Genomic DNA, 57,671 nt, shown 5'->3' with positions numbered 1-57,671 from the left:
TCGTGCAGGCGCAGCAGGCCGTGGTCGACAAACACACAGGTCAACTGGTCGCCGATGGCGCGGTGGATCAGCGCCGCCGCCACGGAAGAGTCCACGCCGCCAGACAGGCCGAGAATGACCTCTTCGTCGCCCACCTGCTCGCGGATCTTCTGCACCGCCTCTTCGATGTGGTCGCGCATGATCCAGTCGGGCCGTGTGCCGCAGATCTCCAGCACAAAGCGCTCCAGCAGCGCCCGGCCCTGCACGGTGTGCGTCACCTCGGGGTGGAACTGCACGGCGTAGTAGCCGCGGTCCTCGTCGGCCATGCCGGCGATCGGGCAACTGTCGGTGCTGGCCATGAGTTTGAAACCAGGCGGCATCTCGGTGACTTTGTCGCCGTGGCTCATCCAGACCTTGAGCATCCCGTGCCCTTCGGGGGTCGTGAAATCGGCGATGTCCTTGAGCAGCGCTGTGTGGCCCCGCGCACGGACCTCGGCGTAACCGAACTCGCGGGTGTGGCCGGCCTCGACCTTGCCACCCAGTTGCTGCGCCATGGTCTGCATGCCGTAGCAGATGCCCAGCACAGGAATGCCCAACTCGAATACCGCGTCGGGCGCCTTGTCGTCTACCTCGTAGACGCTGGCATGGCTGCCCGAGAGGATCACGCCCTTGAGCTGACCGTCGGCAGCGAACTCACGGACCCAGTCGCTGCTCACGTCGCAGGGATGCACTTCGCAGTACACATGCGCCTCGCGCACGCGGCGCGCGATCAGTTGCGTGACCTGGGAACCGAAATCGAGAATGAGGATTTTCTGGTGCTGCATGGCGTTCGGTGATGTCTGCAGGAAAAAGAAAAAGGCCGTCCCGGTGGACGGCCTGATGAGCGGGACTGGTCAGTCCGCGCGGTAGTTCGGCGCTTCCTTGGTGATCTGCACGTCGTGCACATGGCTCTCGCGAATGCCGGCCGAGGTGATCTCGACAAATTCGGCCTTGGCGCGCATGTGCTCGATGGTCGGGCAACCGCAGTAGCCCATGGAAGCGCGCAGGCCGCCGGCCATCTGGTAGATGATGGACACGACCGAGCCCTTGTAGGGCACACGGCCTTCGATGCCTTCGGGCACCAGCTTGTCGGCGTTGGGGTTGCCGGTACTGCTTTCCTGGAAGTAGCGGTCGGCACTGCCCTGCTGCATGGCGCCGATGGAGCCCATGCCGCGGTAGCTCTTGTAGCTGCGACCCTGGTACAGCACGATCTCGCCCGGGGCTTCTTCGGTGCCAGCGAACATGCCACCCATCATCACCGTGTTGGCACCGGCCGCAATGGCCTTGGCAATGTCGCCGCTGTAGCGGATGCCGCCGTCAGCGATCATCGGCACGCCGGTGGTCTGCAGCGCGGTGGCCACGTTGTCGATCGCCATGATCTGCGGCACGCCCACGCCCGCCACGATGCGGGTGGTGCAGATGGAACCGGGGCCGATACCGACCTTGACACCGTCGGCACCGGCCTCCACCAGCGCCAGCGCGGCGCTGCCGGTGGCGATGTTGCCGCCAATCACATCCACCTGCGGGTAGTTCTGTTTGACCCAGCGCACGCGATCGATCACACCCTTGCTGTGGCCATGTGCGGTGTCGACCACGATGGCGTCCACACCAGCCTTGACCAGGGCTTCGACACGTTCTTCTGTGCCCTCGCCCACGCCCACCGCAGCACCCACGCGCAAGCGGCCGGCAACGTCCCGTGCGGCATTCGGGAAATTCAGCTGCTTGGTGATGTCCTTGACCGTGATCAGGCCCTTGAGCTCGAAGGCGTCGTTGACCAGCAGCAGGCGCTCGAGCTTGTGCTTGTTCAGCAGCGCCTTGGCCTGTTCGGGCGTGGTGCCTTCGGGCACCGTGATCAGGCGCTCGCGCGGCGTCATGATCTCGCTGACCGGCAGGTCGTAGCGATTTTCGAAGCGCAGGTCGCGGCCGGTGACAATGCCGACCACTTTGCCCGCATCCACCACCGGAAACCCGGAAACCCCCAGGTCGTCCGAGAGCTTCATGACCTGGCGCACCGTGGTCTGGGGCGTGATCACCACCGGATCGCGCAGCACACCGGACTCGTAGCGCTTGACCTTGGCCACGTGCGCGGCCTGCTCCTGCGCCGAAAGGTTCTTGTGAATGATGCCGATGCCACCTTCCTGCGCGATGGCGATGGCCAGTCGGGCTTCGGTCACCGTGTCCATGGCCGCCGAGACCAGAGGCAGGTTGAGCTTGATGTTGCGGGTGAACTGGGTGGCCAGCGAGGTGTCCTTGGGCAGGACTTGCGAATAGGCCGGGACGAGCAGAACGTCGTCGAAAGTGAGCGCTTTGCCGAGGAGGCGCATGGATAAAGCTCCAAAAACACTATTGTACCCGCGCGCTTTCGCCACCGTCGTCCAGCGATCTGTTCGACCGGACATCCGGCCACACCCTCCGGATGTCCGCCCATCCGCAGGATGCAATTCGTTACACCCGGACGCCCGTCGCCCGGCAGTACACTGAAGCCATGAAGTCCTCTGCCTCCTCTTCGCTGCCCTCGCGATCCGTGGCCCGTCCGGTCTTGCTGGCCCTGGTGCTTCTGCTGGGTACCGGCAGCGCGTTCGCCCAATGGCAGTGGATCGATGGCCGGGGCCAGCGCGTCTTCAGCGATACCCCGCCGCCAGCCGGCACGCCCGACAAGAACATTCTCAAGCGCCCTGGTGGTCGTGCCGTGGCGCCCCCCAGCCCGACCGAGACACCCGACGCGCCTCCCACGCAGGCGGCTGCAGCGCCGGCAACACCCCGTCCCGCGACACAGGACACGGAACTGGAAGCGCGCAAAAAACAGGCTGAGCAGGCCGAAGCCGCCAAAAGGAAGGCCGAGCAGGAAAAGTTCGTCAAGACCCGGGCCGAAAACTGCGAGCGGGCCAAACGCGCCAAGACCACGCTGGACTCGGGTATCCGGGTGGCCACGACCAATGCCAAGGGCGAGCGCGAGATCATGGACGACGCCGCGCGGGCCTCGGAATCCCGCCGCATCGACGAGATCATCAAGTCCGATTGCGGGCCCCTACCCGCCTCCGACGCCACTGTGGCGCGTTGATGCTGGCCGGGCGGCGTCAGTAGCCCGCTTTGCCGCCGGGCCGGCGGCGCGAGAACAGGCCGGCCGATCGGGCCCCCTGCCCGACAAAACGCTCCCGCCGCGCGACTTTGGGATCGACCCGCAAAGGCCGGTAGATCTCGACCCGGTCGCCCTCGCGCAACATGGTTTCAGCCGCAGCGCGGTGGTTCCAGATGCCCAACTGCAGCCGCTCGCTGCCGATTTCCGGAAACCGCTGCAGCCAGCCCGACAACTGCAAGGCCTGTTGCAGGGTGCAGGCATCGGGCACCTCCATGACCAACTCCTGCACCGAACGGGGCACGGGTGCGTAGACCAGGCTGATCCTCATGCGCTGCCGTAGACCTGGTCGGCCCGTTTGACAAACGCATCCACCAGGCTGCCGGCGATCCGGTCAAAGACCGGACCAACCAGTGCCGCCAGGGCCATGCTGGAGAAGCCGTAAGTCAGGCGGAACTCCACCTTGCAAGCCTTCTGCGACCCGTCGCCCAGCGGGATGAAATCCCAGACGCCTTCCAGGTGCGAGAACGGCCCGTCCACGAGGGCCATCTTCACCTGCTGGCCCTCGGTGTGGTGGTTGCGGGTCGTGAAACTCTGGCGCAACCCGCTCAGGGCCATGCCGACGCGCGCCACCATGCCGTGCTGATCGGATTCGAGCACTTCGGTGTGGTCGCACCACGGGAGGAACTGGGGGTATTGCTGCACATCGGTCACCAGCGCGAACATTTCGGGCGCGCTGTGCCACAGCAGAACAGACTTGTGGATCGTTTTCATACAATCGGGCGCTTGGCAACGCCGCCAACCGGCGTGCCGGCGCGGCGACACGCTGCTGTCATTGTAGGGGCCATGGAAATCCACCATCGCACCCCCACCTGTATTCCATGGTCACCAAACCCAGCAAATCCGACAAGGGCAAGCCCGCCGACGCGCGCATTGCCGACAACAAAAAGGCTCTCTTCAATTACCACATCGAAGAGCGGTACGAGGCCGGCCTCGTGCTGCAGGGCTGGGAGGTCAAGGCCCTGCGCGAAGGCAAGGTCCAGCTGACCGATGGCTACGTGGTGATCCGGCAGGGCGAGCTGTTTCTCATCGGCTGCCAGATCAATCCCATCCGCACCACCTCCACCCACCTCACGGCCGAAGCCGCCCGCACCAAGAAGCTGCTGCTGCACAAGGAGCAGATCCAGAGGCTGGTCGGCAAGGTCGAACAGCGGGGCTTCACCCTCGTGCCTCTGAACCTGCACTGGAAAAGTGGCCGGGTCAAGTGCGAGATCGCGCTGGCGCGCGGCAAGGCCGAGCACGACAAACGCGACACCATCAAGGACCGCGAAGGCAAGCGCGAGGTCGAACGCGCGATGAAGAGCCGCCATCGCTGATTTTTTCGACCGGGGCGGAATAAACCAGCCACCTCGTGTGTTCATGTCGATGTTCCCCTCACCACCAGGAGTTCATCCATGCGCCCTCTGTTTCTCGCCCTCACGCTGAGCGCCACCGTGCTCACCGCCTGCAGCACGCCCGCAAGCGCCCCCGCTTTGGCCAGCCAGGACCGGCTGACCGGCCCCAACGGCATGACGCTCTACACCTTTGACCGCGATGTGGCCCACAGCGGCAAATCGGTCTGCAACGGGCCCTGCGCCACCAACTGGCCCCCGCTGCTGGCGCAGGAGTCGGACCAGGCCCGCAGTGGCTACACGGTCATCACGCGCGACGACGGCCGCAAACAATGGGCGTACCAGGGCAAACCCCTGTACTTCTGGATCAAGGACGCCCAGCCCGGCGACATCACCGGCAACGGCGTCAACAACCTCTGGCGCACCGCCCGCCCCTGAGCTCGGCGCCGGACCGGGCACGCCGTGGAACAGGACCAGTTGCTCCAGCACCTGCCAGCCCTGAGGCGCTATGCCCGGGCGCTGACCGGTGATGCCTGGGCCGCCGACGATCTGGTGCAGGACACCCTGGAGCGCGCCTGCAGCCGCTGGCGGCTCTGGCTGGCGGGCTCCGACCTGCGGGCCTGGCTGTTCACGGTGATGCACAACACCTACCTGAATGGGCGCCGCTCGGCGCTGGCACGCCCCGTGGCGGTGGGGGTCGATCCCGAAGACACCGATCTGCCCGGACCGGCTTCGCGGCGCGACGACCTGCTGGACCTGCAGCGTTGCCTGCTGCTGTTGCCCGACGAGCAGCGCTGCGTGCTGTTGCTGGTGGGCATGGAGGACATGCCGTATGCCGACGTGGCGCGTGTGCTGGGCATTCCGCTCGGCACGGTGATGTCGCGCCTGTCGCGCGCCCGAGCCCGTTTGCGCGAACTCATGGAGGCGCCAGCCCGCCCGGCGCCCACCACCGCGCCGGCGCCGCTGCGACGCCTCAAGTAAGCCCCCCCATGAAAGACCTTCACGCGCCCTTCTCTGCCGACACGGCCGAAACCGAGGCCTGGGCACAACAGGATGCCCTGCTGCAGACGCTGCACGCCGACTCGGTGCGCGAGCCGCTGCCCGAGGCTTGGGTCGCCCAGGCGCGGCAGGCAGGCGCCAGCCGCGCCCGCGCGCGACGCATCGGACGCGTGGGAGCAATGACGCTCATGGTCGTGCTGGCTTTTGCCTCGGGCTGGTGGTCGCATGGCGACCTGCCCGCCAACAGCCCGGCCCTGATGGCCCGCCACTTTGCGCAGGATGCAGCGCTCGCACACGCGGTCTACACGCCGGAGACCCGGCATCCGGTGGAGGTCACAGCCGCGCAGCACGACCACCTCGTGCAGTGGCTCTCGCGCCGCCTCGGACGCTCCTTGCAGGTGCCCCACCTGAAACCCTTCGGGTACCAGCTCGTCGGCGGCCGGTTGTTGCCTGGCGACGAGGGGGCACGGGCGCAGTTCATGTTCGAAAACGACCGGCAGCTGCGCCTGACGCTTTACATCGGTGGCCTGCCGTCAGAGGACAGCGCCGAGACCGCCTTCCGGTTTTCCGACGACCGGGGCGTGGCGCGTTTTTATTGGGTGGAGCAAGGCACCGGCTATGCCCTGGCCGGCGCACTGCCCCGGGCCGAACTGCTCGCGCTCGCCCAGACCGTGCACCAGCAACTGTCAGCGGCGTCCCCCGGCTCCTGAGCCCGGGCCCGCTTTCAAGCCAGGCCGCGCAAGGGGTGGGCGTGGGCGGGCCAGGGGCTGTCGAAGAACGCCGCCACGTCGGCGGCTTGTACCGCTTCGATGCGATCCGGATTCCAGCGCGGTTGGTGGTCCTTGTCCACCGCCAGCGCTCGGATGCCTTCCACGGTTTCGCTGGCCACGCCGGGGCGGAGGTGGAAACACCGGCGCACCATGTCGCGCTCCATGCGCAGATCCTCGGCCAGGCCCATGCCACGGGCACGGCGCACCTGTTCCAGCACCACGTGCAGCATCAACGGCGAGCGCTTGCGCAACAGCGCGGCGGTGTCGCGGGCCCAGTCGCTGCTACCCCCCTCCAGCGCCTGGACGATGACCATCACGCTGTCCAGCGCGAAAACCCGGTCGATCTCGGCCAGCGGCCAGGCGGCAGGCGCCACGTTCTTGAGCGCATACGTGCGGCACCAGCGCTCGACCGCTTCGCCGGTTTCGAAAGGCGTGGTCCCGAGGCTTTCCCACAGCCCCACCAGCCGGCCGGTGTCCACCACGATGTCGGCGAGCCCGGCTGCCACCGCCTCGTTCGCACCCAGCACCAGGCCAGTGAGCGCCAGGTACTCACCAAGCCGCCCGGCGCAGCGGCTGAGGAAGAACCCCCCGCCCACGTCCGGGAACAGGCCGATGTTGGTCTCCGGCATGGCCAGCCTGGAGCGCTCGGTCACCATGCGCAGGCTGGCCCCCTGGCTCACGCCCATACCGCCACCCATGCAGATGCCGTCCATGAAGGCGATGTAGGGCTTGGGGTAGGTGTGGATCAGGTGGTTGAGCGCGTACTCCTCGGTGAAGAAGTCCTCGAGCGTCGGGTCGCCTGCCAGCGCCGCCTGGTGAAAGAAGCGGATGTCGCCCCCCGCGCAGAAGGCACCGAACGGCCCCTCCTTGCCCATGCCGCGGATCGTCACGGCCAGCACCTGGGCGTCGTCACGCCAGGCCAGCAGCGCGGCCGTGATGTCGCGCACCATGGCCAGCGACAGCGCGTTGAGCGCCTTGGGTCGGTTGAGGGTGAGGCAGCCAACGCGGCCCCGGACTTCAGCGACCACAAAGGCTTCGGGCGCGGACGGTGAAACGGCAGGGGTGTTCATGGCAAGGCTCCTCGGTGGTCTTCAGGGTCGGGGGCCATGGTGCCGGCCCTCGGATTGCAAAGTCTGGATACGTGGGGTGCCGCGCCGGCTGTGCCAGCCCAGCCACTCGTTGAGCACCAGGGCGGCGATGACCACACCACCGCCCGTGAGCACCGCATGACCGGGCGCTTCGCCCGCGCCCAGCCACGCCAGCAAAATGCCGAAAATCACCTCCAGCAGGGCCAGCAGCGAGACTTCCGGGGCCTTGAGTGCACGCGCGCAGACCACGGCCAAGGCACATGGAATGGCCAGTTGGAAAAGACCCAGCAGCGCCAGCCAAGCAATGTCCTTCCCCGTGGCGTGGAAAGGCCAGGCCAGCGGCAGCGTCGCCAGGGTCGAGATCAGCGCACCCAGCAACACGGAAGGCACCAGATCGATGCGCTGCCCATGCGACTGGCTGCGCTGCACGACGGTCCAGTTGACGGAGGCGGCCACAGGAACGCAGGCGGCAATGAGCGTACCGGCCACCAGCGCCGAGGCGCTCACGCTGTCGTCCCGCAGCGCGCCCAGCCACTGTGCGCCGTACATGTAGACAATGCCCAGACCGGCGGCCACGATGGCGCCCCAGGTGCGCCAGGGCAGCGACTGGCCGATGGCAAAGCGAGCCACGAGTGCCGTCAGCAGCGGCGCGGCTGCCATGATCACCAGCACGTTGGCGACGCTGGTGAAGGTCAGCGCCAGCATGAAGGCGGTGAACATCACGCTCCAGCAGACACCGGAAATCCAGAAAGCCCGCGCACCAGGCTGCACGCCCCACAGGCGCTGCAAGCGCCCCGATGCCGGGTCATCCGGTAGCAGGCCAGCCGCGCGGTCGGCGGCTCGCCACCAGGGCAGGATCACCAGCAACGAGAGCGCGGTGAAGACACTGCGCCAGAAAGTCACCTCGAAACGCGCCGCACTTTCGAGTTGCCGTGCCACCACCCCGGCGATCGACCACATCAGGGTCACCGCCACCATGAGAAAGACCGCCTGGGTGTGCGTCAGGCGGCTGAGCAGTTGAAACGGCATGGTGAGCTGCGCGGCGGGCGCCCGCGGGTCAAGCCTCCTTGGAGGCGCGCTTGCGGTCGTGTTCCTTCAGGTGACGCTTGCGCAGCCGCACACTCTTGGGCGTGATCTCGACCAGTTCGTCGTCATCGATGAATTCCACGCCGTATTCGAGCGTCAGCTCGATGGGGGGCGTGATCTTGATGGTGTCTTCCTTGCCGCTGACGCGGAAGTTGGTCAGCTGCTTGGTGCGGGTGGCATTGACCACCAGGTCGTTCTCGCGGCTGTGGATACCGACGATCATGCCTTCGTACACCGGGTCACCGGCCTTGACGAACATGCGGCCGCGGTCGTCCAGCTTGCCCAGGGCATAGGTGAAGATTTCACCGTCGTCCATGGAGATCAGCACGCCGTTCTTGCGCCCGCCGATCTCGCCTTTGTGCGGCTCGTAGCCGTCGAAGATGTTGGCGATCAGGCCGGAACCGCGCGTCAGGTTCAGGAACTCGTTCGAGAAACCGATCAGGCCCCGGGCCGGAATGCGGTACTCCAGGCGCACACGGCCGCGACCATCGGGTTCCATGTTGACCAGTTCGCCCTTGCGTTCACCCAGGGCCTGCATCACACCACCCTGGTGGCCTTCTTCGATGTCGGCGGTGACCAGCTCGATCGGCTCGCACTTGACGCCGTCGATGTCCTTGAACACCACGCGCGGCTTCGACACCGCCAGCTCGTAGCCTTCGCGGCGCATGTTTTCCAGCAGGATGGTCAGGTGCAGTTCACCGCGGCCCGACACTTCGAAAATGCCGTCCTCGTCGGTTTCCTTCACGCGCAGGGCCACGTTGTGCTGCAGTTCCTTCTGCAGGCGGTCCCAGATCTGGCGGCTGGTCACGAACTTGCCTTCGCGCCCCGCCAGCGGCGAGGTGTTCACGCAAAAGTTCATGGTCAGCGTGGGCTCGTCCACCTTCAGCATGGGCAGCGGGCTCGGGTTGGCCGGGTCGGTCAGGGTCACGCCGATACCGACGTCCTCAATGCCGTTGATCAGCACGATGTCGCCGGGGCCAGCCGCTTGCACCTGGATGCGGTCCAGGCCCTGGAAGGTCAGCACCTGGTTGACACGGCCCTTGAACTGCTTGCCGTCCGGGCCTTCCATCACCAGCACGTCCATCGCCGGCTTGATCGTGCCGGCGCTGATGCGGCCGACACCGATGCGGCCCACGAAGCTGTTGTAGTCCAGCGCGGAGATCTGCAGCTGCAACGGAGCGGAAGCGTCCCCGGTGTTTGGCGGCACGTGCTTGAGCACCGTGTCGAACAGCGCCGACATGTCCGGGCCCCACTGCTCACCCGGTTCGCCCTCTTCCAGCGACGACCAGCCGTTGATGCCCGAGGCGTACACCACGGGGAAATCGAGCTGTTCGTCGGTCGCCCCGAGTTTGTCGAACAGGTCGAAGGCGGCGTTGATCACCTTGTCGGGGTTGGCGCCGGGCTTGTCGACCTTGTTGACCACCACAATGGGCTTGAGACCCAGCGCCAGCGCCTTCTTGGTCACGAAGCGCGTCTGCGGCATCGGACCTTCCTGCGCATCGATCAGCAGCACCACGCCATCAACCATCGACAGCGCGCGCTCCACTTCACCACCGAAGTCCGCGTGCCCCGGGGTGTCGACGATGTTGATGTGCGTGCCCTGCCAGCTCACGGCGCAGTTCTTGGCCAGGATGGTGATGCCCCGTTCGCGTTCGATGGCGTTGTTGTCCATCACCGTGTCCACGACTTTTTCGTGGTCGGCGAAGGTGCCCGACTGGCGCAGCAGTTGGTCCACCATGGTGGTTTTGCCATGGTCGACGTGGGCGATGATGGCGATGTTGCGGATCTGTTTGCTCATGTTGCAGGTTCCAGGATTTGCTGTATTTCGGTGGGGCTCAGCAGCCGCCCCGGGATGAGTTCGCCGGCCTGGGTGTGGGCGCTGCCCAGCAGCACCGCGCCCGGACGGGTGGAATCGGCCGGCGGGCCGTACACGGCCACATGCGGCGCATCGGGCCAGGCACCCCGGCGGCGCATGCCGCTGAGAAAACGCCCGGCATTGTCGGCATCGAGCGTGACGCCCGTGTGATCGGCAAGCAAGGATTGCACCGGCAGCAGCCGCTGCAGGCGCTCGGCTTCGGACATCGCCTCCAGCGCCTCGACCGTGAGGCACTGCTCGGTGCTGAAAGGGCCCGTCTGCACGCGGCGCAGCATCGTGAGATGGCCACCGCAGCCCAGGGCCTCGCCCATGTCTTCTCCGAGCGTGCGGATGTAGGTGCCCTTGGAGCAGCGCACGCGCAGGCGCAGGCTGGGGGCATCACCCTGCAACTGCATGTCCAGCAGTTCCAGGTCGTGGATGGTCACGCGGCGCGGCGCGCGCTCGACCGTTTCGCCCTCTCTGGCGTATTCGTAGAGGGCCTTGCCGTCCTTCTTGAGCGCGCTGTGCATCGGAGGAACCTGCTCGATCGGTCCGGTGAAACGGTCCAGCACCTCGACCACCTGCCCGACCGTGCAGGTCACCGGCCGCGTCTGAACCACTTCGCCCTCGGCGTCTGCCGTGCTGGTGCGCACGCCCAGGCGGACGACGGTTTCGTAGGTCTTGTCGGCATCCAGATGCAGCTGGCTGAACTTGGTGGCAGCGCCAAAACACAGCGGCAACACCCCGGTGGCGAGTGGATCGAGCGTACCGGTGTGACCGGCTTTTTCGGCGCGCAGCAACCACTTGGCCTTTTGCAAAGCCTGGTTGCTGGAGAAGCCCAGCGGTTTGTCGAGCAGCAGAACCCCGTGCACGGGGCGACGCTGCACCCGTGCACGAGGAGCAGCCGTCATCTCAGTCCTCGTCCTTGGAACGGGAGGCCACGGCCTTGGCGATCAGGGCGTTCATGTCGGCCGCACGCTCGGTGGTGCGGTCGAACACGAAATGCAGCGTCGGCACGGTGTGGATGTGCAGGCGCTTGAACAGGCCACTGCGCAGAAAGCCTGCGGCCGCGTTCAGGCCGTCGGCCGTCTCTTCCGGGTTGCCGGTCAGCAGGCTGAAGAACACCTTGGCGTGCGCGTAGTCGGGGGTGACCTCGACCGCGTTGATGGTGACCATACCCACCCGCGGGTCCTTGAGTTCGCGCGCGATCAGCTCGGCCAGATCGCGCTGGATCTGGTCGGCCACGCGGAACCCGCGGTTGGGAACGGAGGACTTCTTCGCCATGGTTTACAGCGTCCGGGCGATTTCCTTGACCTCGAAGAACTCCAGCTGATCACCTTCCTTGATGTCGTTGTAGTTCTTGAGCTTGATACCGCACTCGAAGCCTTCGCGCACTTCGCGGACATCGTCCTTCATACGCTTGAGCGATTCGAGTTCGCCCGTGTAGATGACCACGTTCTCGCGCAGCAGGCGGAAATGCGCGCTGCGGGTGACGAAGCCCGAGGTGACCATACAGCCGGCCACGGTCCCGATCTTCGAGGCCACGAACACGGTGCGGATCTCGGCCGTGCCGATGTCTTCCTCGCGCTTTTCGGGCGCCAGCATGCCCGACATCGCCGCCTTCAACTCGTCCACGGCGTCGTAGATGATGTTGTAGTAGTGGATGTCGACATCGTTGCCCTCGGCCAGCTTGCGCGCGCCGGCTTCGGCCCGCACGTTGAAGCCGATCACGATGGCGCCGGAAGCGATAGCCAGGTTGACGTCGGACTCGCTGATGCCGCCCACACCGGCATACACCAGTTGCACCCGCACCTCTTCGGTGGAGAGCTTGAGCAGCGACGTCGAGAGCGCTTCCTGCGAACCCTGCACGTCGGCCTTGACGATGATGGGCAGGGTCTTGACCTCGCCCGCCGACATGTCGGAGAACATGTTCTCCAGCTTGGCGGCCTGCTGCTTGGCCAGCTTGGTGTTGCGGAACTTGCCGGCGCGGTAGGTGGCGATTTCACGGGCCCGGCGCTCATCGGCCATGACCATGAATTCGTCGCCCGCCTGCGGCACCTCGGCCAAGCCCTGGATTTCCACCGGGATCGACGGGCCGGCTTCCTTGGCCGGCTTGCCGTTCTCGTCGAGCATGGCGCGCACGCGGCCAGAGGTCTGGCCTGCCAGCACCACATCGCCCACCTTGAGCGTGCCGGACTGCACCAGCACGGTGGCCACGGCGCCACGGCCCTTGTCCAGACGTGCTTCGATCACCAGGCCCTTGGCCATGGCATCGACCGGCGCCTTGAGCTCCAGCACCTCGGCCTGCAGCAGCACCTGCTCCAGCAGATCGTCGATGCCCATGCCCGTCTTGGACGACACGGCGATGAAGGGCGAATCGCCACCGAACTCTTCGGGCACGACTTCTTCGGCCACCAGCTCGGCCTTCACGCGTTCGACGTTGGCGTCCGGCTTGTCGGCCTTGGTCATGGCCACCACGATGGGCACCCCTGCCGCCTTGGCGTGCTTGACCGCTTCCTTGGTCTGCGGCATCACACCGTCATCGGCGGCGCAGACCAGAATCACGATGTCGGTCGCCTGCGCACCGCGAGCCCGCATGGCCGTGAAGGCCTCGTGACCCGGGGTGTCGAGGAAAGTGACCATGCCCCGCGGCGTGTCGACGTGGTAGGCGCCGATGTGCTGCGTGATGCCGCCAGCTTCGCCCGCCGCCACCTTGGCGCGGCGGATGTAGTCCAGCAGCGAGGTCTTGCCGTGGTCGACGTGGCCCATGACGGTGACAACCGGCGCGCGCGGCGCCTGATCGGCATCGTGGTGCGCCATTTCCTCTTCGGTGAAAGCCTCCGGATCGTCCAGCGCCGCCTGCACCGCCTTGTGGCCCAGTTCTTCGACCACGATCATGGCCGTGTCCTGGTCCAGCGGCTGGTTGATGGTGACCATCTGGCCCAGCTTCATCAGGTGCTTGATCACCTCGGACGACTTCAGCGCCATCTTGTGCGCCAGCTCGGCCACGGTGATGGTTTCGGGCACGTGGATTTCCAGCTGCTTGAACTCGGTCGGTGCTGCGAAGGACGACTGGTCGCGGCTGTCGCGGTCGCCCTTGCGCCCGCCGCGCGGACCCGAGCGCCAGTTGCCCCGGCCCGACGAGGTGTCGCCCCGGGTCTTGATTTCCTTCTTCTTGGCAGCGTCGTCTTTCCAGGTCGAAGACAGGTTCTCCGACTTGACTTCCTTCTTGCCACCTGCACCGGCGGCCGCGCCAGCGGTCGCACCGGCCGGCTTGGCCGCGCCCGGCGTACCGGCGGGCTTGTGCAACGTGCCCTTGATGCCGGCCTTGGCTTCAGGCGGCGGCTCCGGCTTCTTGGCCACCAGCGTGCGTGCCGGGGCAGCCATCATCGCGCGGATGTTGGCCGCTTCGGCCTCGGCCTTGCGGCGGCGCTCCAGCAGTTCGGCGGCGCGCTGCTCTTCCAGGCGCTTCGCTTCGGCGGCCTGGTCTGCCTGGGCCTTGGCAGCCTGGGCACGGGCTTCTTCCTGCGCCTTCTGGCGGGCTTGGGCCTCGGCCTGATCCGATTCGGAAGCAGGCGCGGCCTTGCTGGCAACCTGTTCGGCGGCCTGGGCCTGGCGGGCCTTTTCCTGGGCCGCAGCCTCTGCTTCGGCAGCCTGGCGGGCCAGTTCGGCCTGACGGGCTTCTTCCGCTTCGCGCTCCTGGCGTTTGCGCGCCAGCTCTTCTTCCTGACGGCGCAGCAGTTCGGCCTGGCGGCTGGCTTCCTCTTCCCGGCGTGCCAGTTCGGCCTCGTCGATCACGGGTACCGCCGGCGCTGCCGCCACGGGTGCGGATGCCTCAGCCGGTGCGGACGGCTCGTCGTCGCGCTTGATGAAGGTGCGCTTCTTGCGAACCTCGACCTGGATCGTGCGGGCGCGCCCGGTGGCATCGGCCTGCTTGATTTCGGTCGTGGACTTCTTGACCAGCGTGATCTTCTTGCGCTCGCCCCCGGCAGTGCCATGCGCGGCCTTGAGGTGTTGCAGCAAAGATTGCTTGTCGGCTTCAGTGACGGTGTCGCCGCCCGAGCCCTTGGTCACGCCTGCCGCAGCCAGTTGTTCCAGCAGCAGGTTGGTGGGGCGATTCAGTTCGGCAGCGAGTTCAGCGACGGTGGTACTTGTCATAGGTGGGGTTCTCCGCTCGTTCCTCCTGGGTTCAGTGCGATGCCGGCGTTTCGTCGCCGCTGAACCAGTGCGCGCGGGCCTTCATGATCAGGGCCGTGGCTTCTTCGGGGGTTTGACCGGTGATGTCAGTCAATTCGTCGGTGGCCAGGTCGGCCAGTTCGTCGCGCGTGTGCACGCCACCGTCCGCCAGTTTGGCGATCAGCTCGGGCGTGATCCCATCGAGGTCTCGCAGGTTCTGCGACACCTCTTCCACGCTTTCTTCCTTGGCGATTTCCATCGTCAGGAGCACATCCTTGGCGCGGGCGCGCAGCTCGTTGACCGTGTCTTCGTCGAAGGATTCGATTTCCAGCATTTCCTGCAGCGGCACATAGGCCACCTCTTCGAGGCTGGTGAACCCTTCCTCGATCAGGATGTCGGCGATTTCCTGGTCCACGTCCAGCTTGGCCATGAACACCTTGCGGATGCCGTCGGCTTCCTCGGCCTGCTTCTGGGCCGATTCGTCGGCGGTCATGATGTTGATGCGCCAGCCGGTCAGCTCCGACGCCAGGCGCACGTTCTGACCACCGCGGCCGATGGCGATGGCGAGGTTTTCCTCGTCCACCACCACATCCATGGCGTGCTTCTCTTCATCGACCACGATCGACTGCACGTTGGCCGGTGCCAGCGCACCGATCACAAACTGGGCCGGATCGTCAGACCACAGCACGATGTCCACGCGTTCGCCAGCCAGTTCGTTGGTGACGGCGTTGACGCGCGAACCCCGCACACCGACGCAGGTGCCGATGGGGTCGATGCGCTTGTCGTTCGAGAGCACGGCGATCTTGGCGCGCGAGCCTGCGTCACGGGCGCAGGCTTTCATTTCGAGCAGGCCCTGCTCGATCTCGGGCACTTCCTGGCGGAACAGCTCGATCATGAAGGCCGGCGCGGAGCGCGACAGCAGGATGGGCGCGCCGCGCAGCGTCAGGTCCACCTCCATGATCATGGCGCGCACGCGGTCGCCGGTGCGGAAGTTTTCCTTCGGAATCATTTCCGAGCGCTTCAGGCGCCCTTCCACGCGGCCGCTTTCGACGATCAGGTCGCCCTTGTCCAGGCGCTTGACCGTGCCCACGAAGATCTTGTCGCCACGGCTCATGAAGTCGTTGAGCAGCATTTCGCGCTCGGCGTCGCGGATCTTCTGCAGGATCACCTGCTTGGCGGCCATGGCGCCAATGCGGCCGATCGGCACGCTTTCGACCGGTTTTTCGATGTAGTCGCCCACCTCGATATCCGCGATCTCGTCGCGCGCATCGGTCAGCAGTTCTTCGGCATCGGGGTTCTGCAGCCCCGCCTCGTCGGGCACCACCAGCCAGCGACGGAAGGTTTCGTAGGCGCCGGAATCCGGGTCCATGGCCACGCGGATGTCCACTTCGCCCTTGTACAGCTTCTTGGTGGCCGAGGCCAGCGCCTGCTCCACGGCGCCCAGCACCACGTCGCGCTCGACGTTCTTTTCGCGCGAGATGGCATCGATCAGCATCAACATTTCGCGATTCATTTCACTCGCCCACCTTTCCAGTTTTCTTTTTCCAGGTACGTCAAATCGGGTATCGGAGGTTCTGGCCCAGCCAACCCTCCCGGGTCCACTCGGGGCTCAGGCGCCTGCGGCGCCCCGCCCCTTGAAGCTCACCAGCGGCGCCAGACGCGCCTGCTGCAATTCGTCCAGACGGAAGGTCAGCGCCTGCAACGGGGCCTGCACCCGCTTCTTGCTCACGCGCTGACCCGGCTTGACCGGCGGCTCATCGCTCCAGACGATGCGCCACTGGCCCTCCTCGTCGGCGCGCTCGAGCGTGCCGCGGAATTTTTTGCGGTTGGCCGCCACCTCCGTACCGGTGGCGCCGATCGGCGCCTTCAGGGTGATGTCAATCACCTGGCCGGTGAAGCGCAGGAAGTCGTTCTGGTGTCGCAGCGGGCGGTCGATGCCTGGTGAGCCGACTTCCAGTCGCCGGTAATCCACGTTTTCCACTTCCAGCAGATACTGCAGTTGCCGGGTCACGGTCTCGCAATCCTCCACCGTCACAAACTGCTCCACGCTGGCGGCCTGCCCCTCGGCCGGCGGCTCCCAGGGCAAGTCGATGGTCACCCGCAGCAAGCCACCGGCAGAACGTTCGAGGTCCACCAGATCGAAGCCGAGTCCGGCCACGGTTTGCGCAACGGTTTCTTGCCAGGCCATCGGTTCGTGAAGCGCCTTGAATGTGGTTGAGAATGCAACAAGGCCCCCGAAACGGGCGCCCCAAAAAGGTGAAAAACGTGCGACCAAAAAAAATGGGCCGGTAGTAACCCGCCCATTTGGTCGTGAAGCTCGTATTGTAACCTGTTCGGCAACGCACTGGCAAGCCAATTGCTTTATCAGATACCCAGGATCCACTGAATCACGTTTTTGGCGATGAAGCCCAGCATGCCCAGCGACAACACCAGAAACAGGATGAAGGTGCCGAACTTGCCCGCCTTGGCCTCCAGCGCCAGGTTCAACACGATGAACAGCATGTAGAGAATGAAGGCACCGACACCAAAAGTCAGGCCGAACTGGGCAATCTGCCCCTCTGTGTAGCCAAAAATCGTGTTTTCCATGGGTTCGGGATGGCGGCAGCTCAGGCGGGCGCCGACTGGGTGACATGGCCGCTGGCCGGGCGGCGTGTGAGATCGCAGTAGGCGTGCCAGCTGGCGTGCGCAATCACGGGCACCAGCACCACCAGGCCCAGCAGGGCCGTGACCATGCCCAGGCCGATCAGAAGGGCGATCATGACAGCCCACAGCACCATGGGCACGGGATGATCGGCCACCGCGCGCCAGCTCTCGGCCACGGCCATGCTGACCGGCACACTGGTGTCCACCAGCATCGGAATGGCCACCACACTGGAGGCGAACACCGGTGCGGCCAGCAAGGCGCCCAGCAGCAGCCAGACTTCGAACAGGCCCAGTTCGCGCGCCAGCACCACATGGCGCAGGAAATCGACCGGCTGCCGGATGGGTTCGGCCGACCAGAGCGTGATCAGGCCGGCCGAGGTGAGCACCCAGCCCGTGCCGGCCAGCCCGAGCAACAGCCCGAACCGCACCAGGCGACCGTCGCCCGAGCGCCACAGCCCGGCCACCTCGCCCAGCCCGGCTCGCCGGCCCGCACCAGCAGCCCGGCTCACGTGGTAAAGCCCGGTGGCCAGAATCGGTGCCACGATGAGAAAGCCCGAGAACGCGCCCGCCAGGAGCCAGAAGCGGTCATGGACCGCCCAGAGCAACAGCCAGCCAAAAGCCGCCAGCAGCGCGCCGTGCACGAGGCCGGGCAAGGGGTTGCGGCGAAAGTCGGCCCAACCCAGCGCCAGCCAGCGCCAGGGCGAGTGCAGGCCCACAGGAATGGGGCCGGGTGTTTGGGACGAAAGGGCGGAAGCGGAAGTCATGGCCATCGGTAGCAGGCGAAAAAGCCGCATGCCGGCACGGAACCCGGGTTTATAGACGGTGTGCCAGCATGGGGGATTGACGAAAATCAACCCGAAAAATAACCGACTCAGGCGGCAGCCTGTACCAGTGTTTGCGTGTAGGGGTGCTGTGGCGCGCGCAGCAAGGCCCTGCACTCACCCCGCTCCACCACCTGGCCGTCCTTCATGACCACCACCTCGTGCGCCATGGCCCGGATCACGTCGATGTCGTGGGTGATGAGCAGGTAGCTCAGGCCGCGTTCGCGCTGCAGGCGCTGCAGCAAGGCCAGTACCTGGCGCTGCACGGTCACGTCCAGCGCGCTGGTGGGCTCGTCCAGCACCAGCAGCGAGGGCTGCACCACCAGTGCCCGCGCGATGGCCAGGCGCTGACGCTGCCCGCCCGAAAACTCGTGGGGATAGCGCTGCAACCAGTCGGCGCCCCCATCGGCGGTCGGTGCGAGACCCACATCGGCCAGGGCGGCCAGCACGCGTTCGCGGCGCTGGCCAGCATCCAGCCCCGGTTCGTGGATGCCCAGGCCCTCCCCCACGATCTGCTCCACGGTCATGCGCGGCGAGAGCGAAGAAAACGGATCCTGGAAAACCACCTGCACCTGCCGGCGCAACGCACGCAACTGCCCGGCCCGGGCGGCTGCCTGCCAGTCCTGCCCGACAACCTGCAGCTGACCCTCGCAAGCCTGCAGGCCCAGCGTGGCCAGCGCCAGGGTGGATTTTCCGGAGCCGGACTCACCCACCACGCCCAGCGTGCGCCCCGGCGGGACGGCCAGATCGACCCCTTTCACGGCGGTGAAACGCCCGGCGCGGAACCAGCCCGCCAGGCCGGGCTGCGGCACGGGGTAATGCACGGTCAGGCCTTGCGCCTGCAGCACCGGCCGGGCATCGGCTGGCACCGGGTCTTCGCAGACGTTGCGCACCGGTCGGCTGTCCAGCAATTGCCGGGTGTAGGCGTGTTGCGGCCTGGCAAACACCTCGGCCACCGCGCCCTGCTCCACCAGATGCCCCTTTTCCATCACCGCCACGCGATCCGCGAAGCGGCGCACCAGGTTGAGATCGTGCGTGATGAGCAGCACGGCCATACCGTGCTGGCGTTGCAGATCGGACAGCAAATCCAGGATCTGGCCGCGCAAGGACACGTCCAGCGCCGTGGTGGGCTCGTCGGCCAGCAGCAGCCGGGGCTGGCTGGCCAGTGCCATGGCGATCACGGCGCGCTGGCGCTGGCCGCCGCTGAGCTGGTGCGGGAAGGCGCGGGCCCGCCGCGCCGGCTCTGGAATGCCGGTGGACGCCAGCAACTCCACCGTGGCCGCAGTTGCCTGGGCACCCGTGAGACCACGCTTGAGTTGCAGCACTTCAGCAATCTGGTCGCCCACCGCATACAGCGGGTTGAGGGCGGTCATGGGCTCCTGGAACACCACGGCGATGTCGCCGCCACGCACGCCACGCAGCGCGCGCTCGTTCAGCGTCAGCAGGTCGCGACCGTCCAGCAGCGCCTGCCCCTGCACGGTCGCGCCCTGCACCAGCCGCAACAGGCTCAGGGCGCTGACCGTCTTGCCGGAACCGGATTCACCGACCAGCGCGAGCTTTTCCCCCGCATGCAGGTCGAAACCGATGCCGTGCACCACCGGACGGCCCCGAAAGGCCACGCGCAGATCGCGCACCTGGAGCAAAGGGGAAACGGCTGTCTCTGTCATTTGGTCAGTCCTGCTTGCGCGGGTCGAGCGCATCGCGCAGCGCATCGCCCATGAAGGTCAGCAGCAGCAGCGTGAGCACCAGCACGCCGAAGGTGGACAGCGAGATCCACCAGGCGTCGATGTTGTTCTTGCCCTGGCTCAGCAACTCGCCCAGCGAGGGCGTGCCCGGTGGCACCCCCAGCCCGAGGAAATCCAGCGAGGTGAGCGCCAGAATGGCCGCGCTCATGCGGAACGGCAGGAAGGTGACCACCGGCGTCAGGCTGTTGGGCAGCACGTGGCGCCAGATGATCTGCCCGTTGCTCAGCCCCATGGCCCTCGCGGCGCGCACGTAATCGAGCTGCCGGTTGCGCAGGAATTCGGCCCGCACGTAGTCGGACAGGCCCATCCAGCCGAACAGGCTGAGCAGCACCAGCAACAGGCCCACGCTGGGCGCGAACACGGCCGAGAAGATGATCAGCAGGTACAGCTCGGGCATGGAGCCCCAGATTTCGATGAAGCGCTGGAACGCCAAATCGGTCTTGCCGCCGAAAAAACCCTGGATGGCGCCCGTCACGATGCCCAGCACGGTGCCGATGGCGGTGAGCGCGTGCGCGAACAGCACGCTGACGCGAAAGCCGTAGATCAGTTGCGCCAGCAGATCGCGCCCGCGGTCGTCGGTGCCGAACCAGTTGTCGGCGGTCGGCGCCGACGGGTTCGGTGCCTTGGCAAAGTAGTTCAAGGTGTTCGGCCCGTAGGGGTTGGGCGCGTAGACCGCCCAGTTGCCGTCTTTGGCCAGTTGCGCACGGATGAAGGGGTCCAGGTAGTCGGTGGGCGTGTCGAAGTCGCCACCGAACACGGTCTCGGGGTAATCCTGGACCAGCGGCACGTAGAGCTGGCCTTCGTAGCGCACCAGCAGCGGGCGGTCGTTCGAGATCAGCTCGGCCATCAGGCTGAGCATCACGAGCGCACAGAACAGCAGCAAGCTCCCATACCCCAGGCGGTTGCGGCGAAAGCGCTGCCAGGCCCGGCGCGAAGGTGAAAGGGATGTGGTCGTCATGGCCCGTCGGCGCTCAATCGAATTTGACCCGGGGATCGACCCAGACGTAGCACAGGTCGGACACCAGCTTGGTCACCAGCCCGATCAGCGTGAACAGGAACAGCGTGCCCAGCACCACCGGGTAATCGCGCCGGATCACACTTTCGTAGCTCAGCAGGCCGAGGCCATCGAGCGAAAACAGCGTTTCGATCAGCAGCGAGCCGGTGAAGAACGCCCCCACGAAGGCGGCCGGGAACCCGGTGACGATGGGGATCAGCGCGTTGCGCATGACGTGCTTCCACAGCACGCTGCGCTCGCTCAGGCCCTTGGCACGCGCGGTCATCACGTACTGCTTGCGGATTTCTTCCAGAAAGGCATTCTTGGTCAGCATGGCCGTGACGGCGAAACTGCCCAGCACCATGGCGGTGATCGGCAGCGTGATGTGCCAGAGGTAGTCCACGACGCGGGCGCCCCAACTCAGCTCGTCCCAGTTGGCCGAGGTCAGGCCGCGCAGCGGAAACCATTGCAACTGCCCGCCGAAGATCACCAGCAGCGCCACCCCCAGCACAAAGCCCGGGATGGCGTAGCCCACCAGCACCAGCAGCGTGGTCACCAGATCGAAGCGCGAACCGGCGCGCACCGCCTTGGCCACCCCCAGCGGTACGGCCACGCCGTAGCTGATGAGAAAGGTCCAAAGCCCCAGGCTGATGGACACCGGCAGCTTTTCGGCAATGAGCTCACTCACCGACTTGTTGTGCATGAAGCTGGTGCCCAGATCGAAGCGCGCAAAACGGCCCAGCATCTCCCAGAAGCGCTGGGTGGCGGGCTTGTCGAAGCCGTACAAAGCCTTGATCTCGTCAAGCCGCTTCGGGTCGACGCCTTGCCCGCCCCGGTAGCTGAAGGCCCCGCTGTCGCCGCCAGCGCCTGCACGGGCTTCGGCCAGGTACTGCTCCACCGGCCCGCCGGGCACAAACTGGATGACCACGAAAGTCAGCAGCAACACCCCGAACAGCGTCGGGATCATAAGCAACAGGCGTTTGAGAATGTAGACCCACATGGTCAATTTGTAACCGATCTCAGAGGCCGAAGCGGGGTGATCCGGCGCGAATGGAAGCCGTCCAGAACGCCGCGGAACCGGCTTTACCGGGCCGCCAGCGCTGCCCCTTGAGGGGCGGAGTGGCTGCGCGCAGCGAGCAAGCGATGGGGGTGGTCACCGTGACCACCAGGTGTCGATGGCCCAGTCCTCACCCGTGGCGTAGGGCGGCATCTGCGCCGGATGCGCGAGCCGCCAGGCGTTGTAGACCATGCGGTGCGTGCTGGCCGACCACTGCGGGATCAGCACGTGGCTGTGCGAGATCACGCGGTCCAGTGCTCGGCAGGCGGCCAGAAAATCGGGCTGGGTCGATGCGCTGCCCAGGCGGGCGATCAGCGCGTCCACGGCGGGGCTGCTGACGCCGGCGAAGTTGCCCGAATCGTCGGTCCTGGCCGCCTGGCTGCCAAACAGGTCAGCGTATTCCGCGCCGGGGTTGTGCGTGCCACCGTAGGCGATGGAGATGATGTCAAAGTCGAATTTCCGCAGACGCTCCTGGTACAGCGCGAAATCCACGGGCCGAAAGCGCAGGCGAATCCCCAGCTTTTCCAGGTTGCGGATCCACGGGGTGACCACGCGGGCACCGGTCTCGGCGCTGTCCAGATACTCCAGCACCATCGGCTGGCCCTGGGCGTCGCGCAGCGCGCCGTCGCGGTACTGCCAGCCTGCCGACTTCAGCAGGGCCTGCGCCTGGCGCAGGTTGTCGCGCAAGGAGCGGTCTCCATCGGTGCGGGGGGCCTGGTAGGCTGGCCCGAAAACCGCTGGGGGCAACCGGGCCTTCCACGGTGTCAGCAGCGCCAGCTGGTCGGCGTCCGGCGCGCCCTGCGCCGCACAGGCGGTGTTGCCGAACAGGCCCTGCACGCGCTGGTAGGCGCCGTAGAACATCTGGCGGTTCATCCACTCGTAGTCCATCGCCAGGCCCAGCGCCTCGCGCACGCGGATGTCGTCCAGCGGCTGGCGCCGCGTGTTGAGCACATAACTCTGGAAGCCCGTGGGCAGGCTGTGGCGAAATTCGGCCTTGACCAGTTCACCGGTGTCGAAGCGCTTGCCGTTGACGCGCCGGGCCCAGTCACCGGCTGAAAAAAAACGCATCAGGTCGAACTCGCCGGCCTTGAGCGCTTCCAGGCGCGCCGTGTTGTCCTTGTAGATCTTGACGGTGATGCGGTCGAAGTTGGCGGTGCCGCGGCGCACCGGCAGATCGCGCGCCCAGTAATTCGGATCGCGCACATAGGTGATGTCCTTGCCGAAGCGCACCGTGCCGATTTTGTAGGGGCCGCTGCCGATCGGCGTGTCCATCACCACCTGGTCGAACGGCTTGCCGGCGCCCCAGGCGCGGCTGAATACCGGCAGCCCCCCCACGATGAGCGGCAGCTCGCGGTTGGGCAGGCGGAAGCGGTAGCGCACGGTGCGATCGCCCAGCACGTCCATGCCGGCCACATCGGCCAGCAGCGTCTTGTAGGCGGGCGACGTGTGCGGGCCCATCAGCGTGTCGTAGCTGTGCTTCACGTCGGCGGCCAGCACCGGCCGGCCATCGTGGAAACGCGCCTCCGGCCGCAGGCGGAAGGTGGCCGACAGGCGATCGGGCGCCACCACCACGTCTTCGGCCAGCAGGCCATAGCCCGAGCCGGTTTCGTCGAGCGAGCCAGTCAGCAGCGTGTCGAACATCAGCGACGACAGGTAGGCCGGCGCCGTCCCGCGCAGCGTGAACGGGTTGTATTTGTCGAAGGTCGACACCCGCAGATTGCTCACCAGCCGCAGTTCACCGCCTTTGGGAGCGTCGGGATTGACGTAATCGAAATGCGCAAAGCCCGGCGGGTATTTGGGCTGCCCCCAGAGCGCATAGGCAGACGCCGCCAGTGCTGGGACTGCGCCACAGGTGACCCCTGCGGCGATCACCACGCCGGCCAGCGCCCGGAGACGGGCTGCCAGGCGGGCCAAGGGTCGCTTCAGACACAAAAATCGCATGCGACAATTCTGGCCGAAATCACCAGAGGAACCTCCGCAATGGGCTTTCTTCAAGGAAAAAGACTGCTGATCACGGGCGTGCTGTCCAACCGCTCCATCGCCTACGGCATCGCCAAGGCCTGCCATGCGCAAGGGGCCGAGCTGGCTTTCAGTTACGTGGGGGAACGCTTCCGCGACCGCATCACCGAGTTCGCGGCCGAATGCGATTCGTCGCTGGTTTTCGAGTGCGACGTGTCGGACGATGCGCAGATCGAACGGCTGTTCAGCGAACTCGGTCAGGTCTGGCCGCGGTTCGACGGGTTTGTGCACAGCATCGGCTTTGCCCCGCGCGAAGCCATCGCGGGCGATTTTCTCGAGGGCCTCTCGCGCGAAGCCTTCCAGGTAGCGCACAGCATCAGCGCCTACAGCTTCCCGGCGATGGCCAAGGCGGCCCTGCCCTACCTGAATGAACGCGCATCGCTGCTCACACTCAGTTACCTGGGCGCCATGCGGGCCATTCCGTACTACAACACCATGGGCCTGGCCAAAGCCAGCCTTGAAGCGTCGGTGCGCTACCTGGCGGAGTCGCTCGGGCCACGGGGCATGCGTGTCAACGGCATCAGCGCCGGCCCGATCAAGACCCTGGCCGCCAGCGGCATCAAGGACTTCGGCAAGTTGCTGGCGGTGGTCGCTGCCGCCTCGCCAATCCGGCGCAATGTGACCATCGAAGAAGTGGGCAACGTGGCGGCGTTTCTGCTGTCGGACCTGGCCTCGGGCGTGACGGCCGAAATCACCTACGTGGACGGCGGCTTCAGCCAGACCGGCGGCATGAGCCGCGACAGCGAAGGCGTGCTCTGAGCACGGTGCGCAGGGTCCGATGATCCGCCGCCGTGCTCTGGTCCTGCTGCTGGCCTGCCTGGCCAGCCTGACGCTCTCGACCCCTGGTCACGCCCAGGCCACCGACGGCACCGCCCCCACCCGGCCGGCCCTCATGCTGGCCAACGTTTACCACCCGAGCATCGACATCAGCGCCTACTGGGTCAGCGAAAAATACGACGGCGTGCGTGGGTACTGGAACGGCCGCCAGCTCATCACCCGTGGCGGCGAGGCGATCCAGGCACCCGCCTGGTTCACCGCTGGCTGGCCCACCGAGGCGATGGATGGCGAACTCTGGGCTGGGCGCGGACAGTTCGAGTGGGCGCTGTCGACTGTGCGGCGGCAGACGCCCGACGATGACGCCTGGCGCCGCATCCGATTCATGGTGTTCGACCTGCCAGACCACCCCGGCGTGTTCGACGAGCGCCTGGCGCACAGCCAGACGCTGATCGCCCGCGCCGGGCAGCCCTGGCTGGAAGCCGTGCCGCAGACCCGCGTGCGCAACCGAGCCGACCTGATGGCCCGGCTCGACCGGGCCGTGCTCGAAGGGGCCGAGGGCCTGATGCTGCACCGGGGCGATGCGCCCTACCGAGGCTTGCGCAGCGACGACCTGCTCAAACTGAAAACGCACGACGACGCCGAAGCGCAGGTGCTGGAACACCTGCCCGGCCAGGGCAAATACACCGGGCAGATGGGCGCCCTGCTGGTGCGCACGCCGGACGGACGCCGCTTTCGCCTCGGCAGCGGCTTCACCGATACCCAGCGCCGCGAGCCGCCGGCCATCGGCACCTGGGTGACTTACCGCTTTCGCGGGCTGCACGGCAGCGGCCTGCCGCGTTTTGCCAGCTTTGTCCGCGAGCGGCCCAACTACCAGCCTGAAGCCGCCGAAACGGCCCGTTGAACCGCCGAAGGCGCAGCCCGGTCAGGCGTTCGCGCTGACCTGCTTGAGGTGCTGGTAAATCTGGTCCTTGATCGCCAGCTTTTCCTTCTTGAGCCGCTCGATCTCCAACTGGGTGCCCGGCTCGATGTGGGCTTCCTTGTTCTTGATCTCCTGATCCAGCGCGTTGTGCTTGTCGAACAAGCGGGTGAAGTGGTGATCGTGCCCCTTGATCTGGGTGATCAGGTCGCGGTATTCAGGGAACATCCGGTCTCCTTGTCGGTGAGTGAATCCGTACGGGAGCAGGTTACCCCTTTTTCACACAGTCGGCAAAGTAACGAATGGTGCCGTCGGCCGCCACTTCCTGCACCAGGCCGTGGATGTCGGTTTCGAAACCCGGGCATTCGCGCGCGAACTCGCGGTTGAACTTGAGGTAGTCGACGATCTTCTTGTTGAACACCTCGCCCGGAATCAGCAGCGGAATGCCCGGCGGGTACGGCGTGACCAGACTCGTGGTGATCCGGCCTTCCAGCTCGTCGATCGCCACACGCTCGGTGGTGCGATGGGCGATGTGGGCAAACGCGTCGCTGGGCTTCATGGCTGGCGTCAGGTCGCTCAGGTACATGTCGGTGGTCAGACGGGCCACGTCGTACTTGGCGTAGAGCTGGTGCACGTGCTGGCACAGATCGCGCAGGCCCATGCGCTCGTAGCGCGGGTGCTTGGCGCAGAACTCCGGCATGATGCGCCACATCGGCTGGTTCTTGGCGTAGTCGTCCTTGAACTGCTGCAGCGCCGTCAGCAGCGTGTTCCAGCGGCCCTTGGTGATGCCGATGGTGAACATGATGAAGAAGCTGTACAGGCCCGTCTTCTCCACCACCACACCGTGTTCGGCCAGGAACTTGGTCACGATGCTGGCGGGGATACCGGTGGCCGCGAAGTCGCCCTTGAGGTTCAGGCCCGGCGTGACGATGGTGGCCTTGATCGGGTCCAGCATGTTGAACCCCGGCGCCATGTCGCCGAAGCCGTGCCAATCTTCCTCGGTGGCGGTGTCGTCCTTGCCGCGGTTGAGCACCCAGTCGGTGGCCTGCCCCACGCCCTCTTCGGCCAGTTCATCAGGGCCCCAGACCTGGAACCACCATTCACCGGTGCCGAATTCGGCTTCCACCTTGCGCATGGCGCGGCGGAAATCCAGCGCCTCGGCAATGCTTTCTTCCACCAGCGCCGTGCCGCCGGGCGGCTCCATCATGGCGGCGGCCACGTCGCAGCTCGCGATGATGCTGTACTGCGGGCTGGTGCTGGTGTGCATCAGATAGGACTCGTTGAACAGGTGCCGGTCCAGCTTGGTGTTCTGCGAGTCCTGCACCAGCACATGGCTGGCCTGGCTGATGCCGGCCAGCAGTTTGTGGATCGACTGCGTGGCGTACACCACCGACTGCTGCGGCCGCGCGCGCTTCTTGCCCATGGCGTGGTAGGTGCCATAGAACGGGTGAAACGCCGCGTGCGGCAGCCACGCCTCGTCGAAGTGCAGGTTCTCCACGTAACCGTCGAGCATGTGCTTGATGGTTTCGGTGTTGTAGAGCACGCCGTCGTAGGTGGACTGTGTCAGCGTCAGGATGCGCGGCTTGACCTTCTCGGCGTCAACACCGGCCAGCAGCGGGTTCGCGCGGATCTTGGCCTGGATCGCCTCGATCTCGAATTCGCTCTGCGGGATCGGGCCGATGATGCCGTAGTGGTTGCGCGTGGGCTTGAGAAACACCGGCACCGCGCCCGTCATGATGATGCTGTGCAAGATGGACTTGTGGCAGTTGCGGTCCACCACCACCACATCGCCTGGCGCCACCGTGTGGTGCCAGACCATCTTGTTGCTGGTGCTGGTGCCGTTGGTCACGAAATAGCAGTGGTCGGCATTGAAGATGCGCGCCGCGTTGCGTTCGCTGGCGCCGATGGCGCCGTTGTGGTCGAGCAGTTGGCCCAGCTCCTCCACCGCGTTGCAGACGTCGGCGCGCAGCATGTTCTCGCCGAAGAACTGGTGGAACATCTGGCCCACCGGGCTCTTGAGGAAGGCCACACCGCCCGAATGGCCCGGGCAGTGCCAGGAGTAGGAGCCGTCTTCCGCGTAGTCGAGCAGCGCCTTGAAAAACGGCGGCTGGATGCCTTCGAGGTAGCTCTTGGCTTCCCGAATGATGTGGCGCGCCACGAACTCCGGCGTGTCCTCGAACATGTGGATGAAGCCGTGCAGCTCGCGCAGGATGTCGTTGGGCAGGTGGCGGCTGGTCTTGGTCTCGCCGTAGATGTAGATCGGCACCTCGGCATTCTTGCGCCGCACTTCTTCGATGAAGGTGCGCAGGTTCAGCACCGCCGGGTCCAGGTCCGGCCCCTGGCTGAACTCCTCATCGTCGATCGACAGGATGAACGCGCTGGCGCGGCTCTGCTGCTGGGCGAACTGGCTCAGGTCGCCGTAGCTGGTCACGCCGACCACTTCAAAACCTTCCGATTCGATGGCCTGCGCCAACGCACGGATGCCGAGGCCGGAGGTGTTCTCCGAGCGGAAGTCCTCATCGATGATGACGATGGGAAAGCGGAATTTCATGGCGTTCTCCGAACTGGCACTGTCGCCGCGCGCAAAATTGGGATCCAAGGAAGCCGCGAAGTGTACGGAAAACCCGTGACACGGCGCAGGAACCGGCAGCGATCCGTTGCAGAATGTCGTCAGACTGGGCACCGGGCCCGCAGCCGTGCCTTCACAACATCATTCAAACAGGAGAGGAACCATGGCCGACTCAACACTCTGGTGGCTGCTGGCGGGCGGGCTGGTGGTGCTGGAACTGCTCACCGGCACCTTTTACCTGCTCATGCTCGCCATCGGTGCCGCGGCGGGTGCCGTCGCTGCCCACCTCGGTGCCGGCCAGACCAGCCAGGTCGTGGTCGCTGCCATCGTCGGTCTGGCCGCGGTGCTCGGCGGGTACTTCGCTCGCAAGCGCCGCCCGGGCGATCCGTCGCCGCGCAGCCTGCGCAGCGTCAACCTCGATGTGGGCGAAATCGTGCACATCGAACAATGGCACCCGGACGGCACGGCCAGCGTCAAATACCGGGGAGCCCAGTGGGGCGTGATGCTGCGCCCCGGCCAGGCTCCCGTGCCCGGCAACTACCGCGTGGCCGAACTTGTGGGCAACCGCCTGCTGGTCGACAAGGCCTGAAACCCGCTACCCAGAGAGGAATCCATGGAAATCGCCATCCTGCTGCTCGTCGCAGCCGCCATCTTCATCACCCGCGCCGTCAAGGTCGTTCCGCAGCAGACGGCCTGGGTCGTCGAGCGCCTGGGCAAGTACCAAGCCACCCTGGCACCGGGCCTGAACATCCTGGTGCCCTTCATCGACAGGGTGGCCTACAAGCACAGCCTCAAGGAAATCCCGCTGGACGTGCCCAGCCAGGTCTGCATCACACGCGACAACACCCAGCTGCAGGTGGACGGCATCCTGTACTTCCAGGTGACCGACCCCATGCGGGCCAGCTACGGCTCGTCCAACTACATCATGGCCGTGACCCAGCTGGCGCAGACCTCGCTGCGCTCGGTCATCGGCAAGCTGGAACTCGACAAGACCTTCGAAGAGCGCGACATGATCAACGCCAGCGTGGTGTCGGCCATCGACGAGGCCGCGCTCAACTGGGGCGTGAAAGTGCTGCGCTACGAGATCAAGGACCTCACCCCGCCGGCCGAAATCCTGCGCGCCATGCAGGCCCAGATCACTGCCGAACGCGAAAAGCGCGCCCTGATCGCCGCCTCCGAAGGCAAGCGCCAGGAACAGATCAACCTGGCCGAAGGCGCGCGTGCGGCCTTCATCGCCAAGTCGGAGGGCGAAAAACAGGCCCAGATCAACAACGCGCAGGGTGAGGCCGCTGCCATCACCTCCGTGGCCGACGCCACGGCCGGCGCGATCGAACGCATCGCCGCCGCCATCCGGCAACCTGGCGGCGAACAGGCGGTGCAGCTGAAAGTGGCCGAGCGTGCCGTGGACGCCTACGGCAAAGTGGCTGCCGACGCAACCACCACCCTCATCGTGCCCGGCAACATGACCGAGGTTTCCGCCCTCATTGCGTCGGCCATGAAGATGGTCAACACCGGCAAAGCCGGCGCCTGATCCCGGAAACAGCCCGCAAGCCTGCTACAATCGCAGGCTTCGCGGAGAGGTGGATGAGCGGTTTAAGTCGCACGCCTGGAAAGCGTGTGTGGGCTAATCCCCACCGCGGGTTCGAATCCCGCCCTCTCCGCCACAGATCAGTCCAAGGACCTCCACCAGAGTCCAAGAGACACACAAAAAAGCCCGTTATCCCCTAGGAAGCGGGCTTTTTTCTTTCCAGGATCGTCCACGTTGGTTCATTGACAGCCAGTCATGCGCGGGGGTATTTTTGGGGGTACTGAGGCGGGGACCTGGGGGTATCGTGCTCCCCCGCCCCGAAAAGTCCGCCGTACCGCTGGTTGAAACGGCCATTCGACAAACCAAACCCGGCCCCAAGCCCACTAAACTCCGTGATGGAGCGGGCCTGTGTCTGTTGGTCAACCCCATTGGGTCCAAGCTGTGGCGGTGGAAGCACCGTTATCTGGGCAAAGAAAAGCTGATGCCTTTAGGGCAGTGCCCCAACGTTACGCTGGCACAGGCCCGCCAGTCACGAGACGACGCTCACCAGCTCCCAACTGTGTGATCCAGGGCACCGATCCCATGGAACAGAGACGGCGGACAAAGTGACCGCACAGGCTGCAGCCAATGGCTCTTTCGAGGCCGTCGCTCGCCAGCGGAGGGTGCACTGGGAATCTATCTGCCCGGGGGCACCGCCCGTCATGTGACAGGCGGTGTCATTGGCATCCGGGAATCCGCCCCGCCAATACAGGATCAGTTCGGTGTCCAGGTGGCGCCGTAGGAGTTGCTGCCGTTGGCGCTCTTGTACTGAAGCTTGAATGCCTTGTCGCCAGCAGCCCTCGGCAGCAGCTTGTAGCAATGAACTTCACTGTCGATGTGACAGAAATCTCCATCAATCTCCTGCCACGTGCCTTGACGGAGCTTGTCACCCCGTTCGAAAAATTTGCCGTTGGCTTCCAGGAGGTAGGTGACCGGAGCCCACTTGAGTTCGGCATCGAAGTCCACGGTGTAGACACCGGGCGGAATGACTTTGCCCGTGCGAACCGGCTCCTTCTTGACCAGCGTGACGGACGCCTGCCCGGGCTTGTTCTGCGTCTGTCCGGCTTTGTCCTTCATGCTGAACCAGTACTCGTACTTGACCTTATCAAGATCCAGCCACTCAAAACGAATCTGCTTGCCACCGGGCAGTTCGCAATTGATGTTCGCATTGCCCTTGCCGCCGGACCGGGTGATGTTGTTGCACGCCACCTTCTGTGCCTCAGAGCCGCCACGCCCTTCATTGGCATGGATGTACGTGAAGCCGTCGGCCGTGCGCAGCAGTTCGACTTCGCTACCTTTGTTCTGTGGGATGGGCGTACCCTTGACAAACTCCCCCGAGGGGATCCCCACAAAGGAAGTTCCGATGGGCAAAGCTTTGACATCATCCGGGGACACGGTGGCCGCGAAAACGCCTGCGGGCAGGCAAAGACCGAGGCTAAGGCCGAGGGTGGCGAAGGGGTGCCGATTATTCATAGGGTAGTAGTCTCCGAAGGAGCTGCGTTGACGAATTGGATAGCCTCTCGGGTCCGTCAATAGCAATGCGTTTGTGAACAGACTAGAGAGCATTGAGTCTAGCAGCGGAAAGGAAAATCAACCGTTGTCGACGACACCATCGTGCCGGTCGAAACAGCAAGGTCTGGAAGCAGCTCAACCGCGAAGGCATCGCCATTGCCCGCTGCACGGTCGAGCGGCTGATGCGGCTGCCTGGGTTTTCAGGGCATACGCCGTGGCAGGGTGGTGCGCACCACAGTCAGCGACGCTCGTGCACCATGCATACCGCCTGCAGAGGCCGAGGCAAACTACTACCGGCAATTAGCCTCCATGGTGGTGGCCTGACTTAAATCAACCAGCCGCCACGATTTTCGGGGCGGTTCATAGCCGTTGCATGCACATCAATTCGATAAATGCTTGCCCGCGAGCACGATGTCATCTTCTGCCAACTCTCCGACACTTGCCTTGAGACGCAGCCATGAAACCAGCGCATTGACCCGCGCTTTGACGATGTCGCGCCTGACCGCAAACAACTGCTGCTGAGCGTTGAGAACGTCGGTATTTGTCTTCAGGCCCACCTCATACCCCAACTGATTGGCCTCCAGGGCAACCAGCCCGGAAACCTGTGCCGCGTTCAGTGCCAGCACCTCCGCCTGGTAGCCCTTGACTTCCATGTAGGCCGTCTGCGCATCCAGCACAGCATCCGATCGGGCACGCAGCAATTCGGCCTCCTGCTTGTCCTGCAAGGCCAAGGCCTCCCTGATCTTGCTTTGCGCAAATCCACCATCCAGCAAGGGAACGTTCAGACGAATGCCGACATAAGCGTCCCATTGCCGGCTGCTTGAACGCCCGAGACTGGCCGGTCGTGAACTCGACGTCCGGCTGTCCGAATGGCCTTCGCTGCTCGATGTGGTCGTGCCCCGCAAGTCCTGCGTGGTCGATGCCGTCTGAGACTGTCCATCGGTGGTCGATTGCGATTCGGTTTGCGACCCCGACGTCGTTTGCGTCTCAGATTGAGACCCCGTGCTACCTGCAAACGTTTCGCTGGCTTCGCTCTGCCCCGTGCTTCGCTCTCGGATGCGGCTTGTGCCCGCATTGGCCACGAAGTCCAATGTGGGTTTGCCTACGGCCTCTTGCTTCTCCAGTTCCTTGCGGGTCGCGAGCAGTCCCAACTGCTGGATCCGAACTCCGTACGATTGATCGGCAGCTCGGCCGGTCCATTGATCCATCGCCCCGAGCTCGCCAACCATGGCGCCGTCGGCGTCCTTGAGTGACTGCACCGCAGCCACCGGCAGGCCAACCATCGCCTGCAAGCCGGCACGCTTGATCGACCAGTTGTTCTGTTGCACCACCTTTTGCGCCAACACAAGATCCAGATTCGCCTGGGCTTCGCGAACGTCAGCGATGGTGACCACCCCCTCGCTGAAACTCTGCTCTGCCACATCCACCTGCTGGCGCAGCGCCGCCTCTTGTGCAACCAAGGCATCAAGAACCGACTTGGCTGCCACGATGTCGAAGTAGGCCTTGGCCACACGCAAGATCACCGACTGCCGCGCTGCAGCCAGCCCCAGATGGCCCTGCTCGCCCAGATATGCGCTCTGTTCCACCGCACGCGAGAGCGCAGGCCGGTAGATCGGCCATGTCAGTGAAACACCGACCTCTGCTGACGTCCCTCTCACCCGCTTGTGTACCTGCTCCCATTCACTGACCTGGCCGTTCTGACTGGATGTTTCGTCCTGCGTCCGCTGAAACGTCGAAGACTCTGTGGTGTCGCTGGTCGAAGTCACCGGCAGTCGGCCCGACATGCCTCCCGAAGTGCGACTTGAGGCTGTTTGGCTGGTACTGGTCGCCCCTGAGCTGACCGTATGAGTGCTGCTCTGCAATGCCAACGGCTCATCCAACCAAGTCTGTGTTACCGGTCTAGATACCGACGTGGTCAGTGCACCAGTGAGACTGACGTTTGGCCGCAGCGCAGCGCGAGCCTGCGGCAAGCGCTCGCGGGAAACCCGGTAGTCGGCCTCAGCAGAGAGATAGGTGGCATCACCTTTCAAGGCCAACGCCAGTGCTTGTTCCAGCGTCAGAATCGGCACCGCCGAGTTGCCCAGCGACCGCGAAGAAGCCAGACTGATTCCGCCTTCATGTGTCTGCGCAAATCCCCCAGAAAGCATGCAGGCGGTCGTCAGGCACAGCACGCCGCCCCATCGTCCGACCCGGTCGAACCCCACCGCCGAGATGCCCCGGCGAAAACCATCGTCCATTACCGCTCCCTCATGCTTTCCTGAGCGCCACGGATCAGTGGCGACAGGAAATACTCGATCACACGGCGCGACCCCGTTTTGATCTCGACGGACACCGCCATACCCGGCACCAACTCGACAGAGCGGTCATTGGCCCGGATATCGGATCGCACCAGTTGCAAACGGGTCACATACACCAACCCGCGCTTTTCATCGTTGATCGCGTCACGCGACACCGACTTCACAACGGCGTGCGCCATGCCGTGTTTCGTGTAGGGGAAGGTCTCCACCTTGATTTCGGCTTCCTGCCCTTCGTGCACGAACCCGATGTCCTTGTTTTCCAGAAACGCCTCCACCTCCAGGTTCGCACCGTGCGGCACGATCACCATCAGCGCCTGGGCTGGCGTGACCACACCACCCTCGGTGTGGATCGCCAACTGCTGCACGGTGCCATCGACTGGTGCCACCAACCGCATCAAACCCAGCCGCGCGGTGGCCTTTCTGAACTCCTGGCGCAACGCCGCAGCGCGCTGCCGCCCTTCATCGATGCTGTCCAGGCTCAGGCGCCGGGTTTCCGCCTGTAACTCCTGTCCGCGCGTTCGGGCCTGCTGCAAGGCAGCCTCCAGTTCCTGAACGCGACTGCGTTGGCTGTTCAGGTCGGCCTGCTGCTCGATGCGAATCTGCTCCCGATCCAGATAGCCATGCTTGGACACGAAATTCTTTGCCACCAGATTCCGGTAGTTCTGGGCTCGCTGGTCCGCGATCGGCAAGGTCTGTTCCAGCTTGCGAACCCCTGCCAGGGTGGATTGCCGCTCGGCCTCGCGTTGCGCCACTTCAGCCGCGATTCGCGCGCGCTTGGCCGCGTACTCCCCCGCTTGCCCCGCGAAATGGCGCTGCCCTTCCAGGTACGCGGCCTCGCTCACCTCCGGCGGCCGCGCCAACACGGCATCTGCCTGACCATCAAGCCATTGCAGCATTGCCTCGCCGCGCGAGACCTGCAGCAACGCGGCCTCCAGTTCCAGCCCCAGGCGCTCCACATCGGCACCCGCGCTTTCCCCGTCCAGCTCCACCAGCAAATCACCGGCCTTCACGGCCTGCCCATCGGCCACATGGATCCGCTTGACCGACGCGGTTTCGAACGGCTGGACCACCTTCGTCCGATCGTTTGGGATGAATTTGCCTTGTGCCGTGGCCACCACGTCGATGCGGCCCCAGACCGACCACAGCAACGCCAGCAGCGCAAACATCACCAGCAACCACATCGCCACCCGGGGCAAAGGCGATACCGGCGTTTCCTGCAGCGCAAGCGCCGCCGGCAAGAACGCCGCCTCGTGCTCCAGCCTTTCAGCAGGCGTCATCTCGCGCCGCAATTGCCAAGCCTGCCGCCACACCGCTGTGTAGCGCTTGAACAAATCATGAGCGGCCTGAAGTCGGATACGCACTCCCATGAAATCACCCCTGTTGCAAGCGATGGAGCTGGGCATAGGCCCCCTGCTCTTGCTGCAGTAGCTCGGCATGCGTGCCGCTTTCAATGATCTGCCCACGCTCCATCACCACGATGCGATGGGCATGGCGAACAGCTGAGAGCCGATGGGCGACGACGATCACTGTCCGCCCTTGGCAAATTGCCTGCATGTTGTCTTGGATCACCCGCTCGCTCTCGTAATCCAGCGCACTGGTAGCCTCATCAAAGATCAGGATGCGCGGATCGCTCATCAAGGCGCGAGCAATCGCAATGCGCTGCCGCTGCCCGCCCGAAAGGGTGGAGCCGTGTTCGCCCACCAAGGTGTCGTACCCCTCAGGTAGCTCCAGGATAAATTCGTGTGCACCCGCCATCCGGGCCGCCTGCATCACCCGCTCCATCGGTGCCCCAGGGTCGGCCAGCGCGATGTTTTCGCGCACGCTGCGCGCGAACAACACGTTTTCCTGAAGCACCACGCCAATCTGCCTGCGCAGCGAACTGGCGTCGGCCAGGGCCAGATCCACGCCATCGACCAGCACACGGCCTTTCTCCGGCACGTACAGGCGCTGCACCAGCTTCGTCAACGTGCTCTTACCGGACCCGGATCGCCCCACCACCCCCAGCACCTCGCCCGGTGGCAGTTCCAGCGATACGCCACGGAGAATCTCCGGCCCGTCGGGGCGGTAACGGAAAACCACCTGATCCAGCGACACCCTGCCCGCCACCGGCGGCAGCGCGCTTTTCGTCCCCGACACCTCGGTGCGTGTATTGAGAATGTCCCCCAGCCGCTGCACCGAAATCCCGGTTTGCTGGAAATCCGTCCACAACTGGGCCAAACGCGTGACCGGCTGCGCCACCTGCCCCGCCAGCATGTTGAAAGCGATCAGTTGCCCCACACTGAGGCGCCCCTCGATGACCAGCCGGGCCCCGAAATACAGGGTGCACACCGTCACCAGCTTCGACACCAGGGTGACGCCGCTGCTGGCCAACGTGCCGACGGTGGCCGTGCGAAAACTCGACGACACATAGGCCGCCAACTGATTGTCCCAGCGACGCGTCCATTGAGGCTCCACCGCCATGCTTTTGACGGTGTCGATGCCACTGATCGTCTCCACCAGAAAAGCCTGGTTTTCCGCGCCGCGATTGAACTTCTCGTGCAACCGCGCCCGGAGAACCGGCGTGAAGAACCCCGAAATCAAGGCATAACAAGGCAGCGACACCAGCACGATCAGCGTCAGCCAGCCGCTGTAATAGGCCATGACGGCGATGAACACCACCGAGAACAGCAGGTCCAGCACCACCGTCAGCGCGTTGCCGGTCAGGAACGCGCGGATGTTCTCCAGTTCGCGGACCCGCGCCACCGAATCCCCCACGCGCCGCGCCTGGAAATAGGCCAGCGGCAGGCCGAGCAGGTGCCTGAACAGCCGCGCGCCGAGTTCCACGTCGATGCGGCTGGTTGTGTGCGCAAACACATAACTGCGCAGCGCCGACAACGTCACCTCAAAAATCACCACCACCAGAAAACCGATGCCGATCACATCCAGCGTGGTGTAACCCCGGTGCACCAACACCTTGTCCATCACCACCTGGAAGAACAGCGGCGTCACCAGCGCGAACAACTGCAGCGCAAAGCTAACCGCAAGAACCTCCAGCAGCAGCTTGCGGTACTTCACCACGGCCGGAATGAACCAGGTGAAATCGAAGCGGGCCATCTCGCCCGCCAGCGAGGCACGCGAGGTGAACAACACCACCTGTCCGCGCCAGCGGGACTGGAAGGCCGCCAGCGACAGCTTTTCAGGACGGCCGACAACTGGCGACTGGATCAGGACGCTCACTTCGCCACTTGGGGATGCCTCCACCCGCGCGAGGATGCAGAATTCGGTGGTGCCCTCTTCGCCCACCATCAGTGCCACCGCAGGCAATGGCAACTTCGTCAAACGAGCAGGATCCCCATCGATCAGGCGAGCCTTGAGGCCCAGCTTCTTTGCGGCCAGCAGCAGGGCACTGGCATCCAAAGGCCGGCCCTCGCCCCCGAACTCGTGCCGCAGTTGCTCGGGATCGGCGGCCACGTTGTGAAGCCTGGCCATCATGACCAGGCAAACCAGGCCCGTGTCCAAGCGACTGCCTCCATTGACAGGCGAAACAGCGCCTGCAGCGCTGTCACCGCTTTTTGAATCATTCATATCGAAGAGATGCAATGAGCCGCCCTGAAGCGCTATCCCCAGCAGCGGCGTGCGGTTCGAGGGTCAGACCAGACTTTCCGCCAGCATCGGGACTGTCGTGCCTGTCAGGTGAACAGGGAGAGTGCTCTCGCCTGCCGTCTGGAACGACTCGGACGCCATCGCCTGTATGAGCCCGTCTACTTGGGACTGGATCTCCACCAGCGATACAGGCATATCCGGCTGTACCTCACCCGCCGCAGGCTGTGCAAGCAACTGCTCCAACGTTGGCAACTCAATACCTTGGTTGAGCAAGTCCGATCCGTCGACGGCAAAGTACACATCGCTCATCTGGACAAGCGTACCGTCGCGCATGCGAGCGGTGCCGGTCTCTCCCAGCAGATTGCCGAAAGCGTCTAATGTCGCCGTGGAGCGATACCCCGTTTCGAGACTCTCAATGCCCAACGACTGCAATCCGTGGAGCTCGGTCTCCTGACTCTGATGATCACCATTGGCATCCTGCCAGACAAGCAACTCCCCAAATCGCTCATCCAGTGCATCGACCAATCCATCGCCATTGCTGTCCAAGGCTGCCAAGCTTACGAACCCATCACCGCGGGTGATTCCCCCAAACAATTCGCTGATGTCGTCGATACGGCCGTTGCCATTCGCATCCAGCGCCAGAAAACCATCCTCAGCCGATATCCAACCTGAGCGAACCGCATCGCCAGACCCCAACAGATCGAATGTGCCTGCGGAAGACTCCCTGCCCGTTGTCTGGATGCCATCGCCATTGAGATCGATGACAATGGGGGTCACTGATCGGGATGCGACCTGAATCCGCAACTGCTCCACTTTCACGTAGTCGTTGCTCTCGCCTTCGCGCGCGGCAATCACCAGCACATTACCCGCCAGGCCAGACGCGTTAACGTCGGCCCATCGTGCCGATGAGCCTCCCAGGTTCACCTCGGTAAAGCCCAGCGATGCCAGCGTGGCATTGCTCATACTGGTGATCGGCCCCGCATGGTTGCCGATCCATATGGTGACGTCACTGTCGTTGTAGACATAGCCCAGATAAGCCTTGTCCACGACCACAGCCTCGGAGAACTGGTACACGAGAAAGTTGTCGCGCCCGCTGTTGTCGAGCGTGTGCGAAACACCGCTTCCGCGGCCCTCCGAACTGTCCGTCACGCCCAACCCACCACTGTAGGAGCCGGCATAGGCCTTGGTCCAGGTTCCACGGCTCTTGTCACGGCTCCATGCGGTGGCCGTGACCGTCACACCGCCTGCGGTCAAGGTACGAGAGTTGCCATCCGATCCATCCGTCGACGAGTTCCCGGAAAAGCACAGGTCCACCGTACTCATGGGCGGTTTCAGCCCTGCATCCCAGCCCGTCACATGTTCGCCGATGCCCACCACAATGGTGGCCGACCTGCCCGTGCTTGCATCCACATCAGAGTCCAAACGTTCGTCGCCGCCCTGATCCATTCGCGTAAGCCCCCCATACGCCACAGGCGCTGTCACCTGAATCTGGTAGCTGCCTGCACTCAATCCTTCAAACAGGTATGCCCCTTGTGCATCCGTTGTTGTTGAGGCCACCAGTTGCCCTTGCGCGTCAAGCAATTTGACGGCGACACCAGCCACACCAGGCTCGCCCTCATCCTGGATGCCGTTGCCATTGGTGTCGCACCAGACTCGACTGCCCAAACTGGACAAGGGTACCGGCTCCGGTTCGCACGCCGCAGGCGTCACCCACACGGCCAGCTTTTCCAATTTGAAGTAGTCATTGCTTTCGCCATTGCGGGCAGATACCACCAGCACATTGCCGCTGACATTGCCTTGGTTGAAATCCGCCCAACGGGCGGATGATCCCCCCAGATTGATTTCAGTAAAACCCAGGGATGCCAGCACCGAGTTGCTCATCTGTCCCAAAGGAACTGCGCTGCTGCCAATCCAGATCGACATATCGCTGTCGTTGTAGACATAGCCCAGAAGTGCCTTGTCCACGGTGACATCCTGCGAAAACTGATAAACAACGAAATTGTCCCGCCCACTGTTATCGATGGTGTGCGTCACCCCGCTGCCCTTGCCTTCGGCGCTGTCCGTCACGCCATGGCCGCCACTGTAGGCCCCCAGAAATGCCTTGGCCCATTTCCCGTTCGACTTGTCCCGGCTCCAGGCAGTGGCCGAGACCGAGACACCCGTCACGGCATCGACATAGACTCGGCTGTTGCCATCCGTTCCATCCGTGGCGCTGCAGCCAGAAAAGTCGTAGGTGATTCCCACGGGACTCGCTACAAGCCCAGCGTCCCAACCGAGAGCCTCCTGCCTGCCGTCCACGGCAATGATCGCCGTCTCTCCCGTCGCGGCGTTGACATCCGAATCCCGCAGGTCATCGCTGCCCTGGTCCTGCTTGGCAAAGCCATAGCCCTGCGGTGCCACGACCTGCACCGCATAACTGCCTGCCTCCAGACCTGTGAAACGGTATTGGCCTTGCGCATCCGTCGTTTGCGTATCCAGAACCCGACCATCCTCGCTCAGCAAATGAACCGTCACGCCATCAACGCCTCGTTCGCCCTCGTCCTGCACACCGTTATTGTTGCAATCCAGAAACACCCGGTCGCCAATCACCGACTGAGCATCGAGTCGCTCGCCGAAGTTGTTTTCCTGGCTGTGCTGTGCTGCCACAAGCGATATGCCGGAAATGACATCATTGCCGGCGACACCGCCACTGGATCCGACGCTTTCCTGACCATCCAAATAGCCCTCGGGCTGTGTCTGAATCACCGAGTAGGTACCAGCCCGTAAATCCTCGAAAACATATGCACCATCCACACCAGTGACAGTGGTGGTATTTACCGATCGCCCCAAATCATCGACGCCCTGCAAAGTGATCACCACCCCAGCCAAACCGGGTTCGCCTGTTTGCCTCAGAGCGTCGTCGTTGTCATCCAAATAGACATATCCGGAAATCCGACCAGTCTCCGAACCGATGTCTATAGGTGGTTCATCGCAGAACGCCAGCGTTGCTACACGTTCATCGGAGCCAGTCCACCCCGCGATGATGATCCGATCGCCCAGCCACTGACCCGAAGATCGGATATCAATGACCAAGTCGCCGTCAACCAATGCCAGATGCAAGTCGGAAGAAGTGATGTCTCCGCTGAAACGGATTGTTCCCTGTCCATCGGTATCGACGATCACATCCAAGCCATCTCCGCGAGCAAAAAGATATGTATCGTTGCCCGCGCCACCATAGAGCGTGTCCGAGCCGCGCCAGCCAGCCAATGTGTCATCACCATCAAGGCCATAGAGCGCATTGTTTTGATCATTGCCTACCAGATAGTTATTGACTCCATTGCCAAGGCCAACCTTTGCCGTTCCCTCCAGAACGAGGCCCTCCAGATGCTCGGCGAGTTTGTAGACATCGAGTGACGTGCGAATTACGTCAAAGCCGCCATCAGCATTTTCAATCACCACATCACCAGCGTCGTCCACCCAATAGGAGTCATCGCCTGCTCCCCCAATCATCGTGTCGGCACCTTCGCCACCATCAAGCACGTTGTTGCCAGCATTGCCTACCAGCAGTTGCGCCCCTTTACCTGTCACCACATCAATATTCGGATTCGATACCGAATCCAGCACACGAACCTCCTCGACATTTTCGACAAAAATACTGGCCGATGTCCAGACAGTGTCATAACCCTCATCCTCGTACTCGACAACCGTATCGGTTTCCCAAAGGTATTTCGGCCCGGCATCCACGCCAAAGCGATCAACTGCATCACATAAGACAAGTGCTGTTCCGCTGACTCCTGAGGGCAATACCTCCCATGTGCCATCGACGATGTAAACATCATCGCCTGTGCCGCCCTCTAACCAATCCAATCCAGCACCCCCATCAAGATAATCATTATTTGAATGATTCAGCCAACCATCGGCTCCTCCAAAAATTACATCATTCCCCTCTCCGCCATAAAGATAATCATCACCAGAACCGCCATCAATGGTGTCATCGCCGATACCTCCGTGAATCACATCATCATTTGTCAAATGCTTGATGCGGTGATTGAAAGGAACTCCCACCAGAACAAGATCAGCCACCATCCTTGCCTCGACGGGAGGCTCAGGAACCAACCCACCCAAACTGGCCGACTCATCATCGCCGCCATAGAGAAAATCGTTCCCCTCACCCCCATAAATCAAATCATTGCCTGCACCACCATCAACATAGTCATTTCCGGCACCACCATCGATCGTATCGTCTTCATCAGGTGCATCGTAGTTGGAGATGCTGACATATTCGCCCTCTTGATTCTCATCCGGCGGCTGAAATTCAGAATTCGAAACGACATTAACAAAGCCTGCATGACCTCCGAAAATATAGTCATCACCTTCACCGCCATCAATCAAATCATTACCGATTCCACCATCAATATGGTCATCACCATTGCCCCCATAGAGGGTATCGGCATAAGCCACCTCGCTGGCCGCCAGAAATGCCTGTTGAATGTCCATTGACAGGGAATCAAAGCGCCAATCCAGTCCCGGCATCTGTGAAAACATGATGTCCCACTCCGGAATGAAAGGCGCCGTCACCCTGACATAGCCATCCGGAGGAAGGCTTGCCTGGGCATAGGTGACATCATGCGTCACCTGCAAAGCAGCCAACACCGACTCGGGCCTGTACACCCATTGCCGCAAAGATGCTTGGAAACTGTCTGGATTGGCCTCCTCCAAATCCAACACCATCCGACCAGCTTGATCCACCATCAAATCAACGCCATAGGGACTCCAGTGGACATATTTTTCCGCCTGAGCATAATTCCACCCCCATCTGTCGATTGGGACAAACCAAAATTCCTGAGAATAACCACCCAGGCCATCCAAATGCCGGACCGAGATCTCGACAAAATCTGCCGGATCGGCATCTGAGGGTAACTCGCTCAGCAGTTGCATCGAATTTTTGAAGAATGCCCATCCACTCAATTCCGCTGAAGGTTCAAATCCAGTCGCCTGAATGATCGCCCCCAATGCTGCGGCCACGGAACCACCGTCCACGAAAGACAGCTGGGCCGAGCTCTCATAAATATCGCCAGCGATGTAGTCATCGCCATCCATGCCCCAGATCACATCCCGGCCAGCACCACCCATGATCTGATTGTTCTCGGCATTGCCCGTGACCAGCAAGTCCGCCTCCAAGGCGCTGGCATCCATGTTCTCCACATGATCAGGAACCTCAATGGTCACCGACACCGGCTTGACGTGAGAAACCGAACTTGGCGACGAAACGGCTCCCGGAGTGAGAATGATCGTGTCCACCCCTTCATTGGCCGCCTCGACGACCAAGTCCTCGGGTGAGGGTCCAACCGCTCGCACCTCATAGACGTCGTCGCCACTTCCTCCGATCAGCGTGTCCACACCCTCCGCGCCAATGAGGGTATCGGCTCCTTCCAATCCGATCAACAGATTGCCCTGCGCATTGCCCTCAATCCGGTTATCCAAGTCATTACCCGTTCCCCGCAAGGCGACTTCGCCCAGCAGAGTCAGATCCTCCACGCCCTCCGTGAGCGTGTAGGCCTCGATATGGCTGAGCACGTGATCATGGCCATCAGCACCAAATTCATCAACAACATCACCTTCCTGAGAAACGATATATGTATCATTGCCCCACCCCCCATTCATGTAGTCGTCGCCAGCCCCTCCGTCCAGCGTATCATCTCCATCAAGACCGAAAAGAATATTTTCATACCCATTACCGACAATCAGATTATTTCCCCAATTGCCCCAGCCTTCGGCCTCACCATCGCCAACCAAGTACAGGTTTTCGACCCATTCCGGCAGCTCATAGAACATCAATGTGGTAGTTACAATATCTTCCGAGTAGTCATCATGACCCTCAAAAACCACATCGCCTTCATCATCAACAAAATAGTGATCACTCCCATAACCACCCTCCATGAAGTCAGCTCCGGAACCACCATCCAGCGTATCGTTCCGGCTTCCACCATACAAAGTATCATCGCCCTCATGCCCGTAGAGTTCTGATGCCATATTGGAGCCGGCAATGATATTGTTCAGCTCATTTCCGTGCCCAATGGTCCCTCTGCCTGGGAAATCAATTTTTGATCGTGGCCAAGCCTCCAGCAACGTCGGGTCAACATATTCCCCAGGAAGATCAAGAAGATCCTCGTACAGCACAAGACTCTCGACCCCTGCACCGAGCGTGTAGTTCTGGTTTGTATAAACCGTGTCAAACCCTTCGTTATCGGCTTCGACAACAGTCACCTCACCCGGATCAAGATAGCCGATGAAATAATTGGCCCCACCTTCCGTGAGGTACCCATAGTTGTGAATGACATAGACGTCATCACCCGTCCCACCGTACAACCAGTCGCTACCGCCGCCGGACGAAAGGACGTCATTGCCTTCACCGCCAATCAGCGTATCGTTGGCAAGGCCACCAAAAATCCGGTCATCACCTTCGCGACCGTCCAGATAATCGCCAGGCAGGTTTTCGACAAATACGCCATCCCCCTGAACCACATCATCGTAGGTGAGCCGTTGCTCGTACTCAACGCGCCTGAATTTATCCCGCAGCAGCTCGGAAGCAGCATTCCTAACAGCCAGCCCGAACTCTATGCCGTGCTGCGTAGAAATATTTCCGTATCGACGCTCACTCCCATCAAATGGATCACCCACAATCAAGTTATTGCCGGCGTTTCCGATCATTTGATTCCGATACTCATTGCCAATGCCAGAAACATCACCATCCCCCAGGAGGTTCAAATGCTCAACCCCCTGCGGCAGTCGGTAATCAATGCTACTGTCCACAACATCGGGATTTTCATCGTAACCATCAAGATGCTCATTGATATTAAAAACAACAAGGGTCACCTTCCCATCGCCATCGAAGGCAATATTTTCGTATCCACCCCTTGCATCAATCAGATTTTTGTAATATAGATAATCCGGGTGACTCTGAACCACTGCCAGTTCCAGTGGTTCCAAATGAAGATTCCAAGAAAATATCTGGGCTTCATGGCGCAGGTATTCCGGCTTTCTTTCCAGCACCACATCACCGGGATCATCGACCAGATATCGGTCCCCGCCATCTCCCCCCTCCATGGTGTCGGCCCCCAAACCGCCATCCAGAAAATCATCTCCAGCTTTTCCAAACAGATAATCATTGCCACCCAGACCCAGCAACGTATCATTGCCGGTAGTCCCTGAAAGATGGTCATCACCCTCGGTGCCCTTGATGGCAAGAGCATCAAGCAAAGCTGCGGAATCCAGCACATAGACTTCCCCATCGTCCAGGCTAATTCTTATCGCCTGCCGCAATTGATGATCGCGCCAGATATCCCGTACCGTTATTTCGTCGCCAGATGCCTCTTCAAATCTCAAAACGATATCCGTGCCATCCTGAGCGAATGCCACACCGTCCCACGTGACGCCGTGCAGGATGAGATTGATTTCGGCCTCGAAACCATCCACCAAGACATCTTCACCATCCCCAACGGTATACACATAGGTGTTCTGCCCGCCCCCCCCACTCAGGACATCGCGACCTTCGCCTCCGCGCAAGGTGTCATCGCCTTCGCCCCCCTGCAACGTGTCGTCTCCCGCTTCCCCGAGCAGCACGTCTTGACCTTCACCGCCATCCAGGCGGTCATTGCCCCCGCCTCCGAATAACGTGTCGTCACCCCCACCGCCATCCAGCACATCGTCCCCGGAGCCCCCGTCGAGGCGATCATTGCCCGCCTCGCCGTTCAGCGAATCATTGCCATCCCCACCTTGCAACGAATCATCCCCGTCACTCGCCAGCAACGTGTCGTCACCAACTCCGCCATCTAACAGGTCCCGGCCCGCCCCCCCGAGCAGTACATCGTTACCCGAACCACCATCCAGCACATCGTCGCCAAGCCCGCCATCCAGGTGATCGTCGCCTGCTTCGCCACTCAGAGAATCGTTGCCAGCGCCTCCCAGGATGGTGTCGTTGAGCGCCGTGCCGACCAGCAAGTCGTCCCCCTCGCCCCCCCGAAGGCTCAGGTCGCTGAGCATCTCAGCGGTGTCAAACACCTTGCGCTCGCCGCTGTCCAGTTCAATGACGATGTTCTGAACCAGCCGGTCTTCTTGCCAGATGTTTTCTATCAGCACCTCATCCGCAAAATCAGCGCCATACCTCACCACCAGGCCTGCATCGGTGCGGGCAAAACGAACCTCATCCGCAGTAACGCCCTGTACAAGCAGCTCCACCTCGTTCGTCAAGGCATCGAACACATGGTCCCGCCCGTCGCCCGAGGCAAAAGCGTAGATGGTTGCCGCATCGCCACCCACGAGCGTGTCACTGCCCCGCCCTCCCGTCAGCGTATTGACGCCCTGCCCGCCTTCAAGCCAATCGTCGCCGTCTCCACCAAAGAGAGCGTCCGCACCATCCCCCCCCAACAGCGTGTCGTTTCCATCCCCACCCAGAAGGACATCGTTACCAGCACCGCCGTCGAGCACATCCGCCCCGGTGCCACCATCCAGGCTGTCATCACCCGCTTCGCCGCTCAGCGAATCGTCTCCCTCGCCCCCCAACAGCGTGTCGTTTCCGTCCCCGCCCAGCAGCGCATCGTTGCCAGCGCCGCCGTCGATCACATCCGCCCCGGCGCCACCATGCAGGCTGTCATCACCCGCTCCGCCGCTCAGCGAATCGTCTCCCTCGCCCCCTAGCAGCGTGTCGTTTCCATCTCCGCCCAGCAGCAGGTCTTGACCTTCACCGCCATCCAGGTGGTCGTCCCCCTCGCCGCCCAGCAGAACATCGTTACCAGCACCGCCGTCGAGCACATCCGCCCCGGTGCCTCCATCCAGGCTGTCATCACCCGCTTCGCCGCTCAGCGAGTCGTCACCCTCGCCCCCCAGCAGCGTGTCGCTTCCATCCCCGCCCAGCAGCGCATCGTTGCCAGCGCCGCCGTCGAGCACATCCGCTCCGGCGCCACCATGCAGGCTGTCATCACCCGCTTCGCCGCTCAGCGAATCGTCACCCTCGCCCCCCAGCAGCGTGTCGTTCCCATCCCCGCCCAGCAGAACATCGTTACCAGCACCGCCGTCGAGCACATCCGCCCCGGTGCCACCATCCAGGCTGTCATCACCCGCTTCGCCGCTCAGCGAATCGTCACCCTCGCCCCCCAGCAGCGTGTCGTTCCCATCCCCGCCCAGTAGCAGGTCTTGACCTTCACCGCCATCCAGGTGGTCGTCCCCCTCGCCGCCCAGCAGCGCATCGTTACCAATGCCGCCATCGAGCACATCCGCTCCGGTGCCACCATCCAGGCTGTCGTCGCCTGCTCCGCCGTCCAGCGAATCGCCACCCTCACCACCCTGCAAGGTGTCATTGCCATCGCCACCGAGCAACACGTCCTGGCCTTCATCGCCGTGAAGTTGATCGTCACCCGCGCCACCCAACAGGGTGTCATCGCCCCCCAGGCCTTGCAGCACGTTGCCACCGGTGTTTCCCGTCAGGTGATCACCCGCACTCGTACCGGTAATCCCCCAGTCGCCATCACCCAGCAATCGCCCCTGGTCCTGCCCTTCTGCCAACGTCAAGTCGCCCGAATCGGACACCACCACGTTCAGCAACCGCTCCAGATCGGCTCCGGTGTGGCTTTGCCCGTCTACCAACAATTCAGCGATCTGTTCCCGGGCGATCACGATCCGCCCCCCGCTCTCTCCCGCGTACAGCGCGCCCTGCGCGTAATAGACACTGGCAGGCGCCACGCCATGAATCACCAGCCGGGTGTCGCTCCCCGTTTCCTCAATGGTGTCGTTCCCATCCCCCACCGTGAACACATAGGTATCCGCCCCGTCGCCGCCGGCCAGCGTGTCGTCGCCGGCGCCACCGCGCAGGGTGTCGTCACCCGCACCACCGCCAATGCGATTGGCCAACGCATTGCCCGCCAACGTGTCGCTGCCGGAACCACCCACCAGGTTCTCGATCTCCGTGCCGAACCCGATGAATGCCTGCCCATCGGCCAGAATGCTTTCAGCCTTGTCGCCCCGGTGAATCCAGGAACCCGGTGCAAGATCCACCGTCACCGCTTCGGTTTCCGCACTCAAGTCCAGCGTGTCCGCGCCGCCGGCATCGCTGATGAAGCGGTCAGCCAGGGTATAGGTGCTGTCGCCTGCGCCCAGGCCTTGCGCCACGCCGTACAGGTATTGCAGCGCCGCCACGTCGAACGGCATCAAATCCGTGGCCGGCCCATTGGGCCGGGTGTAGCTCATCACCGTGTTCGTGTTGTTCTCTTCACCAACCGGCAGATACGGCTGCTCGAACGGGTGCTTGAGGCCCAGCGCATGGCCGATTTCGTGCAGCAGCGTCTCGAACCCCGATTCACCCACCGCCAGCGACGCACGCGCCGCCCAGCCGCCCGCCTCCTGTTCGAACAACTGGGCGTACAGCGAACTGTTCAGGTGAATTTCGCCGCTTTTCGCGCTCGCATAGCCGGAAAACCCGCCCATGTTGTTCGACCTCAGGTCGTCCAGATAGAACGACAGGTCGGCATCCACCCCATGCGCCACCTCCACGAAGGCAATGTCCGCCACCGCGCTGTAGCGCGCGAGCGCCTCGCGCACCGCCGCCTTTTGCGTGTCATTGAACAGATAGGCGCCCGTCAACCCGCTGTCAAAGCTGGTGGCGAAGCTGTAGCTCAGCGTGTGCTTGCCGGCCGAGCGCACCTCGTCCCGGTCCAGCAAAGCATCCACGAAATACAGGTCGGCCAGATGCGCGAACGGGTCTTCGCCCGAATCCACAGGTTCCGGCGGCGGCGCCATTGCCAGCAGATCGTCCGCCGTCCAGACGGTGCCATCGTCGAAATGCACCTCGGCCACCATGTACTGCGCGTCCCCCGATCCGGCGCGGTCCACCCCCGAGCCCTGGCTGGGGTTGCTGCGCCCGTAGAAGCCCAGCGCCGTGACCGAATCTCCCGCACCGTAGCGGATGTGCAGGTCCACCCCGTTGCGCACCACCTCCGTCACCTCGGCCGGCGAGAAGCGGAACACCACCAGGTTGCGGCTGCCGTCCGAACCATCGTCGACGATGATGTCCTGCCCATCGCCCAGGCTGAACACGTACAAGTCGGCGCCACCACCACCGGCCAGGTGATCCTGCCCCTGGCCGCCTTCCAGCATGTCGGCCCCGTCGCCCGTTTCATCGCCGTCGCCGTACAGGTAATCGTCGCCCGCGCCACCACTGAGCTTGTCGCTACCCGCTCCACCAATCAGGATGTCGGCGCCTTCGCCTGCGCTGAGGATGTCGTCGTCCGCCCCACCGTGCAGCGTGTCGCTGCCGCCACCGCCCAGCAGCACGTCGCTGCCCGCGCCGCCGTCCAGGTAGTCGGCCTGCTCGCCGCCGTCGAGGTAGTCGTCGCCGTCTCCGCCCCCAAGCGTGTCTTGCCCGCCTTCGCCCCACAGGTGGTCGTCGCCCGCGCCGCCGTAGAGTTTGTCGTTGTCTGCTCCACCAAACAGGTAGTCGTCGCCGAAGTCGCCCCACAGCCTGTCGTTGCCCGCGCCTCCGTGCAGGTAGTCGCCCCCGTGCAGGTTCTGGTCGTCGCCTGACGGATACCAGTCGGTGCCATACAGGTAGGTCGCATCGCCCACCAGGGTGTCGTCACCGTCACCGCCGTACAGCACGTCGGCCCCGTGGCCGCCGATCAGTTTGTCGTCTTCGCTGCCGCCGTCGAGGAAGTCGCGCCCCGCGCCACCCCAAAGGGTGTCCTTGCCGTCGCCGCCGTGTAGTTCGTCGTCGCCGCCGTAACCGATGAGGATGTCGTCATCCGCTTCGCCGTACAGCTTGTCGTGGTCGTTGGCGCCGTAGAGGATGTCGTTGCCGTCTCCACCCCAGAAGCGCACGCCTTGCGCCCCGGTGCCCGCGGCCAGCACATCCGGCGAACCGCCCAGCAGCAGTTCATACGTCTTGGCCTGCCCCACTTCGTCGGGCGCGTGTTCGGAGATTTTCCCCTGCACCACATCCAGCGGGTCGCCCAGCGTGAGGGTCAGCGTCAGCGAGGGTTCAATCCGCACATTGGCGTTGTCTGCGTCCCACCAGTACACGTAGGACTGGGTGGTTTCGTCCCATTCTTTGGCGATGCTGATGTCGAACAGCGCCAGCTCCGGGTGCGGGATCGCCACCACTTCGATGCTGCCGTCTGGTTTCTTGTAGCGGTAGGTGAACACGCTGGCGGTGTTGCCGCCGGCTTTCAGGTTGGCTGTGAAGTTCTCGCCGGCCCGCCAGAACAGCGCCGGCTCGCCGGTGCCAACGATTTGCCCGAAGGTCATGTCGAAGCTGTAGCCGGCTCGCATCAGGTCGTCGTCACCACCGCCGTAGGCTGTGTCCTGCCCGCTGCCGCTGAGGATGATGTCGCTGCCCTGGCCGCCTTCGAGCCAGTCAGCCCCGCCCCGCCCGTCCAGGATGTCGTTGCCGATGCCGCCGCTGAGCACGCTGGCCGCGTCGGTGCCTTGCAGGATGTCGTTGCCCTGCTCGCCGGCCACCGCGTCGTTGCCCACCACGTGGTCCACGTGGTTGTTGTCGGCCCGGCTGGTCACCGGCTGCGGCGCGCTTTGCGGCGCCTGCGGCTGCGCTTCTTCGCCGCTCAGGCTGATGCCGTACTGCCCGGCGCTCCAGTCCTTGAGGTAGACGGTGTTCTGGCTGTCGCCGTCCTTGTGGATCGCCAGCGTGGTCGTGGTGCCCAGCGTGTAGCGGCGGATGACGTAGCCGTCGGCCGTCACCCAGGCGCCTTTGGCCGGGTTGTAGCTGGCGCTCCAGTTCGCGCCCTGCGCGCGTTCGCTGAACACCAGCACGTTGGCGCCTTGCTGGTCGTTGATGAGGTCGGTGCCGTTGCTGGCCTCCAGCCGGTAGGTGTCTGCCCCCTGCCCGCCTTGCAGGTAGTCGGCGCCGGTGCCACCGCTGATGTCGTCGTCGCCTTCGCCGGTGATGATGTGGTCGGCCCCCGCGCCGCCGAGCACCACGTCTTTGGCGCTGCCGCCTTCGATCAGGTCGGCGCCTGCGCCGCCGAAGATCGAATTGATGCCGCTGCCGGCCCTGATCCAGTCGCTGCCCGTGCCGCCGTCGAGCGTGGCCGCGCCGCTGACCAACCGCGCATCCAGCAGGTCGCTGCCAGCTTCGCCGCGCAAGACGGCGGTTTCTGCTGCGCTGCTCTGGTCGAACAGGTAGTCGCTGCCTTCCCCGCCTTCGAGCGTGTCGGAGCCTGTGCCGCCGCTGAAGAAGTCGTTGCCTTCGGCGCCATACAGGTAGTCGTTGCCAGAGCCGCCGTAGAGTTGGTCGTTGCCTTCTCCGCCACCGAGCACGTCATGGCCTGCGCCACCGATCAGCAGGTCATTGCCTGCATCGCCGCGCAGGACGTCATCGCCAGCGCCGCCAAGCAGCGTGTCGTGCCCTTCACCGCCTTCGAGCAGGTCGTCGCCGCTCTGGCCTTCGAGGTGGTCGTCCCCCGCCAAACCCTTGAGGCTGTCGTTGCCCCTGCCGCCGTACAGGCGGTCGCCGAAGACGGTGTTGTTCGTTCCTGACAAGGTCTCAGCCTTGTCGGTGCCGAAGAAGATTTCTTGGTCGGCGCGGGACGCGCTGTCCCGTGACAGGCCAACTATGTCCGCCGTGCTTTGCCCCGACGGCACGGTTTCTCCTGCCGGGGTGTAGTGAAACACCAAGTCCCGGTCTGCCGGTGCGCCAGCGTCAGTCAGCCAGGCAGGGGCCGAGAGGTCCTTTTCGTTGACTTTCAGGAGCGTGGCCAGCAACAGCGCACGGTCGGCGTACCACTGCTCGCTGAAAGCGAATTCGTAGCCTGTGTCGCCGTATAGGCGGGCGTTCATATCGGTTTGCCAGTCCACCGCCAAGCTGGCATGCACTGCCTTCAGTGCGACCAACGCACCAGCATCCGTGGTGCTGATCACCACCGGGCTGAGAAACTGCAGCGCCAGGAACGTGCCGAAGTCGGTCTTGGCTTGGGATTCCAAGTTATCACCCTCAGCCGCCGCAGTGAGCGTGAGGTTGCCCGCGAATGCGCTCAGACTCTGCGGATCTGAAGATCCTGCCGAGAGCCTTTCCAGCAAGTCATGGATATTCCCTTGGTAAGCGGCACGATACGAATCATTTTCACCATCGCTGATGGGCGTCGCGACGAAGTCGTCTGCCCCCAATAGCTGGCGCCTCAATCCATCCAGAACGGCCTCGTAGCTACCTTCCATCTGATTCGAACCGATTTGAATCAGCGCATTGAGGCGCTCCACATCCATGCTGGAATCCAACCGCTCCAGCACAGCCCCCAAGGCAAGCAAGTCAGTTTGCTTGAACATGGAGTGGTTGGCGATGGGGTTCCCACCCAACAGGTCTTCCTGATTCAGCCCGACCCGCTCGCCATACTGATGAAACCCAGGGGTCAGGAAATGGAAATCCGCCCAACTGTTGGTGGTGACGCTGATGCCATTCTCGGCAAAGTAGTTGGTCTGGATATCGCCAACCGCATCCCAACCGCCCAGGCCGAGCGAGGCCCCGATCAGGTTGGCGATATTGGAAAACTCGATCTCGGTATTCAAGGAAGCCAGGCTGTTGAATCCGGCGCTGTTGAAGGTGTTGACGGACTGCACGTCCCAAGCCGCACCAAACAACCGGGTGAACGCGGTGGACAGGTATCCGCCCAGGCTGTGCCCATTGACCGCCGTGATGGCATCCACATCGGCCAGAACACCGGTGCCCGCCACGGGCGTGCCAAGCACGAAGGTGTAGGCCCCCGGCACACCCGGAGCCTCCAGCACGTTGATCTGGATGGCTTCTTCACCCTCCGCCGCCGTGTTCCTCAACCACCAGTTGACCATGTCCCTGATCTGGTTGTAGGGAACGCCTCTGGAAGCCAAGCTGATGTCGTCGGCAATGTCCTGCCCGCCCTGCGTGCCGCGCATGGACACGTAGACCTGGCCCGCATATTCGGTGCCGGCCTTACCTCGCCAGACCACTGCGTCAAAACCTTCGCTTGGCGAAAGCGTTTGCGTCAGTATGTCAAAGTTGGCCAGCAGGTATTGCGCTTGTGCGGCCGTCAGGCGGGCAGTAAGGTTGACGAGAACGGCAGATGCGGTCAGGGGAGCACCGCTATCATCCACAAAATCCTTATATGCAGCATCGGCGAGCAAAGCGTTTACGTATGCAGCTTGAATAGAGCTCATCATCACCTCCTTAATTAATGGAAATCACTTCGCACGAGTTAGCCGAAGAAGATTTTCTGTAAATTGAATCCTTTCTGACAATGCACTCCTGGAAGGGCATCGCTCTGGAAGAAGCAGCGGCATGCTTTCCCCACTGGAACCCGCAGGAAAATTTAGCATGCCAGAAGAAAAACGAACAAATGTCCATCGAATAACTGGCAAACCATCATCTAAAAGGCACGCACCTTGCTCTTCAATGATTGCTTCAATATTCAACCCAATCACTACATTTTTACGACTCATGTTTGAGCATGATGTTTTTTCCAAAACTCTCCCCTTTGCCGCCGAGTCATACCAAAAATTATCCTCTGCCTGCTTACACAGCGCCACATATTGCGGATAGGCAATAATTTCATCAGTTACAGGCAAAAAGAAGATCAACACTCCAAATAGTATCGACCAGGGTTTTGGATATTTTTTAATTCTCAACCATTTAGGCAACTTGAGTGCCCAAAAAACCGCAAAGGCCAGCCACAACAAAATGGCTCCATAAAACATCAATCCAATCATGCAGCCTCCCGATAAATCTCAGCATTCGCAGAAATCTCGCCCCACTGTTTATTGAGAATCTCGACGCCCCACCCCAGAAAAACCCCCACCTGGGTGTCGCTGCCCAGATCACGGTAGGTCACGGGCGTTCCGCTGCCTTGCAGCACTTCGTGCTCAAGGTCGTTCTCGTTGCGCACCATCAGCACGGCCAGCATGCCGGCACGGTCGGCGTACCACTGTTCGCTGAAGGCGTATTCGTAGGCCGTGTCGCCGTACAGGCGCGCGTTCATGTCCGCTTGCCAGTCAACGGCCAGATCGCCTTGAATAGCCTTGAGCGCGGCCAGCGCGCCGGCGTCCGTGGTGCTGATCACCACAGGGCTCAATGTGTAAAGCGCCAGGAACGCGCCGAAGTCGGTCTTGGATTGGGATTGGAGGTTGGCGATCTCGGTGGTGGGAGTCAGGGTCAGGTGCCCGGCAAGATTGGCAAACAACCCGCTCTGCTGCCAAGCCGCCAAGGTTTCGTGATAGGTTTTCCGTGCAACGTCGCTGTCGCCAGCGTCGCTGACCGGCAAGCGCTCAGCGTTGGGGTCGAGCATCAGGCGCAGCGCATCCAGCACACCTTCCAGCGATCCTGCCGGGTCATTGCTGCCGGTCTTGACCATTTCGTTGAGCTTGTCGATGGTCAGGGTCGAATCGAGCTTCTCAAGGGCTGCGCCCAATGCCAGCAGGTCGGTCAGGCGGTACATGCTGTGATTGGCTGTGCCCAAACCCTGTTCCTGGCTCAAGGCGATGCGCTCACCCATCTGCTCGAACCACCACGTGTTGGTGGTGACCTCGATGCCGTTCTCGGCAAAGAAGTTGGTCTGCTTAGCCTCCACTCCGTCGAAACTGGTCAAACCCGTTCCCAGCAGTCCCTGGATCTGCGCGAAGAAAAACTCGGCGTTGTCGCCATTGAAACCGGCGCTGTTGAATGTCTCGATGCTTTCAACCCGCACGCTGCCAACGGCAGAGTTGTCACCGCCGAATATGCGTGCAAAAGATGAAGCAAGATGGCCACCCAGGCTGTGGCCATTGACTTGCACGCTGGTCACGCCCACCAGATTTCCTGTGCCGGCTACGGAATCGGCCAGAACCACACCGGGTTCAACCATGCCGATGGTCCCCGGTTTCTCTCGCAATGGGTCCCATTTGATTTGCTGAGCCTGAATTCCGGCAGGTGTGGTTTCACGAAGCCACCAGTTGACCATGTCGATGATCTGGGTCCGTGCAGCCACGTTGATCGCCAGGTCAACGTCTGCACCCCAGATATCAACCCACGGCGGCTCCGTGCCTCGTGTTGAAACGAATACCTGACCTGCGTAAGGTGTCCCATCCCTTCCTTTCCAGACCGTGGCATCGAAGCCCGAACCCAGCAAGGGGATTTCTGGCGTGTTGATGGAACTAGCCACCTCGAAATTGTCGGCGATGAAGGCTGCCAGGGTGGGAGTCATGCGCGCTGTGAGAGCCTCGATCAATTGATCGCGATCCATGCCTGGGGTGACATTCACATATGTCGAATCAGCCAACAACCCATTGATATAAGATTTTGCAACGTCAATCATTTACCCTCTCCTTGTTCTAAAAGTTTTTGAAGATTAATCTCTTTTCGAACCTGGGGCTCGTTTATTGGCCGACAACTCGGTGGCTCCGCACTCAAACGCAGTCCTAGTTTATCCATCAAAAAGCCACCATAATTTCGAAAAGATTTATATTCTAAAAAATCTCCTTCGTGTCAGCGTCTTGATATTTAACCTCCCTCTCATGAATTCGTGTTGCGTACCACCTCAACCTTTCTGAGCGATCTGAGCTAACATTTTTTGCTCGTTCCACTTTCCGCCAATCATCAGATAGATGAATAACGCTTTCTTGCTCGCAAAGCCTACTGAACTGCCAGAGTCCAATCAACTCATCCGCAACCGGCAAAAAAAGCAAAATCGGAAACAGCACAAATCCAGCCACCTTGGCATAGCGCGTCAGGCCCAACCAGCGGGGTATCCGTCTACACAGGTAAATCACCACCATCAGCCAAACGGCGATACCGGCCATAAACAACAATCCAATCATGCGGCCTCCAGATAGTTCATTGAATTGGCCACATTGAATTCACGCATCCGCGTGTTCAGCAGCGGTAGCGCACTACTTGCGCTCAGGGTCAGCGAGGGCTCCAGCCGCGCATTGGCGTTGTCCTTGTCCCACCAGTACACGTAGGACTGCTGGTTTCGTCCCATTCTTTGGCGATGCTGATGTCGAACAGCGCCAATTCCGGGTGCGGGATCGCCACCACTTCGATGCTGCCGTCGGGTTTCTTGTAGCGGTAGGTGAACACGCTGGCCGCGTCGGTGCCTTGCAGGATGTCGTTGCCCTGCTCGCCGGCCACCGCATCGTTGCCCACCACGTGGTCCACATAATTGTTGTCGGCCCGGCTGGTCACCGGCTGCGGGGCGCTTTGCGGCGCCTGCGGCTGCGCTTCTTCACCGAGATGAGTCGTGCTTGCCCCGCGATTGGGCTTACCAGGTCGCACGCAACCTGTTGGACACTGGGTCCCTCCCCGGTACCACTTGCGCCGCATTCAATCCTCCCCAGGAATGAAATATTTGTTCAGACACCATCTGAAGCTGTTTCTCGCTTCTTCCTTTCGCACCCAACTTTTTTTCTTAGCGGGCATTCTGCCATTCTGAAAGCCTGCTGAGCACCTCACCTCGCCAACATTGACAGGTGCAACCACCACAATCGGCGTATCAGCCCCATTGATGGGAATCAGCGCAATGTCTGCTGACCCAGGCCAACTGCCGAGACAGGCTCACCGTCCGCAGGTCGTAGTGCGCCACGGCGCGCTGCCGGGCCGATGCCGACAGCGCCTGCCGGGTCTCGGGTTGCTCCAACAAGGCCACGGCTTGGGCCAGCCAGGCATGCCGGTCGAAGAAGTCCACCAATATGCCCTGCTGGCCGTTTTGAATCACCTCCCGCACGGGCGCGGTATCACTGGCCAGAATGCAGGCGCCAGCGCTCATGGCTTCCAACAGGCTCCAACTGAGCACAAAGGGATAGGTCAAATAACAATGCAGCCGGGTAATCTGCAATAGGCGGGTGAACGCGTCTCGGGGCAAACGTGAAATGAAATGCACCCGGCGCCAGCCTCCCACAGGCATTTGCGAATCGATTTCCTGCGTCAGCCGCTGGCGCCAGCTTTGGCCGGCGCCAGCGTCGGCGCCATAGCCTTTGCCGTCATCGCCCACGATGACGATGTGGGCGTGGGGCCGTGCCCGCAACAGTTCAGGCAGAAGCCGCATGAACACATGGAAGCCACGATACGGCTCCAGATGCCGGGCCACGTAGGTCACCACTTCGTCATCGCGTGTCAGCACCTGCCCTGCAGGCAAAGGGAAGCAGGCTTGCAGATCAGGCCGGATGGCGTCGGTGTCAATGCCATCGTGGCAGACCTCGATGCGGTCGCGCCAATACGCCGGGAAGGTGGAGGCTTGCCAGTGCGTCGGGCTGATGGCGGCGCTGGCCTGTTCCAGGTGGGCCAGGTGGTTGAGGTTTTTCATCTGCAGCCGGCAACGCTCGGCCTGGGCGTCTGGCGGCGCGAATTCCGGGTCGAAGCCCATGTCGGCGCCCTCTGCCTGGTAGAAGAATTCGGCGTAGATCGCCAGCGGGCTGCCTGGCCAGACCTGTTTGGCAAACAGGGGCTCGCCCCAGCCCGGATGGGCCATCACCAGGTCGGGCCGGAAACCTTGCGCCTGCAACGATCGCATGGCCTGCCAGCAGGCTTCACCCCGGATCAGCTTGGTTTCCATGTCGACCAGCCAGGGATGCAGGCCCGCTGTGTTCGAGCGCCGGGGTTGGTAAGACAGCACACGCACCCCGTTCCAATTGCGGACGGCAGGCTGGCCCAGGATGCCCAGCGCCACCACTTGGTCGCCCCGCTCGACAAGCGCAGGCGCCAGGTGCCGGAACTGGCCGGGAAAGTTCTGGTGAATGAAGAGGATGTTTCGAGGCGAAGACGGCATGATCCAGAGCCCTGCAGAACGCACAGCGCAGCACCATCGCCGCGCACGCAAGAGGCCCCGCCGCCCTTCAATGCCGGCTGGTCGTACCTCCCTTGGGGAAACATCTTCTCACAGGCAGCCTTCCGCAAAATCCGCCAGCTCACACCCCCGCCCCAGCAGCACCGCGCGCACGTTGAGCGCGCTCAGGGCGGCGGCGTCGGCCGGTGCTTCGATCGGGTACAGGCGCTTGTGGTCGATACGCACATAGGCCAATGGGTAATGCCGTGCCATCGAGAGCCACAGCGCGCGCGCTGCGGGTGACTGGCGGGCGCCCGTGATGGCCGAACGCCCGCTGTCGAGCCACCAGCGGTAGACGGCGCTGGCAATGCCCTGGCGCCGCCACGCCGGCATGACCTTGGTGTGCGGCGCGCGCAAGTGCGGGTCGGCACGGCGGTGGATTTCCACCAGACGGCTGAAGGTGACGTAGGCCACGACCTGGCGGGTCAAACGGTCGATCACATAGAGAAAGTGCTCGCCATCGGCGGTGCGCGCTTGCACTTCCAGGCCACGCCCCGGCAGGTGCAGGCTGGCCAGGGGTTCGGGCGGCGGTTGCAGCCGCGACCACCGTCCGTTCAGCCGCTGCAGTTCCTGTTGCAGCTCAAGTTCGGGCAGCAACACGTCCACCCGCAACTCGGTGATCAGTTCGCGCCAGCGAGTCCCCCAATTGAGTGGGGGATGTCGCTCGAACGCGCCCCACAGGGAAAGCGCGGCCGTACTCATGGCCACTCCGCGGCGTTTGCGGGCGCCTGCGCCCTGTCGGCAAGGTCGGCCTGCGGGTCGATCCAGCACCCGCTCATGAGCTGGTGCGGGCATTCCGGCGTTTCCACGCGGGCGCTGTGGGTCCAGCTTTCGCGGGGTACCACCAGCCCGGCGTACACGCCATAGCCCTCGCCCACGACGATGCCGTCGCCCGCTGCCAGGCTTTCGCC

General features: G+C 63.1%; 42 protein-coding genes, 1 tRNA gene and 1 pseudogene (2 of these 44 only partly in view). 12 read left to right on the top strand and 32 right to left on the bottom strand.

The window, feature by feature from the left end:
* Positions 1-803: the start of a glutamine-hydrolyzing GMP synthase gene (guaA, locus tag QQK43_RS04170; RefSeq protein WP_284306799.1), read on the bottom strand. 814 nt of this gene lie to the left of the window's left edge; only the first 803 of its 1,617 coding nucleotides appear in the window; it begins with the start codon at positions 801-803; the stop codon falls past the left edge of the window.
* A 69-nt stretch (positions 804-872) separates the two neighbouring features.
* Positions 873-2,342 carry an IMP dehydrogenase gene (gene guaB, locus QQK43_RS04165; protein ID WP_284306798.1) on the bottom strand — a complete coding sequence of 490 codons (1,470 nt, stop codon included), beginning with the start codon at positions 2,340-2,342 and terminating at the stop codon, positions 873-875.
* 161 nt (positions 2,343-2,503) lie between these two features.
* Here guaB and QQK43_RS04160 point away from each other — a divergent pair, with 161 nt between their 5' ends.
* A complete protein-coding gene (locus tag QQK43_RS04160) occupies positions 2,504-3,079 on the top strand; it encodes a DUF4124 domain-containing protein (protein ID WP_284306797.1) in 576 nt (191 codons plus the stop codon).
* 16 nt (positions 3,080-3,095) lie between these two features.
* On the opposite strand, the gene QQK43_RS04155 is transcribed toward QQK43_RS04160, so the two are convergent.
* Positions 3,096-3,425: an RnfH family protein gene (locus tag QQK43_RS04155; protein ID WP_234265832.1), complete on the bottom strand. Its 330-nt coding sequence runs from the start codon at positions 3,423-3,425 to the stop codon at positions 3,096-3,098.
* On the bottom strand, positions 3,422-3,868 hold the full coding sequence (locus QQK43_RS04150) for a type II toxin-antitoxin system RatA family toxin (RefSeq protein WP_284306796.1): 447 nt from the start codon (positions 3,866-3,868) through the stop codon (positions 3,422-3,424). Before QQK43_RS04150 ends, QQK43_RS04155 begins: the two co-directional genes overlap by 4 nt.
* Positions 3,869-3,975: 107 nt before the next feature.
* Here QQK43_RS04150 and smpB point away from each other — a divergent pair, with 107 nt between their 5' ends.
* The 4 genes from smpB to QQK43_RS04130 all read left to right on the top strand — a co-directional run bounded on the left by smpB (position 3,976) and on the right by QQK43_RS04130 (position 6,194).
* Positions 3,976-4,470 carry an SsrA-binding protein SmpB gene (gene smpB / locus QQK43_RS04145; RefSeq protein ID WP_234265834.1) on the top strand — a complete coding sequence of 165 codons (495 nt, stop codon included), beginning with the start codon at positions 3,976-3,978 and terminating at the stop codon, positions 4,468-4,470.
* A gap of 78 nt (positions 4,471-4,548) precedes the next feature.
* Positions 4,549-4,923 carry a COG4315 family predicted lipoprotein gene (locus tag QQK43_RS04140; protein ID WP_284306795.1) on the top strand — a complete coding sequence of 125 codons (375 nt, stop codon included), beginning with the start codon at positions 4,549-4,551 and terminating at the stop codon, positions 4,921-4,923.
* 24 nt (positions 4,924-4,947) lie between these two features.
* On the top strand, positions 4,948-5,466 hold the full coding sequence (locus QQK43_RS04135) for a sigma-70 family RNA polymerase sigma factor (RefSeq protein WP_234265836.1): 519 nt from the start codon (positions 4,948-4,950) through the stop codon (positions 5,464-5,466).
* 8 nt (positions 5,467-5,474) lie between these two features.
* Positions 5,475-6,194 carry an anti-sigma factor family protein gene (locus QQK43_RS04130; protein ID WP_234265837.1) on the top strand — a complete coding sequence of 240 codons (720 nt, stop codon included), beginning with the start codon at positions 5,475-5,477 and terminating at the stop codon, positions 6,192-6,194.
* Between the two features lie 14 nt (positions 6,195-6,208).
* Here the strand turns inward: QQK43_RS04130 and QQK43_RS04125 are convergent, their stop codons facing one another.
* The 14 genes from QQK43_RS04125 to QQK43_RS04060 all read right to left on the bottom strand — a co-directional run bounded on the left by QQK43_RS04125 (position 6,209) and on the right by QQK43_RS04060 (position 23,660).
* Positions 6,209-7,324, bottom strand: coding sequence for an enoyl-CoA hydratase/isomerase family protein (locus tag QQK43_RS04125; RefSeq protein WP_234265838.1), 1,116 nt, complete (start codon positions 7,322-7,324; stop codon positions 6,209-6,211).
* A 21-nt stretch (positions 7,325-7,345) separates the two neighbouring features.
* Positions 7,346-8,371, bottom strand: coding sequence for a DMT family transporter (locus QQK43_RS04120; protein WP_284306794.1), 1,026 nt, complete (start codon positions 8,369-8,371; stop codon positions 7,346-7,348).
* Positions 8,372-8,399: 28 nt separating this feature from the next.
* Positions 8,400-10,226 (bottom strand): translational GTPase TypA, encoded by a 1,827-nt coding sequence (typA, locus tag QQK43_RS04115; RefSeq protein ID WP_234265840.1) that lies wholly within the window; start codon positions 10,224-10,226, stop codon positions 8,400-8,402.
* On the bottom strand, positions 10,223-11,194 hold the full coding sequence (gene truB, locus QQK43_RS04110) for a tRNA pseudouridine(55) synthase TruB (protein ID WP_284306793.1): 972 nt from the start codon (positions 11,192-11,194) through the stop codon (positions 10,223-10,225). Before truB ends, typA begins: the two co-directional genes overlap by 4 nt.
* A 1-nt stretch (position 11,195) precedes the next feature.
* On the bottom strand, positions 11,196-11,567 hold the full coding sequence (rbfA, locus tag QQK43_RS04105) for a 30S ribosome-binding factor RbfA (RefSeq protein ID WP_234265842.1): 372 nt from the start codon (positions 11,565-11,567) through the stop codon (positions 11,196-11,198).
* A gap of 3 nt (positions 11,568-11,570) precedes the next feature.
* Positions 11,571-14,441, bottom strand: coding sequence for a translation initiation factor IF-2 (infB, locus tag QQK43_RS04100; protein ID WP_284306792.1), 2,871 nt, complete (start codon positions 14,439-14,441; stop codon positions 11,571-11,573).
* A 31-nt stretch (positions 14,442-14,472) separates the two neighbouring features.
* Positions 14,473-15,972, bottom strand: coding sequence for a transcription termination factor NusA (gene nusA, locus QQK43_RS04095; RefSeq protein ID WP_284306791.1), 1,500 nt, complete (start codon positions 15,970-15,972; stop codon positions 14,473-14,475).
* Positions 15,973-16,068: 96 nt separating this feature from the next.
* Entirely contained in the window at positions 16,069-16,647 is a 579-nt protein-coding gene (gene rimP, locus QQK43_RS04090) for a ribosome maturation factor RimP (protein ID WP_284306790.1), read from the bottom strand.
* A 176-nt stretch (positions 16,648-16,823) separates the two neighbouring features.
* Complete coding sequence (locus QQK43_RS04085) at positions 16,824-17,045, bottom strand: DUF2788 domain-containing protein (protein ID WP_234265846.1); 222 nt, start codon at positions 17,043-17,045, stop codon at positions 16,824-16,826.
* A gap of 20 nt (positions 17,046-17,065) precedes the next feature.
* Complete coding sequence (locus QQK43_RS04080; protein WP_284306789.1) at positions 17,066-17,866, bottom strand: DUF2189 domain-containing protein; 801 nt, start codon at positions 17,864-17,866, stop codon at positions 17,066-17,068.
* Positions 17,867-17,973: 107 nt separating this feature from the next.
* The gene (locus QQK43_RS04075; RefSeq protein ID WP_284306788.1) at positions 17,974-19,590 is read right to left on the bottom strand and encodes an ABC transporter ATP-binding protein; all 1,617 of its coding nucleotides are present in this window, start codon (positions 19,588-19,590) and stop codon (positions 17,974-17,976) included.
* A 4-nt stretch (positions 19,591-19,594) separates the two neighbouring features.
* Positions 19,595-20,626 (bottom strand): ABC transporter permease, encoded by a 1,032-nt coding sequence (locus QQK43_RS04070; RefSeq protein ID WP_284306787.1) that lies wholly within the window; start codon positions 20,624-20,626, stop codon positions 19,595-19,597.
* Positions 20,627-20,639: 13 nt separating this feature from the next.
* Positions 20,640-21,662, bottom strand: coding sequence for a microcin C ABC transporter permease YejB (locus tag QQK43_RS04065; protein WP_234265850.1), 1,023 nt, complete (start codon positions 21,660-21,662; stop codon positions 20,640-20,642).
* A gap of 153 nt (positions 21,663-21,815) precedes the next feature.
* Positions 21,816-23,660: an extracellular solute-binding protein gene (locus QQK43_RS04060; RefSeq protein WP_284306786.1), complete on the bottom strand. Its 1,845-nt coding sequence runs from the start codon at positions 23,658-23,660 to the stop codon at positions 21,816-21,818.
* 39 nt (positions 23,661-23,699) lie between these two features.
* On the opposite strand from QQK43_RS04060, the gene fabI reads away from it, so the two are divergent.
* Entirely contained in the window at positions 23,700-24,497 is a 798-nt protein-coding gene (gene fabI / locus QQK43_RS04055) for an enoyl-ACP reductase FabI (RefSeq protein WP_234265851.1), read from the top strand.
* A 19-nt stretch (positions 24,498-24,516) separates the two neighbouring features.
* Positions 24,517-25,416: a DNA ligase gene (locus QQK43_RS04050; RefSeq protein WP_284306785.1), complete on the top strand. Its 900-nt coding sequence runs from the start codon at positions 24,517-24,519 to the stop codon at positions 25,414-25,416.
* Positions 25,417-25,437: 21 nt separating this feature from the next.
* On the opposite strand, the gene QQK43_RS04045 is transcribed toward QQK43_RS04050, so the two are convergent.
* Positions 25,438-25,659 carry an HP1242/YdcH family protein gene (locus QQK43_RS04045; protein ID WP_234265853.1) on the bottom strand — a complete coding sequence of 74 codons (222 nt, stop codon included), beginning with the start codon at positions 25,657-25,659 and terminating at the stop codon, positions 25,438-25,440.
* Between the two features lie 40 nt (positions 25,660-25,699).
* Positions 25,700-27,982 (bottom strand): arginine/lysine/ornithine decarboxylase, encoded by a 2,283-nt coding sequence (locus tag QQK43_RS04040; protein WP_234265854.1) that lies wholly within the window; start codon positions 27,980-27,982, stop codon positions 25,700-25,702.
* Positions 27,983-28,163: 181 nt separating this feature from the next.
* On the opposite strand from QQK43_RS04040, the gene QQK43_RS04035 reads away from it, so the two are divergent.
* The 4 genes from QQK43_RS04035 (at position 28,164) to QQK43_RS23450 (ending at position 30,093) form a co-directional block, all read left to right on the top strand.
* On the top strand, positions 28,164-28,589 hold the full coding sequence (locus QQK43_RS04035; RefSeq protein ID WP_234265855.1) for an NfeD family protein: 426 nt from the start codon (positions 28,164-28,166) through the stop codon (positions 28,587-28,589).
* A gap of 24 nt (positions 28,590-28,613) precedes the next feature.
* Positions 28,614-29,531 carry an SPFH domain-containing protein gene (locus QQK43_RS04030; protein ID WP_284306784.1) on the top strand — a complete coding sequence of 306 codons (918 nt, stop codon included), beginning with the start codon at positions 28,614-28,616 and terminating at the stop codon, positions 29,529-29,531.
* 43 nt (positions 29,532-29,574) lie between these two features.
* Positions 29,575-29,664 (top strand) — tRNA-Ser (locus tag QQK43_RS04025).
* 168 nt (positions 29,665-29,832) lie between these two features.
* Positions 29,833-30,093, top strand: coding sequence for an Arm DNA-binding domain-containing protein (locus tag QQK43_RS23450; protein WP_370465214.1), 261 nt, complete (start codon positions 29,833-29,835; stop codon positions 30,091-30,093).
* 188 nt (positions 30,094-30,281) lie between these two features.
* On the opposite strand, the gene QQK43_RS04020 is transcribed toward QQK43_RS23450, so the two are convergent.
* The gene (locus QQK43_RS04020; protein WP_284306783.1) at positions 30,282-31,040 is read right to left on the bottom strand and encodes a hypothetical protein; all 759 of its coding nucleotides are present in this window, start codon (positions 31,038-31,040) and stop codon (positions 30,282-30,284) included.
* A gap of 158 nt (positions 31,041-31,198) precedes the next feature.
* Between QQK43_RS04020 and QQK43_RS04015 the strand changes: the two are divergent.
* A pseudogene (locus QQK43_RS04015) lies at positions 31,199-31,340 on the top strand (IS3 family transposase); the annotation flags it as partial.
* Positions 31,341-31,459: 119 nt separating this feature from the next.
* On the opposite strand, the gene QQK43_RS04010 reads toward QQK43_RS04015, so the two are convergent.
* From QQK43_RS04010 to QQK43_RS03960, 11 genes are all read right to left on the bottom strand, one after another.
* Entirely contained in the window at positions 31,460-33,316 is a 1,857-nt protein-coding gene (locus QQK43_RS04010) for a TolC family protein (protein WP_284306782.1), read from the bottom strand.
* Complete coding sequence (locus tag QQK43_RS04005; RefSeq protein WP_284306781.1) at positions 33,316-34,743, bottom strand: HlyD family type I secretion periplasmic adaptor subunit; 1,428 nt, start codon at positions 34,741-34,743, stop codon at positions 33,316-33,318. The genes QQK43_RS04010 and QQK43_RS04005 overlap by 1 nt, the downstream gene beginning before the upstream one ends.
* Positions 34,744-34,747: 4 nt before the next feature.
* On the bottom strand, positions 34,748-36,940 hold the full coding sequence (locus tag QQK43_RS04000) for a type I secretion system permease/ATPase (protein ID WP_284306780.1): 2,193 nt from the start codon (positions 36,938-36,940) through the stop codon (positions 34,748-34,750).
* A 63-nt stretch (positions 36,941-37,003) separates the two neighbouring features.
* A complete protein-coding gene (locus tag QQK43_RS03995; RefSeq protein ID WP_284306779.1) occupies positions 37,004-52,126 on the bottom strand; it encodes an SdrD B-like domain-containing protein in 15,123 nt (5,040 codons plus the stop codon).
* A 24-nt stretch (positions 52,127-52,150) separates the two neighbouring features.
* Positions 52,151-52,675, bottom strand: coding sequence for a hypothetical protein (locus QQK43_RS03990; RefSeq protein WP_284306778.1), 525 nt, complete (start codon positions 52,673-52,675; stop codon positions 52,151-52,153).
* Positions 52,672-54,255, bottom strand: a complete 1,584-nt coding sequence (locus tag QQK43_RS03985) for a hypothetical protein (protein WP_284306777.1) — start codon at positions 54,253-54,255, stop codon at positions 52,672-52,674. Before QQK43_RS03985 ends, QQK43_RS03990 begins: the two co-directional genes overlap by 4 nt.
* Before the next feature lie 151 nt (positions 54,256-54,406).
* Complete coding sequence (locus QQK43_RS03980) at positions 54,407-54,757, bottom strand: hypothetical protein (protein WP_284306776.1); 351 nt, start codon at positions 54,755-54,757, stop codon at positions 54,407-54,409.
* A gap of 88 nt (positions 54,758-54,845) precedes the next feature.
* Complete coding sequence (locus QQK43_RS03975) at positions 54,846-55,097, bottom strand: hypothetical protein (RefSeq protein WP_284306775.1); 252 nt, start codon at positions 55,095-55,097, stop codon at positions 54,846-54,848.
* A gap of 334 nt (positions 55,098-55,431) precedes the next feature.
* Positions 55,432-56,703, bottom strand: a complete 1,272-nt coding sequence (locus tag QQK43_RS03970) for a glycosyltransferase (RefSeq protein ID WP_284306774.1) — start codon at positions 56,701-56,703, stop codon at positions 55,432-55,434.
* Between the two features lie 108 nt (positions 56,704-56,811).
* Positions 56,812-57,462: a hypothetical protein gene (locus QQK43_RS03965; RefSeq protein WP_284306773.1), complete on the bottom strand. Its 651-nt coding sequence runs from the start codon at positions 57,460-57,462 to the stop codon at positions 56,812-56,814.
* Positions 57,459-57,671, bottom strand: partial view of a hypothetical protein gene (locus QQK43_RS03960; RefSeq protein ID WP_284306772.1) — the final stretch only. It continues 705 nt past the right edge of the window; the window shows 213 of its 918 coding nt (coding positions 706-918); its start codon lies off the right edge, out of view — the gene reads right to left on this strand; it ends in the stop codon at positions 57,459-57,461. The genes QQK43_RS03965 and QQK43_RS03960 overlap by 4 nt, the downstream gene beginning before the upstream one ends.

The organism is Hydrogenophaga electricum (genome assembly GCF_030160815.1).
Taxonomy (GTDB): domain Bacteria; phylum Pseudomonadota; class Gammaproteobacteria; order Burkholderiales; family Burkholderiaceae_C; genus Hydrogenophaga; species Hydrogenophaga electricum.
Note: the sequence above shows the minus strand (reverse complement) of the source record. Positions and strands in the feature narration are given on the sequence as shown.

Bases quoted from the DNA above. Each gene is read 5' to 3' on its own strand.
- guaB (WP_284306798.1), bottom strand. From the start codon at position 2,342: ATGCGCCTCCTCGGCAAAGCGCTCACTTTCGACGACGTTCTGCTCGTC.
- QQK43_RS04160 (WP_284306797.1), top strand. From the start codon at position 2,504: ATGAAGTCCTCTGCCTCCTCTTCGCTGCCCTCGCGATCCGTGGCCCGT.
- QQK43_RS04155 (WP_234265832.1), bottom strand. From the start codon at position 3,425: ATGAGGATCAGCCTGGTCTACGCACCCGTGCCCCGTTCGGTGCAGGAG.
- QQK43_RS04150 (WP_284306796.1), bottom strand. From the start codon at position 3,868: ATGAAAACGATCCACAAGTCTGTTCTGCTGTGGCACAGCGCGCCCGAA.
- smpB (WP_234265834.1), top strand. From the start codon at position 3,976: ATGGTCACCAAACCCAGCAAATCCGACAAGGGCAAGCCCGCCGACGCG.
- QQK43_RS04140 (WP_284306795.1), top strand. From the start codon at position 4,549: ATGCGCCCTCTGTTTCTCGCCCTCACGCTGAGCGCCACCGTGCTCACC.
- QQK43_RS04130 (WP_234265837.1), top strand. From the start codon at position 5,475: ATGAAAGACCTTCACGCGCCCTTCTCTGCCGACACGGCCGAAACCGAG.
- QQK43_RS04125 (WP_234265838.1), bottom strand. From the start codon at position 7,324: ATGAACACCCCTGCCGTTTCACCGTCCGCGCCCGAAGCCTTTGTGGTC.
- QQK43_RS04120 (WP_284306794.1), bottom strand. From the start codon at position 8,371: ATGCCGTTTCAACTGCTCAGCCGCCTGACGCACACCCAGGCGGTCTTT.
- typA (WP_234265840.1), bottom strand. From the start codon at position 10,226: ATGAGCAAACAGATCCGCAACATCGCCATCATCGCCCACGTCGACCAT.
- truB (WP_284306793.1), bottom strand. From the start codon at position 11,194: ATGACGGCTGCTCCTCGTGCACGGGTGCAGCGTCGCCCCGTGCACGGG.
- rbfA (WP_234265842.1), bottom strand. From the start codon at position 11,567: ATGGCGAAGAAGTCCTCCGTTCCCAACCGCGGGTTCCGCGTGGCCGAC.
- infB (WP_284306792.1), bottom strand. From the start codon at position 14,441: ATGACAAGTACCACCGTCGCTGAACTCGCTGCCGAACTGAATCGCCCC.
- nusA (WP_284306791.1), bottom strand. From the start codon at position 15,972: ATGAATCGCGAAATGTTGATGCTGATCGATGCCATCTCGCGCGAAAAG.
- rimP (WP_284306790.1), bottom strand. From the start codon at position 16,647: ATGGCCTGGCAAGAAACCGTTGCGCAAACCGTGGCCGGACTCGGCTTC.
- QQK43_RS04085 (WP_234265846.1), bottom strand. From the start codon at position 17,045: ATGGAAAACACGATTTTTGGCTACACAGAGGGGCAGATTGCCCAGTTC.
- QQK43_RS04080 (WP_284306789.1), bottom strand. From the start codon at position 17,866: ATGACTTCCGCTTCCGCCCTTTCGTCCCAAACACCCGGCCCCATTCCT.
- QQK43_RS04075 (WP_284306788.1), bottom strand. From the start codon at position 19,590: ATGACAGAGACAGCCGTTTCCCCTTTGCTCCAGGTGCGCGATCTGCGC.
- QQK43_RS04070 (WP_284306787.1), bottom strand. From the start codon at position 20,626: ATGACGACCACATCCCTTTCACCTTCGCGCCGGGCCTGGCAGCGCTTT.
- QQK43_RS04065 (WP_234265850.1), bottom strand. From the start codon at position 21,662: ATGTGGGTCTACATTCTCAAACGCCTGTTGCTTATGATCCCGACGCTG.
- QQK43_RS04060 (WP_284306786.1), bottom strand. From the start codon at position 23,660: ATGCGATTTTTGTGTCTGAAGCGACCCTTGGCCCGCCTGGCAGCCCGT.
- fabI (WP_234265851.1), top strand. From the start codon at position 23,700: ATGGGCTTTCTTCAAGGAAAAAGACTGCTGATCACGGGCGTGCTGTCC.
- QQK43_RS04050 (WP_284306785.1), top strand. From the start codon at position 24,517: ATGATCCGCCGCCGTGCTCTGGTCCTGCTGCTGGCCTGCCTGGCCAGC.
- QQK43_RS04045 (WP_234265853.1), bottom strand. From the start codon at position 25,659: ATGTTCCCTGAATACCGCGACCTGATCACCCAGATCAAGGGGCACGAT.
- QQK43_RS04040 (WP_234265854.1), bottom strand. From the start codon at position 27,982: ATGAAATTCCGCTTTCCCATCGTCATCATCGATGAGGACTTCCGCTCG.
- QQK43_RS04035 (WP_234265855.1), top strand. From the start codon at position 28,164: ATGGCCGACTCAACACTCTGGTGGCTGCTGGCGGGCGGGCTGGTGGTG.
- QQK43_RS04030 (WP_284306784.1), top strand. From the start codon at position 28,614: ATGGAAATCGCCATCCTGCTGCTCGTCGCAGCCGCCATCTTCATCACC.
- QQK43_RS04020 (WP_284306783.1), bottom strand. From the start codon at position 31,040: ATGAATAATCGGCACCCCTTCGCCACCCTCGGCCTTAGCCTCGGTCTT.
- QQK43_RS04010 (WP_284306782.1), bottom strand. From the start codon at position 33,316: ATGGACGATGGTTTTCGCCGGGGCATCTCGGCGGTGGGGTTCGACCGG.
- QQK43_RS04005 (WP_284306781.1), bottom strand. From the start codon at position 34,743: ATGGGAGTGCGTATCCGACTTCAGGCCGCTCATGATTTGTTCAAGCGC.
- QQK43_RS04000 (WP_284306780.1), bottom strand. From the start codon at position 36,940: ATGAATGATTCAAAAAGCGGTGACAGCGCTGCAGGCGCTGTTTCGCCT.
- QQK43_RS03995 (WP_284306779.1), bottom strand. From the start codon at position 52,126: ATGAGCTCTATTCAAGCTGCATACGTAAACGCTTTGCTCGCCGATGCT.
- QQK43_RS03990 (WP_284306778.1), bottom strand. From the start codon at position 52,675: ATGATTGGATTGATGTTTTATGGAGCCATTTTGTTGTGGCTGGCCTTT.
- QQK43_RS03985 (WP_284306777.1), bottom strand. From the start codon at position 54,255: ATGATTGACGTTGCAAAATCTTATATCAATGGGTTGTTGGCTGATTCG.
- QQK43_RS03980 (WP_284306776.1), bottom strand. From the start codon at position 54,757: ATGATTGGATTGTTGTTTATGGCCGGTATCGCCGTTTGGCTGATGGTG.
- QQK43_RS03970 (WP_284306774.1), bottom strand. From the start codon at position 56,703: ATGCCGTCTTCGCCTCGAAACATCCTCTTCATTCACCAGAACTTTCCC.
- QQK43_RS03965 (WP_284306773.1), bottom strand. From the start codon at position 57,462: ATGAGTACGGCCGCGCTTTCCCTGTGGGGCGCGTTCGAGCGACATCCC.